Source organism: Pontibacter rufus (assembly GCF_015694705.1).
In the GTDB taxonomy this organism is placed as follows: domain Bacteria; phylum Bacteroidota; class Bacteroidia; order Cytophagales; family Hymenobacteraceae; genus Pontibacter; species Pontibacter rufus.
Genome location: NZ_JADQDR010000004.1, coordinates 1 through 57,671 on the forward strand (window position 1 = coordinate 1; position 57,671 = coordinate 57,671).

The window sequence follows — 57,671 nt, forward strand, 5'->3', positions numbered from 1 at the left end:
CCCTGAAAGTGCCCGTAGGTCAGCTCGATGGCCTGCGGGGTATGGTGCATTACAAAGCACTTGTAGGTTTTGCTGTAGCGGACCCACCCCGCTTCTTTGAGCCGTTTACTGATAAAGGGATTGGCCTTAAACCAGAGGCGGATATACGCATTCCCCTCGTGCTCCAGGGCATTGAGTAAAGGCTGGGCGGAGAATTTGTGTAAGACATGTGGCACAAGCATTTATGGAAGCGCTAAATAAGGGTTTCTAGCCTACCTATTCGCAAAATATGCGCTTAGATGCGTTTGTAAACGTATAAAGCGATTTTAAACGTTTCTAAACGGCTAATAACAACAAAAATCCTATGGCAAAACCTGACAGAACCTGTGCCCAGTGCGGCGAAGCGGTCGTGGGCAGGGCCGACAAGCGTTTCTGCTCCAGCCAGTGCCGGGCTATGGCCAGTAACCAGCGCCGTTCAGATGATGCAGGGGAACAGCGGATGCGGGAAATCAATGCCAGGCTACGCCATAACCGGCAGGTGCTGCAACGGGCAAGTCCCGAGGGGAAGACCACGCTCAAGCGCCAGGTGCTCGAGCTGGCCGGCTTTGACTTCGGCCATTTTACGCATCTCTACCGCACCCAAAAGGGCAACACGTACTACTTCTGCTACGACTTTGGTTACCTGCTGCTCGAAGATGAAAAGGTGCTTATCGTCAACTGGCAGCCTTATATGGAGAAGTAGGCTATTCTAAAACTGCATTTAGAAAATGAGCTAGAATCATTAAATCCCTGTGGACAAGGTTCGATAATTCACTCCTTCGGTCTACACTGAAGCCCCTCAGCAGCAGCTGAGGGGCTTTTTTGGTTCGATAAAATAAGCAATTTCCCCTTTGGTCGCCTGTTGCAATGGATATCATAACATCAATTCCTCTCAAATGTAGCCGCTTGTATAAGGTAAGTAATTTTAACCGCACTACCTGACCTCCCCAAAAATCGGACCGTTGTAAAGTAGAGGAAACGTGCAATTTTTCGTACTAATATAAAAGCGAATTGCCATGAAGAAATCAAAATTCACTGAGACGCAACTCATCTTCGCCGTTAAGCAGGCCAAAACGGGCGTTTCTGTGGCGGAAGTCTGCCACAACAATAGCTCATGGGTGACAAGACACCGGAAGAGTGGTTATAAATAAATATATATAAACTAGAATATTATATTTTTACATGTCCAAAAATCGGGAGTAGCTCACTTTGCTGGCGAGCTCATAGAACAAATTTAGGGCAAATGCCTATTAGCAAATTTACAAACTGCAACAAAGGGTAGTCTTGATAACATTCTTGTTCATTAGGAGATTAAGTTTATCATCTCTAATAAGTCATTCGACTCTTCTTCAATCCACTCCTTTTTGATTATAAGTTTTTCGATTAGCCCAATCGCTCTTTCGCTGTAATTAACGCAATCTTGCTTCAGCCCTGAGAATGGCACATCATAAAGCCAATCGCTTTTGTGATTATCTGAATATATAGTTTTAGCAGCATCAATAGCAGAGGGGAAAAGCAGCTCAATTTGTGGCATCTTTTCTTTGATTTCCTGATAGATTTTTAACCCGTGATAATCCCAATCACAAGAATAATAAATAGGCAAATTAATAGGAGGAAGATGATCAAGTTTTTTGATATTATTACCTCCTACATACCAAAGCCAGATGTTGTTCTCTCTCGCTACTTCAGGATAAAGCAAAAAGTCTAAGTTTTCACACAATACAATTCGCTGAGGAGTTCTACAGTCAAGCACAATCCTGTACTGCTGATCCTTAGGATCTGATCCCAAAAAGCCGTCAAGTTCCAGAATACTCAGAACAGCCTTTTCTAAGGACGAGCCTTGAACCAGGTACTTTGCCTCATTAAAAAATTTAGCTGAGAACTTTTTCCGGCTGTATTGATTAGTAAGTATCTGTTGTTTTTGCCCAGCAATGAGCATGAGAACGCGAATATCACGTTCCTTATAGTTTGATTGTGGCTTCAGAAAAGAATGCTGTTCAAAGAAGTCCTGATACGTACGGAAGCCCTCCTTACGCTTGCTCTCATAGTATTGATCGTATCCAGGTGCTGGGATCAGTACCTTTGTATTAGCAAACTTTTGATCCAAGATACCCCGGTCCTCAAACAGATACTTGATGTAGGGGTGCTCTTGAATTTTAGCCTTACTCTGCCGTTTGGTATATATGTCGTTGAGTGCTTTTAGCTCCCTCCAAGAAAGGTTTTCGTTCATCCCTCTATGTTATTCTGATGTATGAACAAGTCAATGTCTTCAACAGGATCATCATTTGAGAAAATACCCAACGGGGGAACATAACTGGACTCATCTGCCAGGTTGTTTTCGTTCATGATATAGATGTATTGTTCCCCTTCCAGAATGTCTCCCGCTGTTTCGATTGACATGGAGATGATTTGGTAATGCTCCTGTTTTGCCAGCTTATGTAGCATATCATAGTTCCCACCTAATCCTTCCGCTTCATCTATGGGCATGACGCGGAGCCCTTTCCTTTTTTCCTTTTCAATCAATGACAATCTTGCTAATCCGAGCAGGGCATTTGCCGTATACGTTTGGCCCTGGCTCCCTGCATTAGACGCTCCGCTGTCAAGTTTCAGGTCAAAGTCCAGATCGAAGTAGGATTTGGGATTCAATAAATCTTCAGGGCTTACTTTGCCATTACCACCAGCGGCCTGAAAGGCTCTCAACATCATTTTATTTATATCCACCTCCTGTTTGAGGTCTTCAAAAAGGCCAAAGTTCATTAATGCCTCATCCAGTTGCTTCCGAAAAGGAGCCATCCATTTGTCGGGGTAATCAACTGATTTTCTATGCCTGAGTGAAGCACGGTTTCCTCCAGTAATCAAATGGTTTTTTCTCTTCAGGTAAGTATCAATCCCCTGAATTTTCTCCAGGTATTGGCTGTAGGTTTTGTGCACCTCTGTAAACACCCGCTTAAGGATCTCAACCTTTCTTGAACCAATCTCCTGAATATCGCGAGTAAGTTTATTTAAACGCTCCGCAATTTTTTCTTCTATTATACTTTTGTCTACCTTTGAATTTTCAAAAATAGTTGGAAGCAATTTGTAAGCTAATTCGCCTACAGAATAGTTATTTAATTGATTTGCATCTTCCAAGGACTTTTTCACAAGGTCATAATTAGCATGAAATGTCTCTTTAGACTGCTTGTACAGATCTTCTAGGCTAGGTTCACCTTCATCCGGATTTTGGCTTACAGCTTGATGGCTAGTAAAATCAAGCTCTGCTTTAAAAGCAACCCAATACGCTTGTTGAGACTCCTTTAATAAAGCTTCAGCGTGGGCCAATAGTTCTTCTAATGCACTCTTCCTTTGAGAAATATTAGCATGTTGTTCCGCATGCGTTGCTTTAAGTTGCAGCACCTTTGTGAGACTCGCCTCAGCTGGTATCAAGGCACTTTCTACCTCCTGTATAGTAGTTCCATCCATCAGGGTGCCTAACTCTGTTTCAGCAGCTTCCAAAGTAGCTTCTCTTTGCTGAATAAGCAGATCAATGTCAGCTTCGCCTAGTGCCTGAATACTAAAATGATTCTGTACTTGCTTAATTTCATTTCGGATACCTTTGATCTGCGCCTCCCTACCAGACTTCCCTGCAGTAAGTTGATCATGCTCATTTTTTGCTATCTCATATTCCCGCCTGATCCTATTTCTATGTTCATAGAGTTCAAGGTGGCGGTTAAATTCATCTCCTGAAAAGAAAGTAACATCATCTGGCGAATAATCTAAAAGAGCAACTCTATCATGGTACAGTTGTACAGCCTCTTCTAGTCCACCAAAGCCATCGAGAGCGGATTTTAAATTTGTTTCCGCTTCCTGTTGATCTAATAATTCTCTCACTCGTTCTTCCAGTCCGAGATGCAGCTTTAAAAGCTGAGCAAATAGATTTTCTACATCAGATGTATCCAACAAACGGCTCTCTGTGTACTTAATGAATTCATATACTCCGTCCAAGTTGATCCAAAATCCATTTTCAGCCTGATGCGCTATATGAAGATTATGAAACAATTTATCTGGAAATGGCAGATATCGATCATTCTGAGTTGGCAGTGGCTCCTGTCGAGGAAATTCTTGAAAATAGACCAAGACACTCTCCACCTCGTGCGAAACAGGAAAAACGAGGTTGTCTTTTGCCCAAACTGCAAGCGAGTCTGGATCATTTAAGTTAGAAAAGACAGAAAGTGCTTTTAAGGTTTTAAGTTTTTCTTCTATTTGTTGGAGCTCACGAGGGTAACGGCTACGCTTCACCTCAAGATCCGTACACCATGCAGAAGCTTCAAATGCACACTGTTGCCCTCTCACCTCCAAGTACCTCATGAAACGAACAAGCGTGTCCTTCTGGTTGACCTTATCACGCTCAGCCTTATACCAACCTCTTACGCTGTCTATGCTATTGTCATTTTTGCTTAACCAAAGTTCCACTTTTTCAATGGCAGTTTTATCGTGTCTGGCCTTATTAAAGTTAGCAACTGCAGCATCTTCTCGGCTGGTAGAATGAATATCTGCCTCTTCAAGGCTTTCTAGCTGTTGTTTTAGCTGCTTAAGATTAATAAGAGAAGCAACTTCCAAGCTTGCTTCCTTTCGGGTGAGTACATTTTGTCTACATTTACTAATGTTAAACTCAGTAGTGACAGCCTCAAGATCACATGTATACCTGGAATTTAGTCCCTTCCAATACCAAACTTTGGCTGTGAAATACACTAGCTTTTTTGCTTCATATTCCGCATGCAGCTGGATGATATCTTCTATATGCTTTTGTTTCTCATTGATCAGCTTGATCTCTGCTATGTATCGTTGATGTTCAATGAAATCATTGTTGATCGCTTGTACCTCCTCCTGGTACTTTTGCATCAGCTTGTTTTGATCATCATCGCCAAACAGAAATTTTTTTAAAGCAGCAGAATCTGTCTTAAACCCCTTGCCCCGTGAGAAAGACCGGAGGATGCCCGCAAAGCTTTCCAGCGTTTTGTCCTTCGTGAGATCAAGTGCCAACAACTCATTGCTATAGAGTAAATGGTGATACGCTTTCCAAGACAGCTGTTTTAACCGTACTTCCGACAATTGCTCCTCAAGTGCTCCAACTGGTAGAATCCGATCATTTATTAACAGGTTCCGATAATAAATAGGCTTGGATAACGGTGTGAGCTGCTCTTCCCAGTCATACCCACCCTGTATGATAAAGGCCTGTACTTTGTTGTGGGAACTTTCTATATATGCCCCTAGAACGATGTACTTATTGTAATGGGTCTCGATGTTCAAAAATACATATCCGATCCCGTATTGCCGGCCCTTTGGCTCCAACACCATTCCTTTAGGATCGCGCACTCTATTGCTGTCAGTAGAAGATTTGTACACGCGAGAGCCGACAAGAATAAGCTGGATCATATCTGCCACCATGCTCTTTCCGCTGCCGCTCTCCCCGCTAAAATCTGTACGATTGGGATGGAATAGGTAATCGCAGTTGAAATGCTGCTTAATCCCAATAGTAGACATACTATGTATTCTAGGGAAACTAGTTAGCATCTTGAAGCTTCTTCATTAATTCATCCATACCAAAAATTTGCGGTTGATACAGCAACCGTAGTCTTTCAAAGGACGGCAAAAACTTAAACCGGTCTTTTTCCTGCTCATCTTCCCAGGCAATCCACCCCAATTCATTAAACTTACCAAATGCCTTTAAAATGACTGTTCCTACTCGTTCATCTGTAAGATCAGAGCTCTTATCAGTCATTGCATCTGCTATCAGCTTTCTCAAGGCTGTGTGTTCATCTTCGTATTCTGAAAATAAAAGAGCGATAAAGTCAGAGATCCTGTCTAGTTCAATGTTGCCGTCAAGCTTGTAAAGCTTAAAAAACAACATGCCAATAATGATGTATTCTGTCTTTAGGTACTCCCTATGATGCTCAGAAATTTGGCCGCGACTTCCTTCTTCAAAATCGATATAGAAGTAGCTCCTAAATTCGCTCCCCCCTTTTCCAGTTTAACCATGAAGAGTTCCTGATAATATAGTGTAAGGCTATCAAAGTTTCGTTCTATAAACCGGAATAGCTCTCCAGGCAGTGGGTAATCATATTGAATATGCACCCCGCTCCTAAGCAGGTAATCTATCTTCGCAAAAACCTGATCCACCTTCTTATCCTGCAGAAAGTCTGTGCGGGTTATATTTTGCTTACTTTCATCCTCCATAAAGTAATGTTTGGGGTGCTGCTATCTTTGAATGCTTCTTGTTGTATCTGGACGCTTAGACCTTTATTCTTTAAACTCATCTTTAATACCCGCTGCGCTGTTTTCACGGCAATCGAAAGATTAAGCTGCTCCTCTTTTAGTATTTGAAAAAAGAGAGGGGAGAAGTCCAGCGACCCGTTGTGCTCGATTTCCTCAAAGGCAAACTTTGCCCAGTAGGTAACCCGGTCTTTCTCGTACTTCCAAGCTTTTGCCTTGCTTACTAACTTTTCTCGCTTGTTCTTATCAATTGTTCGTTTTGGAACTTCAACAGGCTGTTTAGGACCAATTTCCCGCAGTGGCACAATGGTGAACTGCGGGAAAACCTGCCTATCAGCTATTTTCCGCAATGGCACACCATCGGGAAGCTCCAGCAGCTTTTTGCCCTCAACTCTTGTGCATTTCGAATAGCTGAGGAGTACATCCAGAAACTGCTCTGTTTTTCTATCGAAATCACGCTGATTGAAATCGTATATAAATTCCCGTATTCGAGGCTTGATCTTTTCTATTCTGTTGCTCACCTGTTCGAGATGTGAGCGAACATGATCATTAAAGTCCCGGACTCTCTTAATGTCATCTAAATAGGAGCTCGCCTCCTGTTCCTCCAGAATTTGTGTTAGGATATCATCAATATCGTAAGTGGTATGAAAAGCCTTCTTAAGCTCGGTAGCCTGCTGCTTAATTACTTCCAGCCCCATTTCAATTCCCTGAATCGTCTGAATGATATCACCCTTTTCTTTGGTATGCTTTAACTGCTTTTTAAAGTCTTTTACTGATTCATTTACCTGTTGATCCAGTATCTCGACTTGTTCGCCCAGCATAGTATGGCGTAGTTCAAAATGGTCTTCTACCCATCGATTAAAGCCTCCCTCCTGGTTGATTGCCTCCTGTAACCTGTTGTATAAGTCATCAAACCAGCGTTTAATTTTAGCGGGGCTATAGCTATCCTCTAGCCGCTTACGGGTTCTCCTGCAGAACTCAATACCATATGGTTTAAAGCGGTACGCTTTCTTGATGCTATCACGCCACAAAAAATAATCCTGGAGTCTGAGAATAATGTTATTGTTTCGTTCATTCTCCACCCTGGATGAAACAGACCCCAAATCCCTTAATGTTATATTGATGATTCGGATAATCTCATCCTCTTTGAAATCTCCTTCCCCGAATTTATCAAATAGAGAGAGTAGGATTAATCCATCAGATTTTTCAGGAATTAGGCGATCATAAAAATCTCTGGCTTCTCTATATAGATTAAATCCCTCCATTAAATTAATAATATCAACACACAATGTGGCTCCACTTGCAGATGGCGGCAGTGAAAGTACTTAGCTCCCTCGGCAGAACTTATAAGCCTCTCTTATTCTAATGTTTATTAAATGTTTGTGCCCCAAAGAACTTAGCCTCCTTTACATTCTTTAAAATCTAGTTAATTTAAGACTCTTAAAATATAGAATTTTAGGGGAATTTACATGAAACACAGTAAATTCCTTACAGAAGGTTAAAAACGGTTTGAATCAATCAAAGCTGCGTACACGCCTGCTCATTCTTAAGTTACATACTCCTAAAAATATACTTTATCCCAAGGTCGCAGCGGTTTGACAAAATAAAAGCAATGCATTAGTAGTGGTTTAGCAACATTAACGCAACATACAGCAACGAGTAAGCAACAGCTGCGATTTGTCCCGCTTGTCCTGAAGTAGGTTGACAAAGAGAACTGCTGCAGATCTCCTCACCTAGGCTTATTGCCAGGATAAATCACTGCAATAGTTATCAATGTTGAACTCCCATAAACACTAGCAGTAACAGCATCGGGAGCAGATACAATAGCTCCTACCGAACATAAAAGTCGTTGTAGAACAAGTCAAAAGCGCCTGTTGATGAGGAGCATTACCTGTTTTGGATTGTAGCACCTGTGATGATAAACAGGCACTCAGTTAGTATTGGAAGAGGATGTTTATTGCCCCTCTCCTACCTGCAGATAATTATCCACAGCCTCAAAATCTTCGTGGATAAGGTTCGATAATTCACTCCTACGGGCTACTACAATGAAAAGCCGCTCCACATCAAATGGAGCGGCTTTTTTGATCAGATAAAGGCGCTAATTTCCCCCTTCGGTTTAACTTAGCTATCTATGTGGAAATAAAAAAGCTACCTGTTACAGTAGCTCCAGACACAAACAGCTCCCCTAGTTATTCAGATTTGGTCCTTTTCTTATAGGTTCTTTTCGGCTTGGCTTCCTCACCGGCACCGGCATTCAGGGAAATCTCAGGCGCGTTATTCAGCACGTCGTTCATTCTCTCGAATGTGCCTATCACAGCCTTTATCTCGTCAATGTTGCTCAGCTGCTTAATAACATTCATCTGCAGTCTGTCAATCTCTGTTCTCAAGTATTGCTTTAATTCAGCCATTGTTTCAAATATGTTAGATGTGGAAAATGGTTAGGGGCAAAAGTAAGGATTTACGTCCAAAGACTCAGTTCCAGTGCCCGTAAATCTTCAATTATTCATTAATTAAATAAAAACCAGCCACAATATGAATGAATTTATAGCCATTGGCTTCCTATCCTATTTCTGGAATATCAAGATATATTCCCCTCCTGCCAATTATGAAATTCAAATTAGAGTGCAAGCCTCCTGTGAGCACATCTGCCGCCGAACCTTGCGTTGGAGGACGTCAGCGAAAACCGAAAAAGTGGTTACAAATGAATATAGTAAGGCCTGTCTCCTCTACTTTACAATGGTCCGGTTTCTCGGGGGAGGTCACACCAGAAGGGTTACTTCATCTAACACCTGACTTTCCTGTTGCTTTGGCTTTTCCCCTCACTCACTGCACAACCTCAGGTCAGGATTGGCAACATGGTGAGCAGCAAAAACGCTTGTATATTCTTCTTTCGAAGCACCATATATTTTCATAAAGGCTTACCCACAGCAATTTTGCTTCCGGTGTCGTCCACCTCAAACAGGTGAGGTACGCGTATATAACGGCCGCTTTTATCTTCTTTATGGCTATGCACCGACATCAGCAGTTTGCCATCAAAGGTGCGGAACATCATGCCGTGTCCATAGTCCGGTGGTGTTATCGGCTCTTTTTCGTGTACCCAGGGGCCGGCTAATGTCCCGCTTTCAGAATAGGCCACCCCCTGCGTATAGACGTTAAACACCCAGCTTGTCCACAGCATGCCCAGCTTTCCGGTTTGGGTGCGAAACAGCCAGGGACCGTCAGTTACCTTATTTGGAATGATGTTACCGGCTTCGTCACGCTCCTTACTCCAGGGGGAATCGCTTGCACGAAAAAGTACTTTGCCCTCTCCTATCGAACCGCTTAAATCTGGTTTTAACTCTATCTTTTCTATGGTGCCGTTCCAGTTTTGCAGCCATTCATAACAGTAAACCATATAAGGTTTTCCGTCTCTGTCCACCCAAAGCGTGCCATCTAAAGTCGGTTTGTCTGCTGGCAAATACACAGGGTCTTTCATGGGAACGTAGGGCCCGTCAGGTCTGTCGCTCACCAACACATGAGAGGCACGGCGTTCAATGACATTCCCCCTCACCGTATCAATTTTCACATCCCTGTTGGTAAAGGTGGCGAAATAATAGTATTTCCCTTTGTAACGATGCAGCTCTGCTGCCCAAATCATAGGGTTCTTTCCCATCCACGAGTCTGGGTCTGTCTTCACCACCTTGTAAGGGCCTGTCCAATTCTTCAAATCTTTGCTTTTCCATAGCATCCCTCCGGTACCTGTCATATAATACATTGATGTTTTTTTGTCAGCTAAGATAAAAGGATCGCTCAAGCGAATGGAATCCAGGGGAACATCCTTTCTTATCACCGGTTCCTTGCTCTGAGAGAAAACTGCTGGCAGGTTGACAGCAACAAACACTACAACCAAGAAAACTCTTAAATAAAACGCCTTACTACAATGTTTTACTATCATGATTATCACCTTTAATCGGCTTGTATGCCGGTATCTTTTATTCGTCAGCCTGTTCCATGCACATTTTGAATAGTTCTATTTCTTTTGTCGGTCAATAATTACTTCTGTCTCTTTGTTAGAAAGGGCAATTTCATAACCACCTCTTTGCTTCGACGCTTTTGTTCTTAAACTATAGACAGTCCCTTCTTTTACTCCGGCTGGCTGCTCAATGGTTAGAAAAGCTCTCGGGGTGAATGTGTCTGCTGCATCAAGTGTTATTTTTACCTGGCCAGAAGATTGATTATAAGTTATTTTTTTCATCTTTCCAGCCTGTAAAGAAACCCACAAACCGGCAGGTGCAATAAATACCGCCGATCTGCCAGCAGTGGTAGGCTGCACTTCCACCTTTTTGTTCTTCACGCTTACATTGCCACCAAAGCCCAACCATCCGAAATCAGGATGTTGAACCAGATAAGTAGCTGAGTTCACCGCATAGCCAAAGAAGCCTGAACCGTAATCTCCGGAATAATTGTCGTTGTGCAGCGTGGAAGGATAACTGTGAAATGCAACGGGGGCAAAACCATCTTCTGTAATGTTGGAGAGTGTACCCAAAACGCCACCGTAGCCAACCCGCAGTAAATAAATATTGTCCGGTTGCCTGCGGTATGCTGTCAATACAGGAATAGCATTCAGGCCTGAACCATAATGATGAATCATCCGCTCCACACGGGGCAAACCTCCGGCATATAAAAAATCCCAGTAACGTCTTGCATTGCCGTTGTAAGCCCAGTGGGGTATAGTGGGCATATAGGCAAGGACGGCATTTAACGTAACATCGGCTTTATCTTCGTAACCAAAAAAGAGCGACCAGATGTATACCTCTTCCTGGCCGGTTGAATCCCATGGCATTTCGCTTCCGAAAGGATAAGGAAGAGAAGCCCAATGAATGGCCCGCTTTTTCATTGCTGCTTCCAGGGTACTGGCCATTTCGTTCATACCCTCAGCTTTCAAATCCTTTAGAACCATGTAAAATATGGTTCCTTCCATCTGCCCGAACTCAGCATAATAGGGTGCCTCGCGCACCATAGCCATTGCTGTTTCATAGGCATTGCTTAGGTACCAGTTCCAGGGTTGGGCAGTGACCAAGCCTTTGTGATTCCGGGCCAGGCGATACAACACCCAATGCGCCGCTGCTACGTGGGGGTAGTTATAGGAGCGACCCAGCGAATAGGCTTCTTTCTTGGGCCACAAAGACCATACCTTCAGGTTTGCAGGGATATTGTAAGTGCCAGCGGGCATAGAATCAGGCTCATAATAAAACAGGCTTTTGCGAACACCAAATTTGTTAGGGCCTTCTGTTACCTGTATGCCTCCCCACAGGGTTTCGTCTACAAAACGCTGGAGTTTGTCTACTTCTGTCTTATCAGGCAATACGGATTGCTTCATAATGGCTCCCAGCCAGCTGCCAGCTCCTGCTTCATCACTAAGTCCGGCTATCCAGACCCGTTTATCCTCCAACACTTGCTGCTTTTTCTCGTTGTCGTAACTAATCACTGAAGGACTTCGTCCAAAGGGATCTCCTTCTTTTTCAAACCACTGCTTGGTCGTCAAAAAGTTTCCATAATCGGCTACAATTTCTTTTTCTGGCTTAGTAATTTTATAATGTACTGTTTGCACCAGGCCATCTTCGTACTGAATGGTAAGCCTTGCTCTTCCCCACTTTTTGCCTTGGATAGCATAAGCCTTCCATCCATTTTTAACGGATGCCGCAGGGCTAATGACCAAAGCACCTTCCGGTTCCATCTTTATGCTCTGGACCTTGCTCTTATAGTTAATAAACAGCTTGCCGTTCACGTCCTGCGGCAATACATACCCCGGAATGCCAACGGCTACCGGGCGATTATTTTGTAGCAATTCTTCTTCAATGTTCTCCGGTGTTCCTCCGAGCACAAAGCGAACGCCATAGCTTTTTGTTTCTCCGGGTTTCAGAATAATGGAAGTTGGCTGGTTCCAGGGATCTGCTTTTTCCCATTCATTTTCTGCATAGGCTTTGCTGTACACCATCCATTCATAAAAGCCTTCAAAGGTAATACCTCTGGGAGTGGGGTCGTCATTTAAAGGATTGTACGCCTCAAAAGGAGTATGCCCGTATGGAAGAACCAGCAAAGAAGAGTCCCGTCCGTTTAGGCGGGTTACCTGTAGATAACCAGCATCCCGCCCGATGTAGGGGTCATACATAACGCTCTGCGCATGGGCCTGCACTAAATCTTTCCCTTCCAGAATATTGTTGAAAATCATGGGTATACCCAGTGCACCGATTTCCACAGCTTCTGTTGTCCGGTTAGTCAGTTCAAATCGAAGCACCAATTGTCCCTGCTCTGATTGCCAAAACCGTTTAACATTGAGTGGTATATCAGCAGGCAGCGTATTGGCCAGGTCAGCGGCAGCCAGAACAGTGCCTTTTGCTGCTAATGTTTGTACAGGCTTTCGCTGCGTAGCTGTTGAAAAAGATTTCCACTGGCCTGACTGGCCTTCGCGGATTCGTAAGTTCAAATCGCCCAGGTGATACATGCCGTTGCTGCTGCGCACTTTCAGTCTATCGCCTGGTGTAAAATCAAAAGCTGGTTCTGCCTTCGGATGCAATGCCACCACCGTTTGGGAGCTCTTTACCAATGCAACCTGAAAAGATGGCGTTTGAAAGGAGACGGTACCCTGTTCTAAATCCAATGTTGATGGGCGTTGGGCAAGGTCCTTCCATGACTGGGCAAAAAGTTGGAACGGGAAGAAAAGCAGCAGCCAGCCAAAAATTGTTGGAATAAACAGCCTTTTTGAAGCACAAACCATTTTATTGATATACAACATGATGAATGATAAACTTGAGAGTTAGCAAGATAGTACCAAAAACGCGGTACACGGTAATAGTTCGAATGAATTCGTGACTTAAAATCTTCGTTGAACTGCTTATAAGCGTAGTAACTTTTCGCCTGCTGTACCGAAATAGAGTGAGCAGATTAATGTAAAAGGCTATCCAAAGTTTAGTTCAACAAGACGGCCAGCAACCCTTAATGGGCTTGTCGCTACGCAAAGTGACGAGTTCATTAAGGGTTGCTGGCCTCAAGCCTTATTTCAGCGTAACATCCAGGTAAACAGAATGACGGCCGTATGTTTCATAAAACGGTTTAAAAACCACATCATCAATGGTGAATTGTAACTGCTGCGGATCACCTTTAATCGACTTGCTTATATCGTCAGCATCCAGGGTTACTTTACGCCATTCTTTTCTTGCTTCGGGCTCCTGGGCTGCCAGCAATATCGGGCCGTAAAACAGACTGGCTATGTTCTGCTGATCCATAACCGGATCCAGGTGAAACTGGAAGGGCATTTTCAACTCTATCGTATCCCCATCTTTCCATCTGCGGCTTATTTTCAGGTAACTGCCCGGCTTCGCGTCAAGCTTTTGTTCTTTGCCGTTGATCTTCACAAAGAATCCTTTGGTAGCCCAGCCTGGCACACGCACATTGATATCAAATTTCCCACTACCCTTAATAGTCAGACGGGTATTGTCTTCCTTCGGAAAATTTGTTGTCTGCTCCACCGTCACATTGCGTTCTGTCCATTTTACAGTTGAGGGTATGTATAGATTGACATAAAGCGCCTGGTCATCCTTACTTTTAAAGTAAATTGAATTTTGCAGTTTGGTACTGCTTTCCAATGCGGTACCGTTGCAGCACGTAAAGCCTGTCATATCCGCATTGCTAAATTGTTTTACAGACCCAGGCCTGAGTGGTACATGATACGTGTTTGCAGGGCTATTCTCGGCTACAGAAGCCAGAATATGGTTGTACAACGCACGCTCGTAATAGTCCATTAACTCTGCCCGCTGATCGAAGAGAAACAGGTCACTGGTCAATTTAAGCATATTGTACGTAGCACAGGTTTCATTCTGCCCTCCGGCAGAGAAGCCGTTTTCATACAACGTTCCCGGTTGGGCAATAAAACATTCCGCATTGGCGGGATTTCGAGCACCAGCAACTCCTCCAATGCTGTACATATAATTGTTGACGGCCTTATACCAGAAGTTATCGGCCACTTTATAATATTCCGGCTTATTAGAGACACGGTACATTTCGATACTCCCGACAACCTGAGGTATGTGTTGATTGGCATGCAATCCACGGAAAATATCTACATTTTTAGCCAGCCCATCTGTATGTGCTGTATCGCCAAAGAACACTCTGATATTATCGAATAATTGTGCTGTTTTCAGGTAGTCCTGGTTACCCGTGATCTTGTACAGATGAGCCATAGACTCATTCATGCCGCCATACTCACCGGCAATGTACGTATTCCACATCTTTATACGCGTTTCCGTTGGCAACTGGCTCAAGCGGGCATATACCCAATCACTCATGCCTGTAGCTATTTCAAGGGCTTTTTTATTGCCGCTCACCTGATATACATCTATTAAGCCGGCTAAAATTTTATGTAAGGTATAATACGGTGCCCAAACCTGGTCCTTTTGTCCTCCGTATTTGGCTCCGTTTTCTAACATGATAAACTGATCCGGGGGATAAGCGCTGATGAATCCTTTTCCCCAGTTCCAATAATCGTTACGGATGCCCGCATCACTCAGATCCGAATCATACGTTGACTTTCCAGGGCCATGTGGCACCGCTGTTGGATCGGACACATATGCCCCCCCTGCTTCTTTAGGCTTGCCGGATAATTGTGATAAGTCGTAGAGGGTATTTACCATATACTCCATCTTTTCGGAGAAATTGGCCTGAAGTGCCTTGTCATAGCCTGTACTGGCATAGGCTTGTGCTATTGCCGAGAGGTAGTGACCCGTGGCATGCCCTCTTAATTTGGTATCCTGGCTGTCCCAGACGCCCAAAGGCTTCGCTCCTTCAGGTTGTTTCTGTCCAAAAGCATGGCGGAACATGTAAAGAAAGGAGTTCGGATCGGTTTTAGCTAAGGTGTTTATAAACTTATCCCGATTTTCAATAAATTGGGTTTCATGTCCATAAGCATTAATATTAAGCGTAACCTTATCCAAATCAAAGGCAGCCAGCTTTAAATCCGGCGTAGTAGATTTCCCGGACTCTTTTATCGTGACAAATGCCTTTGGCTGAAAATTTGTTCCTGCAACACGCCCTGTAACAGTATAGCGTCCGGGCTTAAGAACAGCGGTATTATCGGTAGGAGCGGGCCAGACCACACGTACTTTTGGCCCTTTCCCTTTCATTTCATTCTTGTAAGTTCCCTGTACGTAACTTGGTAATCGTGGCAAATTCCCTACTTCTGTTTCAACCTCCACATCAGATACCTGAACTAGATAGGTGTTATAAAGCTGTGCCTCGGTAGGAGAAAATCGAGGGAGATCATCCTCAACACGCCTACGCGTTGTATTTACCACACCTTCATTGGCGCCTCTGCCTCTCCGGGCATTGTTATAGATTCCGGCAACCTGTCTGCCACTCAGGGGAACACGGTAAATACGAAAATCATGTATAAGGGCATTAAGATAGGGATCTGCCGGTAATAGGGATTTTCCGATATAAAGCAGTCTTTCTGCTGGTTGCTGACCGAATACCTCTGTTAACTCCTTTGGAATATCCTTTGCCTCGCCTACAGGCTTACCATCGACATAGGTAATCAAAGATTTTGAAGGAACATCTACCACTATGGCAAGATGAACCCACTTGTTCGCATCTATAGCCGGAGAAACCGCCCCGTTTTTACTACCTTTTTCTGCTGTTATCAATGCCTGGTAGCCTTCCTGGCCCTTTGTGCCGACAGGAGCCGCAAAGAAATGTTTAGTGGCATCCTTTCCGAAATCAAAAAAACGTTGGCCAGGTTGCTTCGAACGCAAGTATATCCAACCTGATATACTGAGCGATTCTAAATCTGTCAATGCTTCTCCCGGAATAGTAACAAAAGCATTGTTGTCCCCGGAAAGCGACAAAACCTTTCCAAACCGTGTGTCATTTACAAATGTGGCTTCGGTGCCTTTAAATTTGGCGTGCAAATTATTCCGGGACCAATCTTCGAGATCTCCGTTAAATATATAGCGTGCAATCATTCCCGTTTCACCAATCCCATCCAGCATCTGGTCTCCATTTTGTGCCTGAGCGGTGTTAACACCCTGCGTCAAAACAGCAACAATCAGGATGGCACGCAAGTATACTTTGTACATTCTCATTTTTAAAACCATATTTATTAATTACTAAATACTATGATAAGAGGAGATGAAATTAAAATGCGTTGAATAAAAGATCTTTTTGCTCCACATATCCACCTTTAGAGGTAGTGCTTTCCCGGTTTGCACCAATTGGAGTTTTCCCGATTAAAATCGTAAAAACCAGGGAATAAGCTTATGTAAACCAATTCATTCAAGTAAATAATTCATTATTTGATAATTCCCAATAAAATTATCAAGAATCCGGGTGTTCCTATAAGCTTATCTTAGCTAATAATCATACGATATTAACAAGTGCCTTACACAACCAAAGATATGTTTTAAATCAATTTTCCTGAGTACCCAGTGTTTTCAAATACATCACACAAGTCGTCAAAAGTATAGACGTCCCTTCTGACTTTACTCTGGAAAGTAGTGCGTTCACGGTACCCGATAGCTTTTCTGACACGGCGGAAGTTAGTCTGTCAAGCGCCTGCAGGTATAAGAATAGATAAAGCTAAAGGTATAGTTACTAAACCGGGATTGACAACAGGCAAGATCCCGGTTTATAGGATTTCTACATACCCTTCTGTTCCATGCACGCGAATTCGCTGCCCATCTTTTATCAGTTTGGTCGCATTTTCTACTCCGACAACAGCCGGCAAACCATACTCTCGTGCAATAACGGCTCCATGAGTCATCAGTCCGCCAACTTCGGTAACCAGGCCTTTTATGGATACAAACAATGGTGTCCAGCTAGGGTCAGTAAAGGAGGTGACCAATATATCTCCATCTTCTATATCAGCATTTTCCATTTTCAATATAACACGTGCCCGTCCCTCTATCACTCCGGAAGAAACAGCCAAACCTACCATAGCTTCGGCTGGGAGATTTTCCCGTTTGTACTCACCTGCAATGATTTCACCATCAGATGTGATAACACGTGGCGGGGTTAACTTCTCATATAATTTGTACGCGTCTTTTCGTTTGCTAATGATCTGGTAATCCAGTTTATTGGTGCGTAAGACTTCGTGAAGTTCCGCAAGAGTGAGGTAGTAGCTATCTTCTTTTCCATGAATAACGCTGGCTTGTACAAGTCGTCCGGCTTCTTTCAGTAAAGCCTGCTTGTAAATGAAGTAGCGACTGACAATGACGTATTTTGGATATTCACGATAACCAATGAGATTCCGGACCAGGCCGATCATCCGTTTTGTCTCTATGGCTTTTTGTTCGCCATCCGGTAATTGCTTCAATCGTGCCAACAATTCCTGTTCTTTGTGCAACGCTTCCTGTCGCCCTTGTTCAAACTTCCGGCTACTTTCATTCGATTCAAAGTTTTTGATGTTACTGAGAATCAAGGGCACAAGTATAGTTGGTTTTTCGCTCCAACGCGTTTTCGTAATGTCGATTTCTCCGGCACATCGCATTCCAAATTTGCTGAGAAAATCATAGATAGCGGCTCGGGCTTCCTGTCCGCCCTTACACTTTACCAGTTCCTCCAAAAAGTTTTCATCTTTTGCTCGTTGTAAATACTCAATAAGGTCCGGATACGGACGAATTGCATCGGCAACATCCAGGAGCGCCAGCCCCATTTCTGACGTGATATTATTTGGTACGGATTGAGAAAGCGTATCTGCTGCGTTTTTTTCACCCAACCACTCGTTCATTTTTTCATTGATCCAGGATGAAGCATTCATAGCAGTCATAATCACGCCGAAACTTTGTGGATCAGATAAACTCTTCTTTAATTTCTGAATGTCTTCCAGAATAAAATCAATGAGATCCGGGCCTGATTTTGTTTGGATGTTTTGTCGTAACTCAGCTATCGATATCTGACTGCTCCTGATCAAATCATAAACGATTTGGGGATCATAGTCATGCAGTATTTGAAAACCGGAAGGCGGCATGCCTTGCTTGCTTTTACCGGGATTATCATCTGGCAACGATCGTATAAAATCTCCCCGCTCTATGATGGTCGTCATGGCGTCTTTGACGAGTGGATCGGATTTTCCGAGGACGTTTATGAGGATGTTTCTTTTTGCGGGTGAGGCCAGATCCTGTGCGACATCAACAAATAACCTTCCTCCGGCTTTATACATAGGCCGGCCAGCCGTTAGCTGCCATACAGATATTCCCAATGGCTTCATGGCATCGGTCATCATTTGTTGATGACCAACGGATACATAGACGTGATTTTCCTGATCGTTCACTTCAGGAATCGGGAATACAGTCGTCATCGGGCGGCTCTGGACGATGAAAAATGTGCCATCAGACAAACACCATTCGATATCCTGAGGTTTACCAAAATACGCCTCAATTTTTCTTCCGAGGCGTTCGAGTTCTATAATTTCTGTGTCCGTAAGTGTTTGAGCATTTTGCTGTTCGGGGTCAATCTCCTTTTGCTTTGTACCGCCTTTTTCTGAAGCAATAACAGCAAGCTTTTTGGTGGAAATCTTCTTAGCGATAATGCTGCCTTCACGGACTTTATAATTATCAGCATTTACAATTCCGGAAACCAATGCCTCACCAAGCCCAAAGCTGGCATCAATGGACAATATCTTTCTATTGGAGGTAACCGGGTCTGCTGTAAACATAATTCCTGCTGCATCCGGAAAAATCATCTTCTGAATGACAACAGATAAGTAGACCTTTCTATGGTCAAATCCATTTTGTAAACGGTAGATTATAGCTCTGTCTGTAAAAAGCGATGCCCAGCATTTGCTGATATGCTTCAGGATTGCGTCCTTTCCGCTAATGTTCAGATATGTATCCTGCTGGCCTGCAAAAGAGGCTGCCGGTAAATCCTCTGCAGTCGCGCTGGATCGTATTGCATAGGCATTTTTTTCACCAAGCCTGGAGAAGAGACGGGTGATCTCTTCATGAATGTCCTGAGGAATGGCTATCCCTTCGATGGTCCTGCGAATCTCAGCGCTAAGTTCACCGATTTTATCCCGGTCCTCCACCTTTAAAAGCGATAGCTGTTCGAGTAATTCGTTAACCGGTGCCGTTTCCCCAATAATTCTCTTAAAAACTTCAGTAGAAATACAAAAGCCTTCCGGTACGTGTATCCCTTCAACCTTGGTAAGCTCCCCCAGGTTTGCGCCTTTACCCCCGACAACCTTGCGTTTTGTCCTGTCAATCTCCTGAAAACTATATAGAAATGGGCTCATACTGATAATACTTGCAATAATAATTTGCAGTCGTAATTTATAATTTGAAAGTCATTTCCGAATAAATTTTGCCATTCAAATATTTAATTCCTGTAACAATGGCAAAAGCTTATTTAGAGATTACATTGAAAATTGATGACACTCACAGAGAAGGTGCTGCCGGTGTTTGCAACCAGTACAAATCGCTTTTTCAGAACCGGTAACAGGGGCTTTATCGAAAGAACTTTTGGTGCATGCGGAAGATATACGGACAATAGTATTAGGATGCACTCCATACTTGTGTACCAGTTGCTAACGAGTTTGCTGTTCATTAAGCGCCTCAAGGGCTACCTGTGCGTTGAACCCGGCTGAACAGGAGCTAAAATCACCAGCAATCTTATACCTTTTCTGTGGCACGTCTCATTCCATGTAAAATAACTGATAATTTTTAGAACATTATATCTCATAATCAGTATATATGGATGTAATCAATAAACATTATAGATATAACCATGACACGAGAAGAATTAATTGAGTACAGAGATTGGTTTTGGAGCTCTTATCCGAATAATAAGCTGGTTTTGCGCCGGGCGTTTGTAGTAGAGTGGAGAAAGACGAAAGTAGCTCAACGCAGAAAAGTCTACGCCTAGAAGAAGATTTTCTTCACCGCATTATAGAGTTGCTGCAGAAAGCTTAACGTGAGGGGCCGGCTAATTCTCTGAAGTCTACTGTACTTGCCTGCCGTGGTAGTGCTTTCCAGGGCGTCTGCGGTGGTGCTGTTTTTCCTGGCTTCCACATTGCCCGGCACCTTCTGTTGTCCCGGACGCCCCTTCCGAACAACACCCCTGCTTTCCGCCGTTTGATGTACGTCGTATACTTTTACACCGGCTAGTTGCGTTTATGTAAAGTGAAGACAAGGCACACCTGCTCTGTGAAAGGATTCGGATCAACTACCATTTCCTGCTCCTGCATGAGAACTGCCGGCCCGCATCATTTATTTCCCGGGCTTCCTTATACTAAAGGCAGCAGCATTTCATATTGCTTCAGGATGCGGCTGAAATGGCGGCGTTTTAAATAGGAGATAATGTTCTCTCCAACGGTGTCCACGTTAATCAACAGCAGCGCCGGAGCCTCCGTCCGTTGCACCACCTCCCGCAGCAGCGCGGTACCAATGCCGGCATTACGCTTATCCTGCTTAACCGCCAGTTGCACAATGGAGGCATTTCTTGAGAAGAAAGCGACATATCCTGTCAGTTGCTGCTGCGCATCGCGTGCTTCCAGCAATATTTTCGGCTCCGGGCTGCGCTTGAAAGCATCGGCCATGTTCTGCCACGAGGGCTTTACGTCCCGAAACGAAGTATAAGCCGTCCAGTCAGGATGAGCCGCTTGGCTTATGCTTATACCTTCCGGCCGGGCTACATCCAGCAGCAAGTCTTCTTTCAGACCACGGAAGCAATCGAAAGAGCGCGTAATGCGGAAGCCGGTGCGCTCGTAGCTCTTCAGGGCCGGCGCATTCTCCTGTATTACTTCCAGCAGGCACTGCTCCACACCGCTTTCCTGCAGCCTGGGCAACAAAAACCGGTACAGTTGCTGCGTAAGGCCGCGCCCTCTGAACGCTGGAATAACGCCGGTGCCTGCATTGTAGGCAGTCGGTTTGCCCTGCCACTCACCCAGCCCTGTAAGTATAAACCCAACCATTTCATTTTCTGCAAAGGCGCCCACGCAAAACGTAGGTTCGATGCCCTCCCGCTTTACTTTTGCCCTGAACTGCTCCTCGTTTAGCTGAATGGGTATCAGGTAATCAGCAAATGCCCGCACAAAAGTCTGGTGCAGCTGGGGCATTTGTTTGGCTGTCAGAAAGGAAAAAGTCAGGTTGTTCATAGGTTATAGCAGGCTTTAAAATGAATCAGAAACCGGCGCTGCACTACAGTATAATACACCTGCCGGAGAAAGGTTACCTTAAATTCGGGCTCCGCTACACCCGAACTATAGCAACTCACTATTCCTAAAGCCGTTATAGATAACTTATCAGCCGGGATTGCTGTGATACCGGCCAAGCAACTATAAATCAAAACTATGAAAGCACTTGTTTTTCACAAGATTAACGACGTAAGCGTTGAAACTGTAGACGATCCGAAGATTGAAGAGCCCCGCGACGCCATTATCCGCGTAACCTCTACCGCCATCTGCGGATCAGATTTGCACATCCTGGATGGCTTTGTACCACAGATGGAGGACATGGTGCTCGGCCATGAATTTATGGGCATTGTGGAAGAAGTCGGGCCCGGCGTAGGCAACTTAAAGCCAGGCGATCGGGTAGTGGTTCCGTTCCCTATTGCCTGCGGTACCTGTTACTTCTGCAACCACCAGTGGCCGTCGCAATGCGAGAACTCAAACCCTAATTACGGCCCCGATGGTGGCTTTATGACAGAAAAGGGCGGCGGCATATTTGGCTATACCGATTTGTATGGCGCTAAAAATGGCGGACAAGCAGAATACGTGCGCGTACCTTACGCTGATTTCGGCCCGCGTATTGTGCCGGATAATCTTACAGATGAGCAGGTGCTGTTCCTGACCGACATTTTCCCGACAGGCTGGTCAGCAGCCGACTGGGCCCGGATAAAAGGCGGCGAAACGGTCGTTATTTTCGGAGCCGGCCCGGTAGGCATCATGGCTGCCAAATCAGCCTGGCTGATGGGCGCAGGCAGGGTATTTAATGTGGACATCCAGCAATACCGCCTCGACATGGCCAAAAAATCCGCCAATTCAGAAACCATCCTCTGGGAAAATGAAGATCAGGTGGTAGAATTTATCCGTAGCGTAACCGAAGGCCGCGGCGCTGATGCCTGTATCGATGCGGTGGGTATGGAAGCAGACCGCAACGTGCTGGAGAAAGCCAAGGCCGTTGTGAACCTGGAAAAAGGAACGCCGAAAGTGCTGGAAACCTGCCTGAGAGCGGTTCGCAGAGGCGGCGTGGTGAGTGTGGTGGGCGTGTATGGCTCTCCTTATGACAACTTCCCTCTTTACAGATGGTTTGACAAAGGCGTTACGCTGATGGGCACGCAGGCGCCGGTGCACATTTACATCGATCACCTCCTGAACCTGGTACAGGAAGGAAAAGTAACCTTAGATGATATCATCACGCACACGCTGCCGCTTTCGCAGGCTGCACACGGGTATGAGATCTTCAAGAAAAAAGAAGACAACTGCGTAAAAGTCGTCCTGAAACCATAGGCTGAACACGTTCAAAGAATCAGATTATCAGGTAAATGGTGACGAAGCATAAACCTGATCTTGTTCAGCACAAAAAAGCCGCCGGCAGAATATTATTCTGCCGGCGGCTTTTTTGTGCTGTTTGGTTCGCCTTTGTGCGGCGCTGGTAAAACCTTGCACTTGCAGCTGCCTAAATAGGCTTCTACGACCTTAATCGCTCTGCCCTGTTTTTATACTTGTTGAAAATAAATGCAGTACCATGGCAGGAACCCTGCTTATTTTACCTCGTAGGCTACCACCTTGTTGGCAAAGAAAGTAGGTACCAGCAACAGATGCTGCGCAGGAATATATTCTATATCGGCTGCATTTACCTTATCCGCTTTGGTATCGAGCAGCTTTTTTACTTCGCCGTTTGCTGATACATGGTTTATTTCGCCATTCCAGTTAGAAATGATGAAATCATTGCCGTAGGGCACGATGCCGTCTCCGCCTGCTAATCCTTCGGCTATCTTTCTCAGGGATTTTGTCTTTTTATCCACCTCATAAAAAATACCTGTGCCCATATCGACCATGTAAAATTTGCCCTGGTGTGCCAGCAGGCCATTTGGCTTCTGAAAGCTGTCATTTTCAAGCCATACCTCGGCCTGGTTGTTATTTAACCTGTAGATTCTTTTCTTATCTGAGTCGGACACATACACAACGCCCTGCGCATCTACGGTAATATCATTCAGCATGCCGGCATCCTTTACTGCTATACTGCGGATAACCTTTCCGGTGTTTATATCAACCACCACTACATTGGTAAGGTCGGCTACATACAACAGCCCTTTGGACAAGCCTAAGCCCTTCGGCGAATCCATGCCACCTGCCACCCATTCCACCTCCTGCACATCACCCGTCAGCGAGATGCGGCCGATAGATCCGTTCCCGTCTTTCCCGGCAGCCGGATCGTTGATATTGGAAACATAAAGCACTTTATTTGCCTTGTCATACAGCACCGACTCTGGCTCCTTCAGGGTAGCAGGTGTTTCCCACTTCTTTTCCAGGCTAACCGTTTGCCCCATAACAGGCGTGCTCCACTGGAGGGCAGCCAGCATCAGGCTCCCCAATAAACAGTTCTGAATAATAGGTGTCGCTTTCATAGTTATACTTTAAAATGAGTACTTTCCGCCATTTAACAGATTAAGATACACAATATTCGTGATTCAAAAACTAAAAGGCATATAAATTCATGCGTGCTGTTCAGCAATCCTACGAACATTGTTTTAAACACAAGTAAACGCGGCTACATTTTTAATTTGAAAAAAGCGCTTGTAAAACAGCCCTGATACTTTTTTGCTTCGATACAACTGATAAAGATGGCTTTTCTGAAGTATAAAGCGCAGGTATCGCTATTCATACCTGAGCTGAAAACAGCGCTTCAACGAAATTTATCTTTAGCAACCCTGTGCACTACGTTCTGACATGCGCATTTTTATACTTATAAGCTGAACTCGATAATTAAAACGGTCAAAGTTGCTTCTCCAGGTAGCTTCAGTTTATCCTGAGTTTAAATCCCAGCTGATTTTATAGTTTCTTATGTGCGCTCCAAGTCCGCGAGGACTCGTTTTCCCATTCGGCGCTGCTTTCCTTTCCTGCCCTCGTACCTCGGGCTGCCTCGTTAAAGCTCGTCACCGGAAACTCTCGAGGCGCCTCACGGAAAAACTGGAAAGTTCTTTGCTCCGATTCAGCTAATAAAAATTGCTCTCTGAAGTATAAAGCTGAGGTATGGCTATTTATACTTGCAATAATTATCGAGTCACGTTTATAAGCTGATTTCCCGTTGAACTGCTGTATCGTTGTGGCAGCCGGAACAGCACCAGAATAGCACTTTGTTTGCTGCCATACTTGTACATTTCAGGGCCTGGAAAAGCAAAAGCCTAAAAATTTGTTATATTTGTTAATTAACGAAATAGAAAACAAGAATAGCATAGCTATATAAGGAGATAAAATTGTGGGATGTAATTCATGTTCAAGTGGCGGCGGATGCAGTACCGGCGTAGGTGGCTGCAAAAGCAATGGCGGCTGCAGCACAGGAGGCTGTAACCGCTTAAATGTATTCGACTGGCTCAGCGATATGGATTTACCAGTATCGTTTGAGGAGTTCGATATTGTAGAAGTAAGATTTAAAGGAGGCCGCAAAGATTTCTACCGTAACAGCAACAGAATAGAGCTGACCACCGGCGATGCCGTGGTAGTAGACGTGCCCAGCGGTCATCATATTGGTTTCGTATCGTTGAAAGGCGAGCTGGTGCGCCTGCAGATGCTCAAAAAGAAGGTAGACAACAACGAGGAAATCCGCACCATTTACCGCATCGCCACTGAGCGCGACATGGAGAAGCTGAACGAGGTGCGCGATCTGGAAGGCGGCACCATGTACCGGGGCCGTGAAATTATTCAGCAGCTTGGCCTGCGAATGAAGTTATCGGATGTGGAATATCAGGCTGATAAATCGAAAGCCACCTTTTATTACTCTGCCGACGATCGCGTGGATTTCCGGGACCTGATAAAGAAGCTGGCGGAGGAATTTAAGGTCCGCATCGAGATGCGCCAGATAAGCCTGCGCCACGAAGCGGGCCGGCTCGGCGGCATCGGCTCCTGCGGCCGCGAGCTGTGCTGCTCTACCTGGCTTACCGATTTCAAGAGTGTGTCTACCACGGCGGCCCGTTACCAGAACCTGTCGCTGAACCCGAGCAAACTCTCCGGTCAGTGCGGCCGCCTCAAGTGCTGCCTCAACTATGAGCTGGAGACATACATGGCTGCGCTCAAAGACATACCAACCGTAAACCGGCCCCTGCAGACACAACGCGGCGATGCCATACTTCAGAAAACCGACATCTTTAAAAAGATGATGTGGTTCGGTTACCGGGGCGACAATAACTGGTACCCGGTGCCGGTAGCACGTGTGCAGGAGATACTGGCAGAAAACGCAGCCGGCAAAGTGGTGGAAATGCTGGTACCGCAGGCAGCGGAAGAACCTAAGCAGAACGAGTTTGTGGCACAGGTAGAAGGTAACCTGGAGCGCCTCGACGACAAGTATAAAACCAAAAAGAAGAAAAAAAAGAACAGGCGCCCGTCAGATGGCGTTGCACCGCAGACGGCCACTGCTGAGGACAATGTACCAGGCGGCAACAGGCCTGTCAGCCGGCCCGACACGCGGCCGGATCAGGCAAAGCGCCCACGCGGGGAAAGGCCTGCCAGGAACCAGAGCAGGGGCAACCGGCCAGGCGATGAAGCCAAAGAGAACCGTGACGCCAGGCCGCCGCATGTGCGCAAAGAGAGAGGCACCGAAAAACCGGCCGGCAATCCGCAGGCCGCTGCAAGTGCGCCGCAGGAAGGACAGGATCAGCAGAAAAAGCGCCCCCGGAAACCATTCAGGGGCCGCAAGCCGGATCAGAATAAACCGCCGCGCACCGATGCATAAGAAGCTGCTTTTGTTTATTGTGGCCCTACTGCTGCTCGCGGGCTGCGATCCGAAACGGGTATACGAGCAGAATGTGGATTTTGCAGATGGGAAGTGGGCCATAGACAATGCGCCGGTATTTACCTTCGAGATAAAGGATACCTCGCAGGCTTACAACATCTACTTTAACGTGCGCTATGATTTGCAGTATGACTTTTACAATTTATACCTGCGCCACCAGCTCACAGGCCCGGACGGAGAGCAACTATCTGCCGGGCTGCACGAGTTATTGCTGATGGACCCCAAAACTGGCAAACCGCTGGGGAAAGGATCTTCAGATGTGTACGATCTGCAAACCTTGGTACTGAAAGACGTAACTTTTGACAAGGCAGGCACTTACACGCTGCGGCTTACACAATACATGCGCCGCGACCCGCTGCCTTATGTGCAGGCTGCAGGCATACGCGTAGCACGCGCTGATTAAATTTCACCAAGGGATCTAAGTATAAAAACCGCCTCCGGCTAGTATGCAGGCGGTTTTTATACTTAGACCCTTTACTGCAGCGGGGGCAACAAACTACGTGATTTTGCGCGTGCAGCAACTTAACAGCTTCGGGGCAAGTAACAGGACTAAAAACTTACTTTAAAGCAACCGCCTATACATGAAAAGTTTCCTTGTCGTTTTAGGATTTATACTTACTCTCTTTTCATTTCTGCCGCTTATCAAATCTCCGAAGTGGTGGATACGTGTGCTTGATTTTCCACGTCTGCAGGTCGCGGTCCTGCTTACAGCCATCCTCATCGCCTTTGTTGTTATGTTCGGAATCCATGGCGCAGCCGAAACAGCCATGGTGGTGCTGTGGGCGCTCGCCATCCTGAACGAGGTCAGGTTTATTGTGCATTTTACACCGCTTGTAAAAGTAACGGCGCTGCGTACGGAGCAAAAAGTACCGCAGGATGCATTCACTCTGATGATTGCGAACGTGCGGATGGCCAATACAAAGTACCAGGCGTTTCTGGATCTGGCGCTACAACAGGACCCCGATATGCTGGTGATGAATGAGCCCGGCGAAGAATGGTACAAAAACGTGCGGCAGGAGCTGAGCAGGCGCTATCCGTACGCCATCAAAAAGCCGCTGAATAATACGTACGGCATGCTGCTGTGGAGTAAGTTTAAGCTGGAGGAAACAGAGATCAGGTTTTTAGTGGAAGATGGTATTCCCTCCTTTTATGCGACTGTCGTGCTGCCGTCGGGTAACAGGTTCGGCATGTACACCGTGCATCCGCAACCGCCGCAGTTTATGAAAAACACCGAAACCCGTGGGGCCGAGCTGCTGCTGGTGGCAAAGCAGGCAAAAGAAAACCCTCTTCCCTGTGTGGTGGCCGGCGACCTGAACGATGTGGCCTGGTCCAAAACCACAAAGCTTTTCAAAGAGATCAGTACCATGATTGATCCGCGCGTGGGCCGCGGCTTTTATAATACCTACAATGCTTTTGTTCCCTTATTCCGCTACCCGCTCGACCATGTTTTTTATAGCCCGGCCTTCCGGCTGGTGCACCTGCGCCGGCTCCCGAAGTTTGGCTCCGATCACTTCCCGATAACGATTACGCTGAACTTTGAGCCGCAGAAAGAAGACAAGCAGGAACATCCGGTAGCAGATCGGGCGGACAAGCAGGAGGCCCGGGAGATGATTGCCGAAGGGCTGGAAAAAGGCGAAGAGCGGGATGCAGAGAAACTGCACGGCAAGCCACAATAACATAAAAAACCCGCTCAGCTAACTGAGCGGGTCAAAATAGATGAATGTCGCCTTAGCGGCAATATATCCGGTTAACTTAGATACGCTCTACGTTAATTGCATTCAATCCTTTTTTGCCGTCCTTTACTTCGAAAGAAACGTGGTCATTTTCGCGAATCTCGTGAATCAGACCAGTCTGGTGCACGAAGATGTCCTGGTTCGTATCATCAGCGACAATGAAACCGAAACCTTTAGATACGTTGAAGAATTTTACTTTACCTGTTGTCATTATAATGAAATTTTAAATAATGCACTAAAGGTACACATTAATTTTAAATATGCAGTATGCCCTGCAGAATAATCAAGGCCTTTTCTTCCATTATTCACACCGGTATCATTTCAGAAGATGCTACGCTAACAGCTGCAGGCGCCTCCTCGTTACCGCTTAACAGGCGGTTTTCAGTTCTCTGCAGCAGCCCGTCTCCCTCCCCTGCTGCACCAAACACAGGAACAGCGCGATAACTATGTATACGTGTGGTTCGTATAGTTAAAACGTTCTGTTACACTAAAAAAGAACACTATCACCAGGTTGACAGATACAACAGCAACAAGCATAAAAAGCCGCATCTGCCGCCCCTGTGGCTCAACAAAAAAGCGGGGCATGTGCAACAAACTTAATTTTAAACTACAATAACCTAAGGAGATCAGAACTATGAAAGACGAAGAAAAAAATCAAAATTCAAACCAGAATTCCAGCCAGTCAGGACAGGATTCGAATCAATCAGGAAACGCATCATCTAATAATCCGGGCGCATCCGCAAGCGGTAGCAGCTTTGGCAGCAATAGCAACAGTAACACACTGAGTTCCGGCTCCGGCGCTTCGGCTTCATCCGGCGGCGCAGGTAGCAGCAGCAAAAGCAGCTCCGATAAATCCGCCAGCTCCGATGCAGGCACCAAAACCTCATCCACCAAGGCAAAGGCCTCCTCTTCTAAAAACGCATCCGATAAGTCGGCCAGCTCTAAATCGGGCAAATCATCCGGCTCTTCCGCCAATAATTCTTCCAAGGGCAGCAGCTCTTCCCAAAGCAACAGCTCCGGCAATGACCAGAACAATGACTATGGCAACTATGGCTCTATGAGCAGCAGCTCGCAGCGAAGCGGCCAGGATTCAGGCCAGGGCAACCAGGATTATAACCAGAACTATGGCAGCCAAGGCAACCAAAGTGGCTACGGCAGTCAGGGCGGTTATGGCTATGGCTCACAAAACGGCAACTATGGCGGCCAGAGTGGCTATGGGTACCAGGGCGATTACGGTTCCTCACAGGGAAGCCAGAGTGGCCAGGGAAGTTATAGCAGCCAGGGTAACCAGGGCAGCTACAGCAACCAGGGACAGGGATACGGTTCCTCCTCCGGTCAGGGCTCTTACGGATCACAGTCAAACTATGGTTCCGGCCAGGACAACTATGGCGCTTCGCAGGGTGGCTACAACTATGGCAACCAGGGAGGCATGGAAGGCAACCGCACCAGAGGCCAGAACCAGGACTATGGCGCTTCGCGCGGCGGCATGCAGGGCGGCTGGCAGAACCGCGAAGGTGATATGCAGGGCGGCAACGTGTATGGCGGTGCCCAGGGCGGCTTTGGCATGCAGGGTGGTTCTTCGCAGGGCAACTCCCGCAACACAGGCGGCGGTTATGGCGATGGCGGCAACTATGGCAACTATAGTGGCGGCATGAGCGGCCAGGGTGGATACGGCGCCGATCAGAGCTCCAGGTATGGAGGAGGCAGCGATTCGTTTAATGGCGGCTACGGCCAGAGCGGTTATGGTTCCTCACAAGGCGGTTACGGATCATCACAGGGCAACTATGGCAACTATAGTGGCGGCATGAGCGGCCAGGGTGGATACGGCGCAGGTTCTTCCAGGAACAACTATGGCGACCAGGATCGCTACGGCTCCATGGGGTATGGTTCCTCCAGGGGGATGGGCGAGTACGACCGCGGCAACCAGGGCTCGGCAAGAGGCTGGGATTCGCAAAGCTCCATGCAGGGCGGCTACGGCAGCCAGGGTGGTTATGGCTCCAGAGGCGGCTCTTACAACGATGAATACCGTTCTGCCAGGTACGGTTCACAAGGCAGCGACTATGGCCAGGGCGGTTACGGCGGCTTAAATTCCGGCCGCAGCCAGGGCGGCTACGGCGACAGCAATGCCAGTCGCGGCATGAGCGGTGGCTACGGCTATGGTTCAGGTTCAGGTAACTACCGCCAGGGCGGTTACGAGCAAGGCGGACGTGGCGGCGATCAAAGCCGGTATGGATCGATGGACAGCGGCACCTCTTACTACAGCGATAACCGCGGCTCCAACTCACGCGAAAACTCCCGTAACCAGGGTAGCCAGGGTCCATCGCAGTATGACGACCGGCATGAGAGCCGTCGCAGCGACCGCTACCGCAACCCTGACAGAGACTAAATAAATAAGCTTACCAATAGCTAAAAAAGCCACTTCTAATAAGAAGTGGCTTTTTTATTGCCGGTTTAAGGACCTGCAACAGGCGGATACCCAAACCGGAACGGGGCTTTTCAGAACAGGAACTTCTTTCTGTTGAATACCCATACACAGTCAACTTACTTGTAAGGATTTCTGCATGTTTTTCTGAGACCTTTAACTGCTAGCAGTAAACTAGCCTTTCGCCTTCCCGACCGGGCCTTACTTTTCTTCCTGATGGAGGCAGGAGCCCAAAAAAGGATGAACCACCCCGCCTGCGGCACCCCTCCCTGAAAAAAGGAGGGAAATTTAAAAGAATCAAGTAGAACATTCCGATGCAAATCGGGAACGCTTCAAATTGAGGGCCCCTACTCCTACTCCAATACCTTAAGCTTTAGCTCTGCCGTTGTTGCTGTGTTCTTCCTAACAACTTGCTGAGACGCAGCAGGGATGATTTTACATGCTGCCGAAACTATTTTCACTTAATCTGACACTGTTAAGGGTGGGGTTCTCTCTTATACATGGCAAATGCGCCAGCTATTATAGTTACCTGTCTGGCAGGGCCGCGGTAAAGTTTTTTATAGTTGCGCGGGGCGGCCGGACACGAAAATTATGTATAGGGCATCGTTGTCTTTGCAAACAAGCCCTGCCTGTGGGGGCGATGAAGTGGGCGGCAGGCCTCGTGTGGGATGAGCCCTGTCCGGGATTTTTCCGGTACAGGCTTACGCTGCAGGGAGATGGCACCTGAAAGCAGCCGGCCTTGGATGATGCAGCATTAATTTCCTAAGAATAGTCGATTTAATTATATTACTTGCCGCACCGAAACACATTTTAATTTTTTCACTGGCATATAACTTTTAATACATAAAACTATTCGGAGATACCACTTTTATCCCCGGAAATTAATTGTTTACCCTTTTGACTATCGTATTGACGAAAAAAGAAAAATTTATCATGCTTTATAACTAATTTTAAACTTCATTTACATCTGTTACGTATCCCCCTGAAAATATACAAGGCATACTATATAGCCATATACCAAAAGAACCCCAGGGCCGCCATTTACATGATTAACCATGAGGAATAAATCCGGATTATTATAATACCATGTAAAGACGCCGACAATTGAACCGCTGACAATTCTCCCATTCCCTAATTTCTTATATGACAAACAAATACGCTACTTTATTTAAATGGATACATGTTGTAGTCGATTTTACCCTGCTAAATGGTACCCTTTACGCTTGCTTTCTCCTGGACGGTATTGATTTGGTGTGGTTGGATGTATATGATTATAAACTGACAATCCTGCTCCTGAACTTCTGCTGGTCTTACTGTTCCAATCTCTTCGGCATTTATAATAATAACCTGAAGCGGGACGCAGTTCCTACCCTGGCAGCCAACATTATGGCTTTGTGTCTTTTTGTGCTTATATCAGGCGTCATAAAATTTGTGCTGCCACAGCTTTATGTACCACCGGCGCCTTTTGTTTATTATTTTGCGCTCTTTCCTGCGCTTCTGCTGTTATGGCGGTTCTTGTTTCTGTTACTGAGAAAGCACAAACGCATGCACTGGCTCAAATCCGACAGCATTGCCATTGCAGGTGCCGGTGCTGTGGGGGTAGAGTTTTACAACTACATCCTGCATAACCCCCAGTTAAATTATAGTGTTGCAGGCATTTTTGATGATGATGCTTCCAGGGTGCCTTCGTATATGAACTACCTGGGAAAGGTAGCTGAATGTGCGGATTATGCGAGCGCCAATAAAATAAGTGAGATATACTGTGCACTGCCCTACACCGAAAGTGAAAAAATAGAGTGGCTGCTGCAGGAGGCAGACAAACACATGGTGCGCTTCAGGGTGGTACCTGATGTAAAGGGCGCCATGCACCATAAATTCATGGTGGAGCTGTTCGGCTACGTACCGGTGCTTAAAACCCGGCAGGAACCCCTGGAGAACAAGGCGAATGAGATCATTAAAAGAGCCTTCGACATTGTCTTTTCCGCTGTAACGATAGTCCTGGTTTTAAGCTGGTTTGTACCCCTTATTGCCCTGGCAATAAAACTGGATTCCAAAGGCCCTGTTTTTTTTAAACAGCTTCGTTCCGGGAAGAACAACAAGTCTTTCTATTGTTTGAAGTTCAGGAGTATGACCGTAAACAGCGATTCTGACAGCATGCAGGCGAGCAAAAGCGATGCCCGGGTAACCAGGATGGGAAGGTTTATGAGAAAAACCAGCATCGATGAACTGCCCCAGTTTATCAATGTTTTTTTAGGGAACATGTCGGTTGTAGGGCCGCGGCCGCATATGTTAAAGCATACGCATGACTATTCAAAACTGATCGACAACTACATGGTGCGGCATTTCCTAACACCGGGTATAACCGGCTGGGCCCAGGTAAACGGGTTCAGAGGCGAAACAAAAGAAACGATTGCCATGCTCAACAGGGTGAAGGCAGATCTTTGGTACCTGGAAAACTGGTCTATACTGCTTGACATGAAAATCATCTTTCTGACCGTCTGGCAGGCCTTAAAGAAAAATGACAATGCTTATTAACGTGCAGGCAGTAATCAGAAGAGGCTGGAGTACGGCTTCCGGGTAGCTTTTATACATCCCCGGTTTAATTCGCAGCCGGTTTAACAGCAGATTCCGGTGCAATGCAGGTCCGTGAAAAGTCTCTCAAATGCCAGGGATAAATTATCTGCAGGCGTAACTGTCTCCTACAGCTCCCTGTCTGAAGCTGATGCGCCAGGGAGAAAGAAGCAGCAACCTGAATACAGCTACTTAACCGAAGTTGCGATTTACCAGCGGTGTTGAAATATAACCCACCCTTAACCCCTCCGGGGAGGGGAATATTAGTTACTCTTGCAGAAATTCCCCTCTTGGGGGGAGGGGCCCTCGATTTGGGAGAGGTTGGGATGGGTTTTCAGCATCAGATAGTAACCCGTTTCTGTAAATCGCAACCTGAGTTATTTAGTATAACGCTGGTGCGAGCTTGCAGCCCGCACCTCCTTTACATCTACAGGAAGCAGGCGGCAAATGCAAGGGTAAGCGGCTGAGATACCCGCCTCAAATGGTAGTAAAGCATGCGCGCGGTGCAGGAAACGACAGGAGCAGGCAAACAACTGGTACAGGCTGCAGGCCCGCACCAGCCATACATACGATTTCGTTTCCACCGGCAGGTAAGCGCCGGAGGCAGGGCCGCTTTACTTTACCTGCCTGATAGCGCTGTCTAAGCAGAGGTAGGCCGGATTGTATCTGATTAAGAAGGTAAAGGCCGCAGCACAACAGCAGGCAGGCAAAGCGCTGCTCCTGTGTTTGTACCTGTCAGGCGGGCAGGCATTTAGGTAAGGTGGCCAGAGCAACGATGTAATTATATATTTTTTTAAATATTTTAAAATTAATTCTTCTTTTAAACAAAGTTTTTCTACTAATTTGTAAAAACGATTGCCTACTTACTTTAACCTGAAAAGGTTGCGTTTGAATACCATAAAATTCTCCAAGGAGAAAAAATATTAAAAAATGAAATTGAACTTTTTTTACCTGCTTGCACTTCTCTCCCTTGCCTCCTGCTCTCCCCGGAACCTGGCTTATTTCAGCAACATGCAGGAACAGGGCACTTACGAGGAGAAGGTATTGAACGATACAGAACCAACCATACAGGCCTACGACCTGCTCAGCATTACGGTAAGCAGCTTGAGCCGGGAGGCAAATGCCATCTTTAACACAGGAGAGTTCATCCCCGCCGGGAGCATCAACGACTACAGCATGACCAGAAACGCAGCAGGCACCCTGGCCCGCGAAGGCTACCTGGTAAACAAGGACGGCTTTGTAAACTTTCCGCTTTTAGGAAAAGTAGAAGTGGCGGGGCTCACCAAAGATGAGGCAACCGAAAAGTTTACCACCCTGCTACGGAAACATCTGAAAGAGCCCATTGTAAACATCCGCTACCTCAACTACAAAGTAACGGTAGTAGGAGAAGTTAACAGGCCGGCTACCTTTACAGTGCCCTCCGAGCGGATAAACATCATAGAGGCGCTGGGTATGGCCGGCGACATGACAGCCTACGGGAAAAGAGAAAACGTGCTGGTGCTGCGCGAAGAAGCAGGCTCACGGAAAATGACGCGCCTGAACCTGAATGACAAAGACATCCTGAACTCGCCCTACTTTTACCTGCAGCAGAACGATGTGGTGTATGTAGAGCCCGACCGCATGAAGCAGGTGCAGGCCAGCACCAACACCCGTACCATTTCTATTATCGCTTCAGTAACCTCTTTGCTGATAGTACTAGCAACCAGAATATTTTAAAACCAGCGGGCATGACAGAGAAAGGATTTATTCAGTTCCAGCCAGAGGAAGAGGATGAGCAGATTGACTTGAAAGCAATGCTGCTCAAATACCTGCGCTACTGGTACTTATTTGCCATCAGCGTGGCGCTGGCGCTGGGCCTCGCATTTTTGTACCTGCGCTATACCACGCCGCAGTATATCATAAAGAGTAAAATACTGATACGTGACGATGAGAAGGGCGCCGATTTGTTAGGCGGCTCTGCTCTGAGCGACCTGGATATCTTTAAATCCACGAAGAATGTGGACAACGAGATTGAGGTGCTGAATGCCGTAAGCCTGATGCAGCGTGTGCTGGCAGAACTCTCCTTAAACACCAGCTATTACAAACCGGGCAGGGTGCACGATGTGGAGCTTTACGGGCGCGACCTGCCCCTGAAAGTAATTGTGGGCAGGCTGGATTCTACGGCCTATGACAAAGAAATTATCCTGCACATAAAAGACAACAACAGCTTTGTGCTGGAAGAGGAGAATGCCGCAGGCGAAACCATCACCTCTTCGCACCGGTTCGGGCAGGAGATACAAAAGCCCTATGGCGCCTTTACGGTAGTAGCCGCCGCCGGTGCAGGCTCCCCGGAAAGCCAGCAGGACATCATCGTTAAATTTATTGATATCCAGAAGCTGGCCGGCTATTATAATGAGGAGCCGCTTAAAATTGAACCTGTAAGCAAAGATGCCAGTGTGCTCTGGATAAGCCTGAAAGAGCCTGTGCGGGAAAAAGGGAAAGACATTGTTAATAAACTGGTAGAGGTCTATAACAAGGAAGCCATAGAAGACAAGAACCTGATGGCCTCCAACACCATACAGTTTATTGATGAGCGGCTGAAATTCCTGACAGAAGAACTATCGGAGGTAGAGAAAGATGTAGAGGAATACAAGCAGGAGAACGAGCTGACCGATGTGAGCTCGGAAGCGCAGCTTTATGTAGAAAGCGCAAGCGAATACAACAAGCAGCTGGCAGAGCTCGAAATACAGCTCGATGTGCTGAACTCCATCGAAAAGTACCTGCGCGTAAAAGGGCAGCAGTACCAACTCGTGCCGAGCTCCCTGAGCATCCAGGACCCTACCCTGCTGGGCCTGATCACCAAATTTAACGAGCTGCAGTTGGAGCGTGAGCGCATGCTGCAAACCATACAGCCTACCAGCCTGCTGGTGCAGAACGTGGACGACCAGCTGGCTAACCTGCGGGTAAATATCCTCGAAAACCTGCAGAATATAAAAAGAGGCCTGGTGATTACGCAGAACAATTTAAAGGCCCGGATGGCAACGTTCGATACCCGGATCCAGCAGGTGCCTTCCGTAGAGCGCGAACTCCTGGAGATTCAGCGGCAGCAGGGCATTAAGCAGGGGCTGTACCTTTACCTCCTGCAAAAGCGCGAAGAAGCTGCCGTATCGCTGGCGGCGGCTGTCTCCAACTCCCGTGTGTTAGACCCGGCCATGGTGGGAGACAAACCTGTAGAGCCCAAAAAGATAATCGTTCTACTATTGGCTCTGCTGGCCGGCCTGGCTATTCCGTTTGCCTGCATATATGTAAGAGATCTGCTGAACGACAAAGTGCAGGAGAAAAAAGATGTAGAACAGGCAACTGCAACGCCTGTGCTCGGCGAACTCGCGCACAACAAGTCCGGGGAATCGCTGGTGGTAACACCGGGTAACAGAAGCCCCATCGTTGAAATGTTCCGGCTGGTGCGTACCAACCTACAGTATGCCACCGTGGGCAAGGCAAACAAAGTGGTGCTGGTTACCTCCAGCATGAGCGGAGAAGGCAAAACCTTTTTTAGCATCAACCTGGGGGCCAGCCTGGTTTTAACTGGTAAAAAAGTAGTAGTGCTGGGCTTTGATCTCCGGAAACCCAGGCTGCTGCAGGAATTGGGCTTACCCGATGGACCGGGCATCACGAACTACCTGGTTTCCGACAGGGTGGCTGTAGATGATATTGTGCAACCCCTACAGGCTTTGCCGGGACTGTACATCAGCAGTTCAGGCCCTGTTCCGCCCAACCCGGCCGAACTGATGATGAGCCCGAAAGTAGGGCAGCTGCTGGAAGCATTAAAAGAAAGGTTCGACTACGTTATCATCGATACAGCCCCTGTGGGCCAGGTGACGGATGCTTTTACCCTGGCGCCTTACATAGACTCCAGCATTTACATCGTCCGCTATGGCTATACCTTTAAATCTCAGCTCGAAATTGTTGATGATGTATACAAGCATAAAAAGCTTCGCCATCCGATGATAGTGCTGAATGATGCAAAAAAAGAAAATAGCTATGGGAATGGGTATGGCTATGGTTACGGCTATGGCTATGGCGAGGATCAAAAGAAGAACCGTGGGAAAAGCAGAAGAGCAGTTGATGCTTAATTTCGCGCCTATTGCAGAAGTAGCTTCACGCTTTAGGGGTACATACCTATAATTAGATGAATAGTGAGCAGACTCTTGATAGCATAAAGTTAGTAATATCGTTCCTAACATTCGACACTACTTAAAAAAACAGCTATTGCTTCAATTAATTAAATCAAAGTCAGTGCCTTTAAAATAGCCAGTGAGCGGCTGCAAGAGCTAAAGTATAGTGGCATAAATAAGAAACAATGTTATATCTCATTAACACTAAAGTCAATGAATTCCTTCTTCAAAAGAATGAGCGTTCTGCGAAAATTCTAAGAAATATAATATGGTCATTTGGTTTGAAGGGGGGAAGTATATTAGTAGGGCTGATTTTAGTACCTATGACAATAAATTATATCAACCCGATACAGTACGGCATTTGGATAACTATAAGTTCAATTGTTAGCTGGATGAGCTTCTTTGACATCGGAATGGGAAATGGGTTAAGGAATCAAGTGGCTGCGGCTATAGCCCTCAAAAAATATGATGAGGCCCAAAAGTATGTGAGTTCTACTTATGTTGTTTTGGGCTTTATTTCTTTTGTTTTGCTGGTTATATTCTGTTTTATAAATCCTTATATTAATTGGCGCGGGTTTCTAAATATTCCTGGGTCAGTTAAGGATAATATTTCACTTGCTATTTTCATTGTTTTCTGCTCTTTCTGTATTCAGTTTGTTGTACAATTAATCAATATTGTACTTACTTCAATTCATAATCCAGCTAAGTCTAATCTTATAACTTTCTTAGGGCAGCTAGGTGCTTTGGCTACAGTTTTTGTATTAACCAAAACTATACCTGGTAGTCTGACTGTTCTGGTATTGACTTTAACATTAGTGCCAATAATTACCCTAATAATAGCCAGTGCAATTTTCTATAATACGAAATTAAAGTTTATTGCACCAAAATTCTCGTTATTTGATTTTAGTTATGCAAAAAATATATTCAGCGTAGGGACCTCCTTCTTCATTATTCAGATAGGATCTATTATATTACTTCAAACAGATAATATTATCATTTCAAAGTTCATAGGCCCTTCTTCTGTTACGGAATTCAATGTATCTTTTAAATTGTTTTCTGTTATAATGATGCTCTTTTCTATAATTATGACTCCTTATTGGAGTGCATTTACTGATGCTAATGCTAAAAAAGATTATAGTTGGATGAAAGCTAATATGAAAAGGATTAGAAGGATATGGCTTTTGATATCAGTTTTAGTAGTACCAACCTTATTAGTTTGTTCGGATTTAATATTTAAGTTCTGGATTGGAAATTCCATACAAATCTCTAAAAGTTTATCTATGTGGTTAGCCCTTTATGTAATAGGGTATATTTGTTTGAATCTTAACAGTTATTTTTTAAATGGGGTTGGCAAAATAAAAATACAGTTATACCTCTATATAATAGTATGTTTTTTAAACATTCCTCTTAGTTGTATCCTTGCAAAGGAAGTTGGTATAAACGGAGTAGTAATTTCAAACATAATCATGCTATTAATTATGAATATCATTCTATGGATTCAGAGTAATAAAATATTATCTCAAAATGATGGAGGCTTGTGGGCAAAGTAGAGAAGTCTTAATATGGAGGAATTAACAACTTATAGAAGTTTTACATTAATTAAGAATAAAAAAACGTCTAAGTATAAATTAACAGTAGTTATTCTTGTGTACTTACAGTTAATTAATATAATAACCGGCCCAGATATTATATTAAAATTCATGGGGTATAAATATTCTAGTATTGAAGAAACTAATCTGGGATGGTTAACAACAACCATAAATATAGCTTTTATATTTATGTCTTTTATAGTTCTACTAAATAATAAGAGCTATTCAGTTAAGCTATTAAAAGGCTCAAAACAATTGCTTTTAATGTTAGGCTTAATAATTTTTTCTTTAGTTTTTGTTCCTTCTCCAATGATAAATCAATCATTGAGCTCTATTATTTTATCAATAGGTGCTTTTTCTAAGGCATTTAGTTTAGTTATTCTACTCAATAAACATACATTAAGTATATCTGATGTGTTATTAAAGATTGTAAAAGTTATAATTCTATTGATGATTGTCTATCTGGTTCTATTCTTCCAGAATGGATTCTCCCAAGTCCTATTAGGAAGATATCAAAGTTTCTTTTCTCAACCTAATAATTTGGGGCAATTTTGTGCATTAGCAATATTAACCCTTTTTGCGGATAAATTATCCAAGAAAAAAGGAGCAAAACTTTTTAATAATAAATCTATATTCTTTTTCTATCTTACGTCTGCTATATGCTTCATTATTATTAGCCAGAGTTTCACAACATTTATTTCTATTTTTCTGGTACTGCTAACTTACTTCCTTTACTCCATAAGAAAAAAAGTATTAAAAACTTTAATTTTAATTTCACTCGCACTTTTTACAGCTTTCTTTTTTTCTAATTCTACCCGATTATCATTCCAGTTAAATGGCTTTATTACAAAATCAATACTTTCCGATTTTAATCGTGATTTGACATTAACCGGTCGTACTCAAATTTGGAGAGATGTTTTTGATAAAATAAAGAATGATAACAAAGTTATTACTGGTTATGGAATTGGTGGGTTTTGGGGGAAAGAAAGAGCTCCATCAAGTCAAGTAGAAAATTCATTATTTACAGAGATTGGTCAAGCACATAACGGACTAGTTGAATTATGTGTTGAATATGGTTTACTTGGAGTTATACTCTTTGTTTCTTTTCTAGTTTTTATTGTAAATAAGTTACCTTTAATTTACTGGCAGTATAAGGATATTATATTTTTTAATTTCTTTTTAATTTTTTTCATTTTTAATAATCTTGTAGAAGCTAGCTTTCTTCAGCCAAAACACTTTTTAAATTGTATCTTCCTTCTTATATCTATAATAGTTCTTAATTCAAAGAAAGTAAAAACTAAGTCTATCGTATTAATAAACCCAAACATATGAATTTGCAGCTGTACTATATAAAATGGAAAATCGTATTTCAATAGCTATTTGTACATATAAAAGGCCAATATTATTATCAAAATGTATTGAAAGCATAATCAATCAAAATACTATTCATAGTTTTGAAATAATAGTTGTCGATAACGATGTAGCTCAAAGTGCAAAGGAGGTTGTTAATAATTTTTTTAACGAAGGCATTAACATCCTATATTTCAATGAACCACGTCAAGGTTTATCTAATTCGAGGAATCTTGCAGTAAGAAAATGTAATTACAATCTAATTCTTTTTATTGATGATGATGAATATGCAAAATCTGATTGGCTAGATAATATGGTTTCATGTTTAAATTTATATAATGCTGATGTTGTATTAGGAAAGGTTGTTTATAAAGTTCCAGACTACTTTCCAAACTACATTGTAAAAAGCCAACTGTTCAAAAGAAAGGAGATTAGAAGTGGCATTTTAGCTAAAGAGAATCAAGGGTACTGTGGTAATACATTAATCAAAAGAGCTGTTGTAAATAGTAGAGTTAAGCCTTTTGCTGTTGAGTTTAATAAATTAGGTGGTGAAGATTCAGACTTTTTCAATTATGCTCTTGAGAAAGGATTTAAAATCGTTTTTTGTGCGGAAGGAGTAATTTATGAAACACAGGATGAAAGAAGATTAAATATTAGATGGTATCTTAAGAGAGGATATCGAAGTGGCTGGCTATACAACCATGACGTTTTAAAAAAGAAAGGCTCTTTTAACGGTATACTAAATATTTTTAAGAGCTTAATTGGAGGACTATTTTTGTCATTCTACCTATTTCTTCGAACTATTGTAAGCTTTAATGATTATTTTCTTGTCTTTATTTATAAGATATCAAATCAGTTTGGTAAAATAGGTTATTTCTTTGGATACAAAATAGAAGAATATACTGGAAATAATTCCTCTGATTAACGCATTATATTTTAGTATAAAAATCCATATCAATCTTTGTAACTCAATTCCAAACCCTCATTTATATACTTCGTTTGGATGTTAAAATAAATATTGTAAGTACTGTTAGAAATAAGATTCAATATGCAGTAAAGTTTACTTAAACTCGAAAATGTAGTAAAAGCGTCAAATTTAAAATTTAGTTCAAATGAATTATATCTGTATATAGCCTTGTGCTGATAAGAAAGGGGAAGAAAGTAAGTATCCTCAGACAGGAGAGCTTTTTCTCTTCCTAAGAACATCAAAATATCTATTGGCGTTGTATAGGAATGTTTTTCATTACTAGTAAGTATTCCAATAAGAGTGAAAAGTATTTGCTGTTCACTCTTATTAATAAATTGTCGATGGTGATAATATTAAAGGCATCCTAGTTAAATTAGATATAGAGATTATTCATATAGTTTTAAATATAAGGCTCCTACTAATTAGCATGGAGCATGACGTAATCAGTTTTATGAATTTTCCATTTTAGAATATATTAACCATCATTATAGTGATGAATCCCAGTTTTTGATTTTAGACTACGATCGCATTTTTATTGAGCCTGCTAGTGCTATTTTCAATGAAGCATAATCTAACAACGGGTTCTCATGTCTTATTTTGTTGATTATATTCCAGAGCATATAGCAAACGGACTTACAAGAGTAAATAAAGGCTATCTATGAAGATGTATTGCATTAAAAGGATATTCAGTTACTAGATTATCATGCCGGCTATTTCTTGTTATGTAATGTTAGTAATGTAAAAAGAATCTTTAAGGATTTTCTTGAGCTAGGGTCTATAATTATGGAAAGGAATAATAGAGGATTGCTAAAGTTTAATGAAGAAGCCCACATACTAAGCTATTTATATTATAAAAACAAATTTAAAGGAAGTGGTGCAAATTCATATATCAGAAGGATCTAGACGAATCCTGTCTTTTTGGGGAATGTAGAGTAAAACGATAACTCTCTAATTATATATAATTTACCTACTGAAAAAACTTTTGAAATAGAACAACTCTACGATCCATTCAAGGAACGTTCCTTTATAATCGGTTCGAGAAATGATGAGTTTGCTGAAATGATAATGGTTGGTTTAAGTATTCCAAAAATATATTTAAAACATTATTTACAATACTTTATGCATAGCTATCATAGAGCTTTTAACAAAAGACTTAATTTTTTAGATAAGACTTACTTTTTATTATACTTCCAATGCAGATCGAATTAAGCCCAATTGCTGTTTTTGCTTATAAGCGTGTCGATACGCTATGTGAAACTATAAATGCCTTGAAAAAGTGTGAATTAGCGAATCAAAGTGATTTGTTTGTTTTTTCTGATGGAGCAAAAGGATTAATAGATATTAGTTCAATTACACATGTAAGAGAGTATCTCACTACCATTGATGGATTCAAATCTGTAACAATATATAAATCTGAAGAAAATAAGGGCTTAGCAAGATCTATAATAGACGGAGTAACCAATATTTTAAATTCTTATGATTCTATTATTGTACTTGAAGATGATCATGTTACCTCCTCTAACTTTCTCTTGTACATGAATCAATGTTTAGACTTCTATAAGAGAAATAAGGCTGTTGGGTCCATTTCTGGCTATTCCCCACCTCTAAAATATAGAAGTAATTATAATTATGATGCCTACTTTTTCTCAAGGAACTGCTCAAATGGCTGGGCAACATGGAAAGATCGCTGGGAAGGTGTTGATTGGGAGGTGAAGGATTACAGTGATTTTATTGCTAGTAGAAGTAATAAAGATAGTTTTAACTATGGCGGAAGTGATCTTACAGGAATGCTAAAACGTCAAATGGAAGGTAAAATAAATTCCTGGTCTATTCGGTTTTGTTACCATCAATATAAGACCAAAGCTTATACTGTTTACCCAATTGTGTCGAAAATATATAATATAGGCTTTGGGGCTGAAGCGACCAACACTACTAATACTTTTAATCATATGCATACACCACTTGATCAAGGCACGAAATTGAGCTTTCACTTACCCAAAGATGCCATCATTGATGCAGACATCAGAAAGATGTCTCAAGAATTTTATTCTCTTAAAACTAGAGGTATAAATAAAGTAAAGACCTATCTATGCAGAATAGGTCTTTTAAAAAATATATAATTAAATATCTCTAAGGATTTATAATACTCAATTTAAGCTTAGTTCAGAAAATGAAGCAGTCCGCGGTTAAATTAGTAGTTAGTGAGATAGGGAAGATCTAGTGAAACATAAAATTCTTTTCATTTTACACCTCCCGCCTCCTATTCATGGAGCTGCTATGGTTGGGCAATATATACAGGATAGTAAAATTATAAACAATACTTTTGATACTGATTATGTTAATCTAACTACATCCTTTAGCCTGGATAAAATTGGTAAGAGCAGTATAGGCAAATACTTCACTATCTTAAAAATACAGGCAAGAATTGTAAAAGCTCTTTTAAGCAGCGAATATGATTTGTGCTATATGACTTTAACAGCCAAGGGAGCTGGCTTTTATAAAGATTTAGCTGTAGTAGCTGTTTTAAAGCTCTTTCGGAAAAACATTATCTACCACTTCCATAACAAGGGAGTAGAAGATAGTAGTAAGAATAAAATAAACGCCTTTCTATATCGCTTCGCCTTTCAGAATACCCAAAGCATTCTACTATCGCCTCACCTGTACCATGACATTGCAGATTATGTAAAAAAAGAGGATGTTTATTTTTGTGCCAATGGTATTCCGGAAACGAAGGAAATCTTTACGATTTCTGAAACAATAATAACAGACGAACAGCAACCTTGTAAACTGTTGTTTCTATCAAACATGATGGTTGAAAAAGGAGTACTCGTGCTGTTAAAAACCTGCCAATTGTTAAAAGAAAGAAATTTACATTTCGGATGTCATTTTATAGGGTCATGGTCGGAAATTACTGAAAGTAGGTTTTCAGAGATTATACAAGATTATAGTTTACAGAATTACGTTTTTGCCCACGGAAAAAAGTATAACGAAGAGAAACTGGCCTTCTTTCATCAATCTAGCGTCTTTGTTCTCCCTACTTACAATGAATGCTTCCCGCTTGTTCTGTTAGAAGCTATGGAACACAGTTTACCTGTAGTATCTACGCCGGAAGGAGGAATTCCGGATATTGTTGTCGATGGGAAAACAGGTTTCCTTATTCCGCAGCAAAATGCAGAAGCTTTGGCTGATAAGCTTGAGTTACTTATAAAACAGCCAGAACTTCGTGCCTGCATGGGTGTGTCCGGGAGAAAACGTTATGAAGAACTATTTACCCTTAAGAAATTTGAAAACAATATGAAAGGCATTTTAAAGAAAGCTATCGCACATAAAAGGGTTTAGCGCCCTCATTCCATTTAATCTTATCTACTTTACTTCATTTAGGTTGTATTAAATAAGTGCTTAAAGGGCTACTTTAGCACCACCAGTTGATTATAATTATCTTTAAAATTATCCTTCCGCTTACATGATGCAAATATACTTATCCATTAGACAGGCGTCGTACTTTAAGATTAAACTTTTATGAACAAGCCGGTACCCTCCACAAACTGCATGGGTTATCCTGTGTTTACAGGCAGCCTGGACCTCCTGCCTACTCTCAAAAAGGCGCTTGTTAATACCATCAACCAGTATTCGTATTGCATAGCGGAGCAGGATGCTGACTTCAAAAAGTCCTTGCTGGCGTCTGATGTTCTGCTCCCGGACGGCGTTGGTATTGTGGCGGCCTCACAACTGATGGAGGGGAAAAAGATTTCAAAAATTGCCGGAGCAGATTTGCATCTATACTTACTAAAGCAACTGGATATAAGTGGTGGTAAGTGCTTTTACCTGGGTTCGTCTGAAACAACACTTAACAAAATAAAGGAGCGCCTTGCTGTGGATTTCCCGGCTGTGAAAGTGGCGACCTTTTCTCCTCCTTATAAAGCAGTGTTTTCTGATGAAGACAATGCGCAGATGATATCCGCAGTAAATTCCTTTGAACCTGATGTCCTGTTTATCGGAATGACCGCCCCCAAACAGGAAAAGTGGGCATATGCGCACAGGGAACACCTGGATGCAAAGCTGATCTGCTCGATTGGTGCTGTCTTCGACTTTTATGCCGGCATGGTAGAACGCCCGAATGAACGCTGGATAAACTTAGGCCTGGAGTGGCTCGGCCGCCTGGTAAAAGAACCCAAACGCATGTGGAAACGGTACCTCTATTACGGGCCTGTGTTTGCTTATATGCTTTTAAAAGCAAAAGCTGAACAAACATTTACCCGCACCAGATAGCAATGCTGTTCCGGGCTATTAGAAACATTTCCGGCCGATAGTGGCGGGACGGGGATGTTTGAAAAAGCAGAAACGAAGTATGAAATAGCTTCGACGTATAAAATGCTGCATTTCAGGTGTAGGCTAATAAAAATTCTGATGCCTGTGTTACTTCACTGATGATGGGCTGGTAAAGCTTCCTGTCTTGAACCCGAACGAGGGAAATATGGTATAGGAGTCGCCAGAACCACTGAATACGATACAACATGCCCTTTACTTTTTCACACCCGGCCCTTGTGCTACCGCTCAGGTTCCTTCCAAAAGGTTGGGTGTCCTTAACCGGCCTTGTGGCGGGTAGCCTGGTGCCGGATTTTGAAAAGTTCATTAAGATGGAGCCCGGCAATACCTATAGCCACACCTGGGCCGGTGTGTTTTGGTTTAATTTGCCGCTGGGCCTCCTGCTTGCTTTCGTCTTTCACGGCATTGTTCGTGATCCCCTGATCGATAACCTGCCGGTGTTTCTGAGGAAGCGCCTGGCCCGGTTCAGGAAGTTTAACTGGCAACGCTTTTTCAGGGAACATTTTATGGTGGTAATTCTTTCTATTATCGCCGGTGCCCTATCGCACCTCACCTGGGACAGCTTTACACACCGGGAGGGCAAGTTTGTCCGGTTGCTGCCGGTTTTATCTGAAACTGTTTCTCCCTGGAATATTCATGTTTCGTTATACGTGCTGGTAGATCGCCTGAGTTCCGCGCTGGGGTTCCTGTTGATACTGTACGTTATCCTGAAGTTACCACCTGGCAGGGTGGAAGAAAGGCAGCCGGTGCATGTATGGCACTACTGGCTGTCAGTGGTGCTTGTTGCCTTATGCGTTGTTATGTTCAGGGTAATAGCCGACGTAAGCTATGTACAGTACTTTGAACTTCTTATCACGTCGATATCAGCTGTACTGGCAGGCCTGGTTGTTTCATCCTGCATTGTAAAATTCAGGACGTAGCTTAAACTAACCGAGGTAAGGAAATAAAGCCTCGTTATACATATCAATACTTGTGCTGGTAAACAGGTTTAGGCGGCTTCACGAATGATGTAAAAGTATAAACCACTGTATAGGCCGGAGTAGGAATTGTTTTCTGCTACCAGGAATGCGCCGGAATCCGGTACAGGAATACGCGCCGGATAAAATTCACGCCAGGCGCTTCCCGCCTGTCTCTTACACAGTCAATTTAAATCTTAAAAGCAAATTTGTTCCTACAAAGTAAGGAACTCTGTCAGGTGCACTTCATGACGTGCCACTGTTTGAGCATTCAGTGAATGAGGTTGGGGGCTTCGAAAAGAGATGAACCACCCCGCCTTCGGCACCCCTCCTTGAAAAAAGGAGGGGAGTACAAAAGAATCTAGAGGAACATCCCCGTGCATATTGGGAACCCTCCAACCCGAGGCCCCTACCCCCATAAGGAAGAGAAGTATGCGCTGGCCGGCGAGCCGGAAAGCCAGTTCGCCGCTCAGCAGTTAAAGCTCCCGGCAAAGCATGAAGAAATCTCAACAAGTAAGTTGATTGTGTACCCTGTTACCAGGATTTGCCAAACTTTACGATAAGCCCGCCTGTATTATCAAGCAGGCCGCCACGATCAACCGCTGCCATAAAGCCTACATGTAAGCCATGGGGCAAAGCCTTATTGCCTTCGATATACGTGGATAACTGCCCCACTTCTTCGAAAATGCCGTATTGGGGAGGAAATCTTGTACCTCCCAAAGAATGGCCTACAACGCTGGTGCCGTAGGTGCCATAATTCCTGGAATAAGATACTTTTGCGGTGCAGGTCCAGGCCTGTACCCTCCCCTGCATGGCCAGGTGAAAGGCTAGCAGCCGGTTGTTGATAAAGAAATCGCCGGGGGCAGATGCCAGGCCTTCCCGGGTGGATGCTCGCGGGCTGATGAAGGGTGATCCAAGGCCCAGGCCCCTGTAAGACCAGCCTTGCGAATACATATAATTGTTATAATAATCTTCATCGCCGGATGGCACAATCCTGGACCAGGACTCGCCTGCCTGGTTTTTGGTATACAGCACCTCGAATACCAGTTTCTGCCACTGCACCTTTTTATCAGTATGCTGCTTGTTTTCCAGGCTCAGGCCATTTAAGCCATCCAGTATATTGGCCAGGTAATACAGGGCTCCCACATCGTAGAAATTTTGCCGGTAAGCAAACAGCTTTACCTTACTAAAATCGTACGTAAGGCCTAAGTCAATAGATCCCAGCTGGTTCCCTATCTTGGAAACTTCCACTCCTCCACCCCCGTACCTTCTGCCCATCACCACGTATTGATACTCCTTCCACGGAGACAACTTAAATGCACCTTCCGGATAAATTTCATCTTCATTGCCCCAGAATACCTGGTGGCTGAACCCGGCGTACAGCTTTAACTTCCAGTCAGGTTTGCCAAAGCGCCCGTACAGTGATTTCTGATGAAAATACGTTGTAGCCTCCTTTATTCTGCTTCTTGTTAACCCTATCGGAACTTCGCCCAGCCAGCCATGGGCAAGGTTTCCCTTAAAAGCAAAAAGGCCACCCCAGAAGGGCAGCGGGTAAAATTCGGGTATAGCCAGCTGTACCTTCGGGATACCCAGCGCATTGCCGGAAATGGCGAAGGCGCCGGAGGAGAGGGTTGTGTCTACCAGGCCCATGATATCCTTTGTGCGGCCCGCCTTCAGTTCAAATATGCCGGCGCGCACTTTCCCGTAGGCTTCAATCAGCAGCAGATCAGATTCCTTTCCTGCATTTGCCCTTCCCCCGAAGCCGGCGCCCCAGTCCACCAGGTGCGTTCTGGTGCTGTCGTAATCCCGGTGTGCCCGTCCGATAAGGCTGAGTGAGGCGCCCGGCGAGGGCACACTGCCGTGGCGGTTGGATCTAAGCCAGAAGGTCACCCGATCAGCGGAGGCAACTCCAGCCTGGGCTTCTATCCCATAATGCAGGTTGCCTGTCTGGGCGTACCCGCTGAGGCAAAAGAGGAACAGGAAAAGTGTGATGTATAATTTCAGCATCCTGGTTGTTCAGGTTTTATGTAAGAAGCAGCTATAGTCCGCGTCCGGGTGTGGCGTTTTCACCAACGGTTTATACTTGTGCAGCCTGCGCCAGCCGGTAAAAGCACAGGGGCCGGCGCTGTTATCCCACAGCCTGCAGGCAAATATACAACCGGCTGCCACGCCCCGGAAAGATACTAAATTTTATACTTTAGCTACAGCTTTTTAGATGCATCCTTTGGCAGGCCGCTTACGCCCGTTTTCTGAAATGAATAATACGCCGTCTTTCAGGTTCTGCCATCCTGTAAGGGTACACCCGCACTTGTTCCGGGGCTCTGCCCGGAGGGTGCCTGCCGCCAAACAGCATCTGCTCACCTCGCGGGGCAGCCACATCCAACCACTCCTACCCCCTCCTTGTCTAAGGAGGGGTATATACTACGCCGGTGCAGCCTCACGGAAGAGCAGGTAAGCAAAGAGCTTACCTGCTCTTCCGGATTTGCAATCCTGAAATAGCTGCTATGAGGATTTGTAATGCATTATGGTCCGAAACACGGGAATTATCCCTTTGAGGACAACTCTAAAGCGAGAGCTTCAGAGTTGCGAGTATCGCTCATAGAGGGTTTCTACAAGTGCACCAGTTAGTAAAAATGGGTTGAAAGCATCGTAAGCCTGCACGATTTAACACCCTTATGGTCACCACCAGTGGGTAGGGCCGTTTCACTCTAAAATAAAGGATTGGTGCATAGGCCAGTTTCTTCCCTGGCAGCACCTGTAGCTGGGCCTCTGCCCCAGTCGGGTTACAAACCCGACATCATCTTAAGACACAAGTTTGAAAACTTGCGCCAGAAAAACAGAATGAAACAGCCCTGCCCTTAAGGGGACAACCTCTGCCTTTGTTAAACAATTCTACCATTTGCAGTGACATAACTTTGCAGGTTTCGCACAACAAGGATTTGTAATCCGGAAAAGCACGTTTAGCCTGTCCCGAAGCATTTCGGGGCTATTCCGGGATAAGCAACTTTCCCCGACAGGAAGGCTTTGCGGAGGCCGGGAGATGATTACGCCGCTGGTGAAATTATCCGGCATATCAAAACAGCCTCATACAAAGTGGTGTGCGGGGCGGCTGCTATACAAAGCACTCCCGGTAATCTTCTGCAAACTGCCTGAAAGAACGTGGCGCCCGTCCTGTAATTTGCCGCACTGTATCGGTTACTTTGCTGCTGCCTCCTGCTTTGTACATCCTGTTCAGTTCCAGTAGTGCGTCTGCCATCCATGCGGGTTGCTGCTGTTGCAGCATGGCCTGACGCGCAGCCTCTTCGGGCACATCCACATACGCCACCTGCTTGCCTGTTACCTCGCTCAGTATATGGGCAACATCATAGTTAGACAATGCCTCGGGGCCTGTCAGTTCATAGGCCTTGCCTTCGTGGCCGCTTCCTGTCAGCACCTCCACTCCTACGGCAGCAATGTCTCTTACGTCAATATAAGCCACCCTGCCTTCTCCCAGGGGCTGGTACAGCTTGCCTTCGTTTTTTATACTTTCCGCATCGTAGTTGGCGAAATTCTGCATAAAGGCAGCGGAACGTAAAAACGTATATGGAATGCCGCTTGCCACAATATACTGTTCAATCGCTGTATGCCAGCGGGCCATTTCTATGCCATGCTCCTCGTCTGCGCCTATGCCCGACAGCTTTACAATATGCTTTACGCCTTTTTTCTTTGCCTCGTCTACCAGCGTCCGGGACATGTCTACCTGGTATTTTGTGGAAGGCGTGATCAGAAACAATTTGTCGGCATGCGTGAAGGCGGCATGCAGCGACGCCTGGCTTTCAAAATCCATCTCTACAATTTCGACCCCCGGCAGGCGTTTCAGGTTTTCGCCTTTTATCAGAGAGTGTACCCCCGCGCGTACGCGTATATCGCCTTCCAGCATCGAGAGTTGTATGACTACCTCCCGCCCTACTGTGCCCGTGGCGCCCGTTATCAATACTGTTGTGTGCATTGTATGTTGCTTTCTTAGGTTATAATCCTACTACGGCAAAGGTTAAGGATTTGATAAATTGCCCGCGCATAATTCAGCCGGGCTCATCCGGTTGCTTCAGGTTTACCGGGGATGTGGCAGCTGCCCGTTTATGGAGGATGATCAGCATTCCGGGCTCAATAGAAAAGTATCTGTTGGGTATAAAATTTGCCCAGCAGGTCAGGCACTGTATGATCCACATAAGGCATAGCCGGTGAAGTAACAGCGGCAAAAGTCCTCTTTTGCAGCAGGGCTGGTACATTCTCCATTTTCTTGCCGTCCTGTAAGGATCTTGTTGGCAGGTAGCAGTAACGCTTATGAAGCGGACATCAGTTTACAGGAAAGTTCTCTGGCAGCAAATGCGGAATTTATACTTGCCTTGCTAATCAAAGGTCAGACACCCGCTGGAACTTGCGCACACTGTGGGGTCTGTATTGATTTAGCTTTACAAAGCTGCCAACTGCCTCCGCTGGTGCGGGCTTGTACCTCGTACCTATACATCTGCAGAGAAAGGTACGAGCTGCAAGCTCGCACCAGCGGAAGAACCAACTCGCACCAGCAGTAGGTACAGCAGCAGTTACTCTCAATTTTTAATGCTTAACTGCGCTGCCAGCTGTTCCGCTACCTGCTGCGGGTTTTCCCAGAACTGGCGGCTGTATACCCACACATAAGGCCAGTGGCGTTGCTGCAGAAGCTGCGGCACGTCGGCATGTGTGTGGCGCACCGAAGGATGACTATAGTATAAATCGTCGTCTGTAAGCACCACGCTGAGGTACTGCTGCCCTTCTGTCCGGGTGAGGTCTGCGAAGGGCACTTCCTGTTGCAGCGCCGGCACCTGCTGCTGCAGGCGCTCCTTTAGCAGGGGCACCTGTGCGGGGCTCGGGGCATGCTTTGGGCTGTACTGGAAATACCTGCGGCTCACCTGCTGCGCATACAACAGGTATTCTTTTAACAGCTTTGGGCCGGGGTGCAGCGTGTGGTCTACCTGCAACTGGTCTGCCCGGATGCTGCTGACCACAAACACATGCTGCCTGGCGCGCGTAATGGCCACGTTCAGGCGGTTTTCGCCACCGGCCTGGTTCAGGCTGCCGAACTGCATGGACATGCGCCCCTGCCCGTCCGGTGCGTAGCCCACCGACAGGATAATCACCTCCTTTTCGTCGCCCTGTATGTTCTCGATGTTTTTGACCAGCACCGATGGCGGAACCGTTACGCCCTGCTGCCGGGCAGCTTCCTCCAGCAAATCCTGTATGAGCATCTGCTGAGTATAGTTAAAAGTGATAACGCCGATTTCCTCTTTGCCTTCCTCCAGTAGTTTCAGCACCATACTTACCACGCGCTCCGCCTCAGGCGTGTTGGCATTGTCCTGCCAGAGGCCGTGCACTTTGATAAACTGGATGGCCGGCTTGCGGGAGTTGGCGTCCTGCAGTTCGGGTATCAGCTCCAGCTTGTGGCCGTAAAAATGACGGTTCGAGAAATCGATAAGCTCGGGATAGCGGCTGCGGTAGTGCTGCGTGAGCATGGTTTGCGGCAGGTATAGGCTGCACAGCTGCAGCAGCGATTCCGCCGACAGCTCCTCGGTTTCCTCTTCGTCGGCAGCGCTCCAGCGGGTGCGGTACAAATCCGAGGGTTTGAGCTGCTGCTGGTCGCCGGCCACTACTACCTGTTTGCCGCGCAGCATGGCCGGAATACCAGTTTCAGCATAACACTGCGAAGCCTCATCAAAAATCACCAAATCAAAGCAGCTCTCCAAAGGAAACACTGCCGATACGGTTTCGGGCGAAGCCAGCCAGCAGGGCACCAGATCCAGAATCTCTTCTGAAAACAGGAAAAACAGCTTGCGGATGGGATACAGGCTCCGCTTTTTGCTGACCTGCGCCTGCAAACGGCGGTACGTTACCACATTGCCCAGCCGGTTTTTTTCGATGTTTTTATAGGTTTGCTCCCGCAACTGCGACAGCACCATTTCCTGGCTCAGCTGCTGTTTTTGCTGTAACAGGTTTTGCAGCTCCGCCTCTGCTGCCGCCAGTCCGCCATTGGAAGGCAGGCGCAATGCCGGGTGTTGCGCCTCCAGCTCGTGCAGCCAGGCCAGGTACAGGCTGTTCAGAAACAGCTTTTCCGCGTCTTCTGCCGAAGCCGTATGCTGGGCCACCAGTTGCAGTATAATTTCCCGCTCCGCCTCCAGGAAAGAAGCAAAAAGCGTATCGTAAGCCACCAGCGTCTCAAAGTGCTGCGGCAGCGTTTGTAGCAGCCTCTCGCCCTGCTGCTTTTCCGTAATCAGGCGCTTTACCTGGGCCTCGGGCAGCCACAGCAGCCATATTTTATACTTGTGCTGAATTTGCTCAATGGCTTCGCTGAGCAGTGCCAGGTGTTCGGGCAGCTTCACTGATTGCAGGTGCTTTTGCTGCAGCACTTTGCTGCGACACAGCTCTTGCAACAATTGTTGCGCCGTAATTGCCTGCTCTGCCGCTTCCAGCTTCCGGATTACTGTCTCCCGGGTGTCGGAGAATCGTATATTTTGTTTTGTGGCAGCATTGATGTGCTGCATCAGCTCTGCCACCTGCTGTCTTAGTTCCAGGCGCTGCCGCAGGTTGGTTACGTTTTCTTCGTCCAGCTCCCAATTGTAACTTGCCAGCGCCTGTTTTAATACTTTTTTCTCCGGCGAGAACAGCCACTTTATACTTCCCAGCAGCTCTTTGCGCTGTTGCTCAAAGGCATCAATCGCTTTTTTTATACCTGCTATGGCTGCGTCGGGTATGGTTGTGTCGGGGCCCAGCGTAGCCAGGTACAGCTCGCGCAGGCGCTGCACCTGTTGGCTAAGCTCCGGTGCTTCTGCCTGCTGCAGGGCCTGCACCGTTGGCAGTACATCCGGCAATGGCAGCATCCGCTGCAGCTCCTGCAGGGCGGGCAGGGCTGCGGTATACCTGGTTAAATCATCCAGCTTAAACGTATAGCCGCTCAGCTCGCTTATACTTGTGTGCAGCTGCCGGTACTGGCCCGGAAGTTCCTGTAAGGTCTGCTCCAGTTGTTGGCGCTGCGGCCAGCCAAAGCCTTTCATGCTGCGCCGTTCGCGCCATACAAAATCTTCCTTTTCGAACACCACGGCCTGCTGCAGATACCGGCGCAGGCGCGGCAGAAACTCGGTAACCGTATCAGCAGTGAAGTACCGGAACCCAGAGGAAAGCGGCAGGTGCGGCTCCTGCAGGCTGCAGCGCAGGTATAGCTCTTTCGGCGACCAGCCGCAGCGGCTGGCATCGAACAGCGCCTGCTTAAAGGTTTCCAGCGTTTGGGTGCAACGGTTGATGCCGCGGCCTACTTCCAGAAAAGTGCGGTCGGTGTAGATGCTGTGGAGCGCCAGGTTCTGCTTTTTATAGGCGTCGAGCTGCTCTATCTGGTGCAGCAGCTGGCCATAAATGGTTTTCTTGTCGGCATTAATATCGTGCACCAGTCCGGCAAAATCGCCCAGTCCCTTCTGTGATAGGCGCTGGTGCACTACGTCCAGCGCCGCCCGCTTCTGGCTTACGACGAGCACCTTTTTGCCGCGCGCAGTAAAATCCGATACCAGGTTGCAGATGAGCTGTGATTTGCCTGTGCCAGGCGGCCCCTGCACCACCACCGACCGTCCCTGCTTCACCGTTTGTAAGACGGCTTCCTGCGAGGCATCCATGTCGAAAGCGGTGAAGGTATGCTGCGCCTGTGTGCCTGTGTTTATACTTGTTTCAGGAGTATAAAACAGGTCTTCCATCTCCTGCAGATCATCGCGCTGCAGCAGCGCATCATAGTCATTTATAAGAAAAGAAGCAGCCTGCGGAAAAATGCCGAGCACCGCCTCCTGCTCCAGGTATAGCTGCCCGGGTTTCAGCGCCTGCTCGTAGTCTGCTTTTTTATAGTCGCGGAAAGGTTTGAGTTTGTCAGCAAAGAAATCGCTGCCGGCATGTATACTTAGCTGATGGGCTTTCAGGAGCTCGTACACCTGTGTCCGGAATTCCAGGGGATGCTGCGGCAGCGTGCTCAGATCCAGTTCGATCAGTTCTTCGGTCAGCGGCGTGCCCATGTAGTGCGCGTAAGCCAGCAGAAAGCTCTGGTTGAACTGCGGCGGCTGCGAAGTATCTGGTACCAGTTCCCACACCTGCGCGGCATTCACCTGCAAGGCTACTGGGAAAAACAGCAAGGGGCAACGTACCGCCGTTCCGTCCGAAAATTTGCCATGTACAAAGGGCCAGCCTACGTATAACTCGCGGCTGCCGCGCTCCTCAAAAATCATGTCGGCCTTGCGCCTGATGTAGCGCAGGCGGCGGCTGATGGCGGCCACCGATGCATGGCGGCTGTCGGCATAAGGGCTCAGCGCTATCTTTTTTTTGCCTGAAAGCAGCTTGTTGATAAGGGCAAAAGCCGGTTCGCTGTTTACAAAATCCAGCGATTCCACATCCAGGTGCAGCTCCCCGGACAGGCGCAGCAATACCAGGGCCCTGTTGCCGGAGCCGAGGTTCAGCAACCTGCGTCGGTAGTTTTTGAGGATGTGTTTCATGTTTAGCTGCCCTGTTAACGAAGAACTGTTAACGAAAGTCTTGCAAAAAGAAGCAAGTTAGCAGGAAATGAATTCAGTTGGAGGCCGCAGTACGGAAGAGCCCTGTATATTTCAGCAGTTATTGCGCCACTGTAGATTGATGCCCTCAGCCAACTGAAACTGAACGGCAGCCATGGTACTCCCGACCAAATACAGGATCTGTAATGACAAACATGGTTGCCAGCTACAGGACTGACATGGGTTCTCTCAGTAAACGTTTTCCGCCTTCCTCAAAAAATAAAATAAATATATAAATAAATAGTTTCTTCATTTTATCTTCATCTTGCTAGTATAGTTTTGGCTCATAAACTATATAAAACGATTTGAACGAATGAAAAAATTAACACTTGTAGCCGCCGCTGTGCTAAGCGCAGCCGCTACCTTCGCCCAGACAAATACTACACAGATTAACACTAAAGCGCAAACTGCCATACAGATTTCTGCCGATGGCCAGAACAGGAAGGCTAGCGCCAGCCACCATACTTCCGGGACTGCAGCTATTTCTGAAGAGGGCACATTTGTAAATGAGGCAGCAGTAGAAAATGCCGCACGGGCAAAAGCAAAAACTACCAAAGAGACGGCCGCGAACGTAAAGGCCAAATCAGAAAGCCAGGGCAAGGCTGTAGCGGAAGTGGCACAGCATACCACAGCAGCAGGCAGCGCGAAAGGCAAAGTGGTGGCAGAAACCGCTGCCTCCAGTGCCTCTCTCGCCGGCGAAATCGCTATCAATGCTACGGCGCTTACAACAACGGAAGTAGCCGCACCAGCCAACACGAAAGACAAACCGGTGAACCATGGCCAGGTAGTAGCAGAAGCAGCGCACAATGCAGAAGCAACCACTACTACAAAAGGCCAGTTGGTAAGTGAAGTGGCTTCTGCCAAGGGTAAACTGGCCAGCGAGATCACCGGCAGTGAAAATGCAGTGGCTCAGGTTGAAATGCCTGACCTGGACGTAGCGCCTCAACAGGAAGATGGCAAAGCAAAGGCCGGAAAAGAGAAAGCCTCAAAAAAAGCAAAGCAAAATGACAAGGACAACCATGGCCAGGTAGTATCTGAAGTAGCGCAAACAACACAGACTGATGCCACGGCGAAAGGCCAGGTAGTAAAAGAAGTAGCCACCGCTAAGCGCCAGAAAAAACCGGTGAAACTGGATAGCAACATTGCCACCGAAACCACAACCAGAGCAACAGGCGCTGCCCGGGTAGTAACTGCCGGTCGTCCTGCAAGTGCGGGCCGCCCGGCCAGAGTGCTGAAAGCTGGCGGAGCCGTTAAACCTGTAAAAGTAAACGGCAAGGTTAAAGTTGGCTCTGTTATTAAAGTTGGTAATTAATTCACCCTTATGCTACAAGCACAGCAGCTTTGCCCTGGCACAGGCTGCTGTGCTTAACTTCTGACATGAAATTACAACCTGCTTTATGGATATGGCTCGGATGGATGCTGTTTGCGCCTGTCCGGACTCAGGCTGCCCCTGCCCCCCTGCGGCCGGCACTCCCCGACACCACTGCCGTCTCTGATTCAGTTACAAAAAAAGGCTGGTGGACGATAGAGCTGGAAACAGCCAATAACGCTTCGTTTTATGGGCGCAACACCGCCCAAAAGTATCCTTATGTTGCCACCACTATCACCTACGCGCATAACTCCGGACTTTGGGCATCGGTAACAAGTTATCAGCTTTTTAACACCGAGGATTACGTTGATGAAACGGATGCTTCGGTAGGTTATAGCTTTAAAATAACACCCCGTGCTACAGGCAATATCAGCTACTCACACTTTTTCTTCAGCCAGAATACGCCGCTGGTGAAATCCGTTACCGCCAATGCCCTAACAGCCTACACGGCTGTGGACTGGAAAATCCTCTATACTGCCGTAACCACCAGCTATGTTTTTGGTGGCAGCAGCGACTTGTTTGTGGTGTTGGACAATTCGCGCTACATTCCGCTTAACCCGCTCTGGAAAGGGAAGCGCGCCATTGGCCTGGATCCTAAAATCAGCATCACGGGCGGCACACAGGAGTTTTCGGAAACGCATACCATCACAGAGCAGAAAAAGAAAGGGATAGGTGGTGCAGTAGGCGGCGTGCTGGACCCGCTTAAGCCCGGCAACGGAGGCAGCACAAACACCACGACTGCTACGGTGCACCGGTTTAAGGTACTTACCTATGATTTTCTGGTGCCCGTGGTGGTGGACTTAGGTAATTTTGAACTGGAGCCCTCGTGGCGTTACTCTATACCCGTAAACCTGCTGGAAGGCGATGAATCTGAAGCGCAATCTTTCTTTACCTTTAAGGCAAGCTGTACCTTTTAATTTTTACACCCTTAGCATAATTTATATGCATGTACTAATTGTGGAAGACGAGGTGAGCCTGGCAAAGGAGTTGGTGCACTTTCTGTCGCAGGAGCATTATAAGTGTGATTGGGCGGCGAACGGCCGCGATGCCTCCGAGAAAATAGCTGTGAATTTATATGATTTTATCTTACTGGATTTGGGCCTGCCCGATTACAACGGCCTGACGCTGCTGCAGGAAGCCAGGCAGCTGGAGCACGAACCGGCTATTCTCATTTTAACGGCACGCGGATCGCTGGAGGAGCGCATTGAAGGACTGGACCTGGGTGCAGATGATTACCTGCCAAAACCTTTTTCGCTGCTGGAGCTGCAGGCACGCATGCAGGCCGTATTGCGACGCAAATTCAAAGTTAAATCGTCGGTGCTGGCGTTCCATGGTTTGGAGCTGGACAGCAGCACCCGCCGCGTAAGTTATCAGGACACCGAAATAAACCTCACCAAGAA

Annotated in this window: 37 protein-coding genes (1 of these 37 running past the window's edge); 19 read left to right on the forward strand and 18 right to left on the reverse strand. The window is 45.7% G+C overall.

Features of this window, described 5'->3' with window-relative positions; all coding sequences use genetic code 11:
- Window positions 1–343 precede the first annotated feature (343 nt).
- The gene (locus tag I2I11_RS08025; RefSeq protein WP_196267182.1) at window positions 344–721 is read left to right on the forward strand and encodes a hypothetical protein; all 378 of its coding nucleotides are present in this window, start codon (window positions 344–346) and stop codon (window positions 719–721) included.
- A 600-nt stretch (window positions 722–1,321) separates the two neighbouring features.
- Here I2I11_RS08025 and I2I11_RS08030 read toward each other — a convergent pair.
- From I2I11_RS08030 to I2I11_RS08080, 11 genes are all read right to left on the reverse strand, one after another.
- Window positions 1,322–2,248 (reverse strand): hypothetical protein, encoded by a 927-nt coding sequence (locus I2I11_RS08030; protein ID WP_196267183.1) that lies wholly within the window; start codon window positions 2,246–2,248, stop codon window positions 1,322–1,324.
- Window positions 2,245–5,538 carry a coiled-coil domain-containing protein gene (locus tag I2I11_RS08035; protein ID WP_196267184.1) on the reverse strand — a complete coding sequence of 1,098 codons (3,294 nt, stop codon included), beginning with the start codon at window positions 5,536–5,538 and terminating at the stop codon, window positions 2,245–2,247. The genes I2I11_RS08030 and I2I11_RS08035 overlap by 4 nt, the downstream gene beginning before the upstream one ends.
- 19 nt (window positions 5,539–5,557) lie before the next feature.
- Window positions 5,558–5,986 carry a hypothetical protein gene (locus tag I2I11_RS08040; RefSeq protein WP_425474768.1) on the reverse strand — a complete coding sequence of 143 codons (429 nt, stop codon included), beginning with the start codon at window positions 5,984–5,986 and terminating at the stop codon, window positions 5,558–5,560.
- Window positions 5,929–6,231, reverse strand: coding sequence for a condensin complex protein MksE (locus tag I2I11_RS08045; protein ID WP_196267186.1), 303 nt, complete (start codon window positions 6,229–6,231; stop codon window positions 5,929–5,931). Before I2I11_RS08045 ends, I2I11_RS08040 begins: the two co-directional genes overlap by 58 nt.
- Window positions 6,204–7,532: a hypothetical protein gene (locus tag I2I11_RS08050; RefSeq protein WP_196267187.1), complete on the reverse strand. Its 1,329-nt coding sequence runs from the start codon at window positions 7,530–7,532 to the stop codon at window positions 6,204–6,206. Before I2I11_RS08050 ends, I2I11_RS08045 begins: the two co-directional genes overlap by 28 nt.
- A gap of 924 nt (window positions 7,533–8,456) precedes the next feature.
- Window positions 8,457–8,675, reverse strand: a complete 219-nt coding sequence (locus I2I11_RS08055; RefSeq protein ID WP_196267188.1) for a hypothetical protein — start codon at window positions 8,673–8,675, stop codon at window positions 8,457–8,459.
- Between the two features lie 500 nt (window positions 8,676–9,175).
- Window positions 9,176–10,147: a glycoside hydrolase family 43 protein gene (locus I2I11_RS08060; protein ID WP_370582954.1), complete on the reverse strand. Its 972-nt coding sequence runs from the start codon at window positions 10,145–10,147 to the stop codon at window positions 9,176–9,178.
- Window positions 10,148–10,276: 129 nt separating this feature from the next.
- Window positions 10,277–12,907 (reverse strand): DUF5695 domain-containing protein, encoded by a 2,631-nt coding sequence (locus I2I11_RS08065; protein ID WP_230679976.1) that lies wholly within the window; start codon window positions 12,905–12,907, stop codon window positions 10,277–10,279.
- A 394-nt stretch (window positions 12,908–13,301) separates the two neighbouring features.
- The gene (locus I2I11_RS08070; protein ID WP_230679977.1) at window positions 13,302–16,394 is read right to left on the reverse strand and encodes a beta-L-arabinofuranosidase domain-containing protein; all 3,093 of its coding nucleotides are present in this window, start codon (window positions 16,392–16,394) and stop codon (window positions 13,302–13,304) included.
- 530 nt (window positions 16,395–16,924) lie between these two features.
- Window positions 16,925–19,528, reverse strand: a complete 2,604-nt coding sequence (gene ppsA, locus I2I11_RS08075) for a phosphoenolpyruvate synthase (protein ID WP_196267190.1) — start codon at window positions 19,526–19,528, stop codon at window positions 16,925–16,927.
- A gap of 990 nt (window positions 19,529–20,518) precedes the next feature.
- Complete coding sequence (locus I2I11_RS08080; protein ID WP_196267191.1) at window positions 20,519–21,388, reverse strand: GNAT family N-acetyltransferase; 870 nt, start codon at window positions 21,386–21,388, stop codon at window positions 20,519–20,521.
- Between the two features lie 195 nt (window positions 21,389–21,583).
- Between I2I11_RS08080 and I2I11_RS08085 the strand changes: the two genes are divergently transcribed.
- Complete coding sequence (locus I2I11_RS08085) at window positions 21,584–22,741, forward strand: zinc-dependent alcohol dehydrogenase (RefSeq protein ID WP_196267192.1); 1,158 nt, start codon at window positions 21,584–21,586, stop codon at window positions 22,739–22,741.
- Between the two features lie 254 nt (window positions 22,742–22,995).
- Here the strand turns inward: I2I11_RS08085 and I2I11_RS08090 are convergent, their stop codons facing one another.
- Window positions 22,996–23,862: an SMP-30/gluconolactonase/LRE family protein gene (locus I2I11_RS08090; protein ID WP_196267193.1), complete on the reverse strand. Its 867-nt coding sequence runs from the start codon at window positions 23,860–23,862 to the stop codon at window positions 22,996–22,998.
- Between the two features lie 974 nt (window positions 23,863–24,836).
- Here I2I11_RS08090 and I2I11_RS08095 point away from each other — a divergent pair.
- The 3 genes from I2I11_RS08095 (at window position 24,837) to I2I11_RS08105 (ending at window position 27,919) form a co-directional block, all read left to right on the forward strand.
- Entirely contained in the window at window positions 24,837–26,183 is a 1,347-nt protein-coding gene (locus I2I11_RS08095; RefSeq protein WP_196267194.1) for a PSP1 domain-containing protein, read from the forward strand.
- Window positions 26,176–26,646, forward strand: a complete 471-nt coding sequence (locus I2I11_RS08100; RefSeq protein WP_196267195.1) for a gliding motility lipoprotein GldH — start codon at window positions 26,176–26,178, stop codon at window positions 26,644–26,646. Before I2I11_RS08095 ends, I2I11_RS08100 begins: the two co-directional genes overlap by 8 nt.
- A 178-nt stretch (window positions 26,647–26,824) precedes the next feature.
- Complete coding sequence (locus I2I11_RS08105; protein ID WP_196267196.1) at window positions 26,825–27,919, forward strand: endonuclease/exonuclease/phosphatase family protein; 1,095 nt, start codon at window positions 26,825–26,827, stop codon at window positions 27,917–27,919.
- Between the two features lie 76 nt (window positions 27,920–27,995).
- On the opposite strand, the gene I2I11_RS08110 is transcribed toward I2I11_RS08105, so the two are convergent.
- The gene (locus I2I11_RS08110) at window positions 27,996–28,187 is read right to left on the reverse strand and encodes a cold-shock protein (RefSeq protein ID WP_196267197.1); all 192 of its coding nucleotides are present in this window, start codon (window positions 28,185–28,187) and stop codon (window positions 27,996–27,998) included.
- Between the two features lie 423 nt (window positions 28,188–28,610).
- Here I2I11_RS08110 and I2I11_RS08115 point away from each other — a divergent pair, with 423 nt between their 5' ends.
- Window positions 28,611–30,362: a hypothetical protein gene (locus I2I11_RS08115; RefSeq protein WP_196267198.1), complete on the forward strand. Its 1,752-nt coding sequence runs from the start codon at window positions 28,611–28,613 to the stop codon at window positions 30,360–30,362.
- Window positions 30,363–31,541: 1,179 nt separating this feature from the next.
- Complete coding sequence (locus I2I11_RS08120) at window positions 31,542–32,933, forward strand: undecaprenyl-phosphate glucose phosphotransferase (protein ID WP_196267199.1); 1,392 nt, start codon at window positions 31,542–31,544, stop codon at window positions 32,931–32,933.
- A gap of 413 nt (window positions 32,934–33,346) precedes the next feature.
- Here the strand turns inward: I2I11_RS08120 and I2I11_RS08125 are convergent, their stop codons facing one another.
- The gene (locus tag I2I11_RS08125) at window positions 33,347–33,553 is read right to left on the reverse strand and encodes a hypothetical protein (protein ID WP_196267200.1); all 207 of its coding nucleotides are present in this window, start codon (window positions 33,551–33,553) and stop codon (window positions 33,347–33,349) included.
- A 346-nt stretch (window positions 33,554–33,899) separates the two neighbouring features.
- On the opposite strand from I2I11_RS08125, the gene I2I11_RS08130 reads away from it, so the two are divergent.
- From I2I11_RS08130 to I2I11_RS08170, 9 genes are all read left to right on the forward strand, one after another.
- On the forward strand, window positions 33,900–34,685 hold the full coding sequence (locus I2I11_RS08130) for a polysaccharide biosynthesis/export family protein (RefSeq protein ID WP_196267201.1): 786 nt from the start codon (window positions 33,900–33,902) through the stop codon (window positions 34,683–34,685).
- Window positions 34,686–34,696: 11 nt separating this feature from the next.
- Window positions 34,697–37,081: a GumC family protein gene (locus tag I2I11_RS08135; RefSeq protein ID WP_196267202.1), complete on the forward strand. Its 2,385-nt coding sequence runs from the start codon at window positions 34,697–34,699 to the stop codon at window positions 37,079–37,081.
- 227 nt (window positions 37,082–37,308) lie between these two features.
- Window positions 37,309–38,673 carry a lipopolysaccharide biosynthesis protein gene (locus I2I11_RS08140; RefSeq protein WP_196267203.1) on the forward strand — a complete coding sequence of 455 codons (1,365 nt, stop codon included), beginning with the start codon at window positions 37,309–37,311 and terminating at the stop codon, window positions 38,671–38,673.
- 12 nt (window positions 38,674–38,685) lie between these two features.
- Complete coding sequence (locus I2I11_RS08145; protein ID WP_196267204.1) at window positions 38,686–40,044, forward strand: O-antigen ligase family protein; 1,359 nt, start codon at window positions 38,686–38,688, stop codon at window positions 40,042–40,044.
- Window positions 40,045–40,066: 22 nt separating this feature from the next.
- Window positions 40,067–40,987: a glycosyltransferase family 2 protein gene (locus tag I2I11_RS08150; protein ID WP_196267205.1), complete on the forward strand. Its 921-nt coding sequence runs from the start codon at window positions 40,067–40,069 to the stop codon at window positions 40,985–40,987.
- 1,235 nt (window positions 40,988–42,222) lie between these two features.
- Entirely contained in the window at window positions 42,223–43,149 is a 927-nt protein-coding gene (locus I2I11_RS08155) for a sugar transferase (protein ID WP_196267206.1), read from the forward strand.
- A gap of 100 nt (window positions 43,150–43,249) precedes the next feature.
- Window positions 43,250–44,368 (forward strand): glycosyltransferase, encoded by a 1,119-nt coding sequence (locus I2I11_RS21420; RefSeq protein ID WP_370582946.1) that lies wholly within the window; start codon window positions 43,250–43,252, stop codon window positions 44,366–44,368.
- A gap of 180 nt (window positions 44,369–44,548) precedes the next feature.
- Entirely contained in the window at window positions 44,549–45,298 is a 750-nt protein-coding gene (locus tag I2I11_RS08165; RefSeq protein ID WP_230679978.1) for a WecB/TagA/CpsF family glycosyltransferase, read from the forward strand.
- Between the two features lie 245 nt (window positions 45,299–45,543).
- Window positions 45,544–46,275, forward strand: a complete 732-nt coding sequence (locus tag I2I11_RS08170) for a DUF4184 family protein (protein WP_196267207.1) — start codon at window positions 45,544–45,546, stop codon at window positions 46,273–46,275.
- 570 nt (window positions 46,276–46,845) lie between these two features.
- On the opposite strand, the gene I2I11_RS08175 is transcribed toward I2I11_RS08170, so the two are convergent.
- The 4 genes from I2I11_RS08175 to I2I11_RS08185 all read right to left on the reverse strand — a co-directional run bounded on the left by I2I11_RS08175 (window position 46,846) and on the right by I2I11_RS08185 (window position 54,845).
- Window positions 46,846–48,318: a capsule assembly Wzi family protein gene (locus I2I11_RS08175; protein ID WP_196267208.1), complete on the reverse strand. Its 1,473-nt coding sequence runs from the start codon at window positions 48,316–48,318 to the stop codon at window positions 46,846–46,848.
- 1,105 nt (window positions 48,319–49,423) lie between these two features.
- Window positions 49,424–50,299, reverse strand: a complete 876-nt coding sequence (locus I2I11_RS08180) for an SDR family oxidoreductase (RefSeq protein ID WP_196267209.1) — start codon at window positions 50,297–50,299, stop codon at window positions 49,424–49,426.
- Between the two features lie 155 nt (window positions 50,300–50,454).
- Window positions 50,455–50,586 (reverse strand): hypothetical protein, encoded by a 132-nt coding sequence (locus tag I2I11_RS21425; protein ID WP_255531357.1) that lies wholly within the window; start codon window positions 50,584–50,586, stop codon window positions 50,455–50,457.
- 314 nt (window positions 50,587–50,900) lie between these two features.
- A complete protein-coding gene (locus tag I2I11_RS08185) occupies window positions 50,901–54,845 on the reverse strand; it encodes an AAA domain-containing protein (protein ID WP_196267210.1) in 3,945 nt (1,314 codons plus the stop codon).
- A gap of 370 nt (window positions 54,846–55,215) precedes the next feature.
- Here I2I11_RS08185 and I2I11_RS08190 point away from each other — a divergent pair, with 370 nt between their 5' ends.
- The 3 genes from I2I11_RS08190 to I2I11_RS08200 form a co-directional block, all read left to right on the forward strand.
- Window positions 55,216–56,214, forward strand: a complete 999-nt coding sequence (locus I2I11_RS08190) for a hypothetical protein (protein ID WP_196267211.1) — start codon at window positions 55,216–55,218, stop codon at window positions 56,212–56,214.
- A gap of 65 nt (window positions 56,215–56,279) precedes the next feature.
- Window positions 56,280–57,188 carry a hypothetical protein gene (locus I2I11_RS08195; protein WP_196267212.1) on the forward strand — a complete coding sequence of 303 codons (909 nt, stop codon included), beginning with the start codon at window positions 56,280–56,282 and terminating at the stop codon, window positions 57,186–57,188.
- Between the two features lie 25 nt (window positions 57,189–57,213).
- On the forward strand, window positions 57,214–57,671 hold the 5' portion of the coding sequence (locus tag I2I11_RS08200) for a response regulator transcription factor (protein ID WP_196267213.1). Its footprint extends 217 nt past the window's final position; 458 of the gene's 675 nt are visible here — the first part of the coding sequence; it begins with the start codon at window positions 57,214–57,216; its stop codon lies beyond the right edge, outside the window.

Coding starts and splice junctions, on each gene's coding strand:
- I2I11_RS08110 (WP_196267197.1), bottom strand. CDS start 28,187: ATGACAACAGGTAAAGTAAAATTCTTCAACGTATCTAAAGGTTTCGGT.
- I2I11_RS08090 (WP_196267193.1), bottom strand. CDS start 23,862: ATGAAAGCGACACCTATTATTCAGAACTGTTTATTGGGGAGCCTGATG.
- I2I11_RS08095 (WP_196267194.1), top strand. CDS start 24,837: ATGGATTTACCAGTATCGTTTGAGGAGTTCGATATTGTAGAAGTAAGA.
- I2I11_RS08165 (WP_230679978.1), top strand. CDS start 44,549: ATGAACAAGCCGGTACCCTCCACAAACTGCATGGGTTATCCTGTGTTT.
- I2I11_RS08175 (WP_196267208.1), bottom strand. CDS start 48,318: ATGCTGAAATTATACATCACACTTTTCCTGTTCCTCTTTTGCCTCAGC.
- I2I11_RS08070 (WP_230679977.1), bottom strand. CDS start 16,394: ATGGTTTTAAAAATGAGAATGTACAAAGTATACTTGCGTGCCATCCTG.
- I2I11_RS08100 (WP_196267195.1), top strand. CDS start 26,176: ATGCATAAGAAGCTGCTTTTGTTTATTGTGGCCCTACTGCTGCTCGCG.
- I2I11_RS08050 (WP_196267187.1), bottom strand. CDS start 7,532: ATGGAGGGATTTAATCTATATAGAGAAGCCAGAGATTTTTATGATCGC.
- I2I11_RS08055 (WP_196267188.1), bottom strand. CDS start 8,675: ATGGCTGAATTAAAGCAATACTTGAGAACAGAGATTGACAGACTGCAG.
- I2I11_RS08085 (WP_196267192.1), top strand. CDS start 21,584: ATGAAAGCACTTGTTTTTCACAAGATTAACGACGTAAGCGTTGAAACT.
- I2I11_RS08145 (WP_196267204.1), top strand. CDS start 38,686: ATGGAGGAATTAACAACTTATAGAAGTTTTACATTAATTAAGAATAAA.
- I2I11_RS08030 (WP_196267183.1), bottom strand. CDS start 2,248: ATGAACGAAAACCTTTCTTGGAGGGAGCTAAAAGCACTCAACGACATA.
- I2I11_RS08195 (WP_196267212.1), top strand. CDS start 56,280: ATGAAATTACAACCTGCTTTATGGATATGGCTCGGATGGATGCTGTTT.
- I2I11_RS08115 (WP_196267198.1), top strand. CDS start 28,611: ATGAAAGACGAAGAAAAAAATCAAAATTCAAACCAGAATTCCAGCCAG.
- I2I11_RS08045 (WP_196267186.1), bottom strand. CDS start 6,231: ATGGAGGATGAAAGTAAGCAAAATATAACCCGCACAGACTTTCTGCAG.
- I2I11_RS08130 (WP_196267201.1), top strand. CDS start 33,900: ATGAAATTGAACTTTTTTTACCTGCTTGCACTTCTCTCCCTTGCCTCC.
- I2I11_RS08120 (WP_196267199.1), top strand. CDS start 31,542: ATGACAAACAAATACGCTACTTTATTTAAATGGATACATGTTGTAGTC.
- I2I11_RS21425 (WP_255531357.1), bottom strand. CDS start 50,586: ATGGAGAATGTACCAGCCCTGCTGCAAAAGAGGACTTTTGCCGCTGTT.
- I2I11_RS08185 (WP_196267210.1), bottom strand. CDS start 54,845: ATGAAACACATCCTCAAAAACTACCGACGCAGGTTGCTGAACCTCGGC.
- I2I11_RS08135 (WP_196267202.1), top strand. CDS start 34,697: ATGACAGAGAAAGGATTTATTCAGTTCCAGCCAGAGGAAGAGGATGAG.
- I2I11_RS08080 (WP_196267191.1), bottom strand. CDS start 21,388: ATGAACAACCTGACTTTTTCCTTTCTGACAGCCAAACAAATGCCCCAG.
- I2I11_RS08170 (WP_196267207.1), top strand. CDS start 45,544: ATGCCCTTTACTTTTTCACACCCGGCCCTTGTGCTACCGCTCAGGTTC.
- I2I11_RS08190 (WP_196267211.1), top strand. CDS start 55,216: ATGAAAAAATTAACACTTGTAGCCGCCGCTGTGCTAAGCGCAGCCGCT.
- I2I11_RS08140 (WP_196267203.1), top strand. CDS start 37,309: ATGTTATATCTCATTAACACTAAAGTCAATGAATTCCTTCTTCAAAAG.
- I2I11_RS08155 (WP_196267206.1), top strand. CDS start 42,223: ATGCAGATCGAATTAAGCCCAATTGCTGTTTTTGCTTATAAGCGTGTC.
- I2I11_RS08180 (WP_196267209.1), bottom strand. CDS start 50,299: ATGCACACAACAGTATTGATAACGGGCGCCACGGGCACAGTAGGGCGG.
- I2I11_RS08025 (WP_196267182.1), top strand. CDS start 344: ATGGCAAAACCTGACAGAACCTGTGCCCAGTGCGGCGAAGCGGTCGTG.
- I2I11_RS08150 (WP_196267205.1), top strand. CDS start 40,067: ATGGAAAATCGTATTTCAATAGCTATTTGTACATATAAAAGGCCAATA.
- ppsA (WP_196267190.1), bottom strand. CDS start 19,528: ATGAGCCCATTTCTATATAGTTTTCAGGAGATTGACAGGACAAAACGC.
- I2I11_RS08035 (WP_196267184.1), bottom strand. CDS start 5,538: ATGTCTACTATTGGGATTAAGCAGCATTTCAACTGCGATTACCTATTC.
- I2I11_RS08105 (WP_196267196.1), top strand. CDS start 26,825: ATGAAAAGTTTCCTTGTCGTTTTAGGATTTATACTTACTCTCTTTTCA.